The 56,944-nt window shown below is 62.0% G+C and carries 51 protein-coding genes, 2 tRNA genes and 1 pseudogene (1 of these 54 cut by a window edge); 27 read left to right on the forward strand and 27 right to left on the reverse strand.

The window, feature by feature from the left end; all coding sequences use genetic code 11:
- The 3 genes and pseudogenes from sdhA to AC5E6W_RS02655 all read left to right on the forward strand — a co-directional run.
- A pseudogene (sdhA, locus tag AC5E6W_RS02645) lies at positions 1-479 on the forward strand (succinate dehydrogenase flavoprotein subunit); the annotation flags it as partial.
- Between the two features lie 284 nt (positions 480-763).
- The gene (locus AC5E6W_RS02650; protein ID WP_491750705.1) at positions 764-3,484 is read left to right on the forward strand and encodes a PAS domain S-box protein; all 2,721 of its coding nucleotides are present in this window, start codon (positions 764-766) and stop codon (positions 3,482-3,484) included.
- Positions 3,485-3,580: 96 nt separating this feature from the next.
- On the forward strand, positions 3,581-5,080 hold the full coding sequence (locus AC5E6W_RS02655; RefSeq protein ID WP_491750706.1) for a methyl-accepting chemotaxis protein: 1,500 nt from the start codon (positions 3,581-3,583) through the stop codon (positions 5,078-5,080).
- A gap of 14 nt (positions 5,081-5,094) precedes the next feature.
- On the opposite strand, the gene AC5E6W_RS02660 is transcribed toward AC5E6W_RS02655, so the two are convergent.
- From AC5E6W_RS02660 to AC5E6W_RS02670, 3 genes are all read right to left on the reverse strand, one after another.
- Positions 5,095-6,075: a BtaA family protein gene (locus tag AC5E6W_RS02660; protein WP_491750707.1), complete on the reverse strand. Its 981-nt coding sequence runs from the start codon at positions 6,073-6,075 to the stop codon at positions 5,095-5,097.
- Positions 6,072-6,470 carry a DoxX-like family protein gene (locus AC5E6W_RS02665; protein WP_491750708.1) on the reverse strand — a complete coding sequence of 133 codons (399 nt, stop codon included), beginning with the start codon at positions 6,468-6,470 and terminating at the stop codon, positions 6,072-6,074. Before AC5E6W_RS02665 ends, AC5E6W_RS02660 begins: the two co-directional genes overlap by 4 nt.
- Before the next feature lie 167 nt (positions 6,471-6,637).
- A complete protein-coding gene (locus AC5E6W_RS02670; protein ID WP_491750709.1) occupies positions 6,638-7,288 on the reverse strand; it encodes a hypothetical protein in 651 nt (216 codons plus the stop codon).
- A gap of 177 nt (positions 7,289-7,465) precedes the next feature.
- Between AC5E6W_RS02670 and AC5E6W_RS02675 the strand changes: the two genes are divergently transcribed.
- Positions 7,466-7,789 (forward strand): rhodanese-like domain-containing protein, encoded by a 324-nt coding sequence (locus tag AC5E6W_RS02675; protein WP_491750710.1) that lies wholly within the window; start codon positions 7,466-7,468, stop codon positions 7,787-7,789.
- Between the two features lie 170 nt (positions 7,790-7,959).
- On the opposite strand, the gene AC5E6W_RS02680 is transcribed toward AC5E6W_RS02675, so the two are convergent.
- The 3 genes from AC5E6W_RS02680 to AC5E6W_RS02690 all read right to left on the reverse strand — a co-directional run bounded on the left by AC5E6W_RS02680 (position 7,960) and on the right by AC5E6W_RS02690 (position 11,243).
- Entirely contained in the window at positions 7,960-8,424 is a 465-nt protein-coding gene (locus AC5E6W_RS02680) for a hypothetical protein (RefSeq protein WP_491750711.1), read from the reverse strand.
- Positions 8,425-8,819: 395 nt separating this feature from the next.
- Positions 8,820-9,872, reverse strand: coding sequence for a tyrosine-type recombinase/integrase (locus tag AC5E6W_RS02685; RefSeq protein WP_491750847.1), 1,053 nt, complete (start codon positions 9,870-9,872; stop codon positions 8,820-8,822).
- Positions 9,873-10,160: 288 nt separating this feature from the next.
- Complete coding sequence (locus tag AC5E6W_RS02690) at positions 10,161-11,243, reverse strand: tyrosine recombinase (RefSeq protein WP_491750712.1); 1,083 nt, start codon at positions 11,241-11,243, stop codon at positions 10,161-10,163.
- 333 nt (positions 11,244-11,576) lie between these two features.
- Between AC5E6W_RS02690 and ffh the strand changes: the two genes are divergently transcribed.
- Positions 11,577-12,977 (forward strand): signal recognition particle protein, encoded by a 1,401-nt coding sequence (gene ffh / locus AC5E6W_RS02695; protein WP_491750713.1) that lies wholly within the window; start codon positions 11,577-11,579, stop codon positions 12,975-12,977.
- Positions 12,978-12,996: 19 nt separating this feature from the next.
- Entirely contained in the window at positions 12,997-13,590 is a 594-nt protein-coding gene (locus AC5E6W_RS02700; RefSeq protein ID WP_491750714.1) for a hypothetical protein, read from the forward strand.
- On the opposite strand, the gene AC5E6W_RS02705 is transcribed toward AC5E6W_RS02700, so the two are convergent.
- Positions 13,566-14,195: a biosynthetic peptidoglycan transglycosylase gene (locus AC5E6W_RS02705; RefSeq protein WP_491750715.1), complete on the reverse strand. Its 630-nt coding sequence runs from the start codon at positions 14,193-14,195 to the stop codon at positions 13,566-13,568. The two genes, AC5E6W_RS02700 and AC5E6W_RS02705, sit on opposite strands and share 25 nt — an antisense overlap.
- Positions 14,196-14,214: 19 nt before the next feature.
- The gene (locus AC5E6W_RS02710) at positions 14,215-14,514 is read right to left on the reverse strand and encodes a hypothetical protein (protein WP_491750716.1); all 300 of its coding nucleotides are present in this window, start codon (positions 14,512-14,514) and stop codon (positions 14,215-14,217) included.
- A 21-nt stretch (positions 14,515-14,535) separates the two neighbouring features.
- Here AC5E6W_RS02710 and AC5E6W_RS02715 point away from each other — a divergent pair, with 21 nt between their 5' ends.
- The gene (locus tag AC5E6W_RS02715; RefSeq protein ID WP_491750717.1) at positions 14,536-15,132 is read left to right on the forward strand and encodes a hypothetical protein; all 597 of its coding nucleotides are present in this window, start codon (positions 14,536-14,538) and stop codon (positions 15,130-15,132) included.
- 390 nt (positions 15,133-15,522) lie between these two features.
- On the opposite strand, the gene AC5E6W_RS02720 is transcribed toward AC5E6W_RS02715, so the two are convergent.
- The gene (locus tag AC5E6W_RS02720) at positions 15,523-15,930 is read right to left on the reverse strand and encodes a HEPN domain-containing protein (protein WP_491750718.1); all 408 of its coding nucleotides are present in this window, start codon (positions 15,928-15,930) and stop codon (positions 15,523-15,525) included.
- Positions 15,842-16,279, reverse strand: coding sequence for a nucleotidyltransferase domain-containing protein (locus AC5E6W_RS02725; protein ID WP_491750719.1), 438 nt, complete (start codon positions 16,277-16,279; stop codon positions 15,842-15,844). Before AC5E6W_RS02725 ends, AC5E6W_RS02720 begins: the two co-directional genes overlap by 89 nt.
- A gap of 266 nt (positions 16,280-16,545) precedes the next feature.
- Between AC5E6W_RS02725 and AC5E6W_RS02730 the strand changes: the two genes are divergently transcribed.
- Positions 16,546-16,836: a type II toxin-antitoxin system Phd/YefM family antitoxin gene (locus AC5E6W_RS02730; protein WP_491750720.1), complete on the forward strand. Its 291-nt coding sequence runs from the start codon at positions 16,546-16,548 to the stop codon at positions 16,834-16,836.
- Positions 16,820-17,125 carry a type II toxin-antitoxin system RelE/ParE family toxin gene (locus AC5E6W_RS02735; RefSeq protein ID WP_491750721.1) on the forward strand — a complete coding sequence of 102 codons (306 nt, stop codon included), beginning with the start codon at positions 16,820-16,822 and terminating at the stop codon, positions 17,123-17,125. The genes AC5E6W_RS02730 and AC5E6W_RS02735 overlap by 17 nt, the downstream gene beginning before the upstream one ends.
- 186 nt (positions 17,126-17,311) lie before the next feature.
- On the opposite strand, the gene AC5E6W_RS02740 is transcribed toward AC5E6W_RS02735, so the two are convergent.
- Entirely contained in the window at positions 17,312-17,863 is a 552-nt protein-coding gene (locus AC5E6W_RS02740; protein WP_491750722.1) for a hypothetical protein, read from the reverse strand.
- A 375-nt stretch (positions 17,864-18,238) separates the two neighbouring features.
- Here AC5E6W_RS02740 and AC5E6W_RS02745 point away from each other — a divergent pair, with 375 nt between their 5' ends.
- From AC5E6W_RS02745 to AC5E6W_RS02785, 9 genes are all read left to right on the forward strand, one after another.
- Positions 18,239-19,399 (forward strand): acyl-CoA dehydrogenase, encoded by a 1,161-nt coding sequence (locus tag AC5E6W_RS02745; RefSeq protein WP_491750723.1) that lies wholly within the window; start codon positions 18,239-18,241, stop codon positions 19,397-19,399.
- A 59-nt stretch (positions 19,400-19,458) separates the two neighbouring features.
- Positions 19,459-20,415: a heme o synthase gene (gene cyoE / locus AC5E6W_RS02750; protein ID WP_491750724.1), complete on the forward strand. Its 957-nt coding sequence runs from the start codon at positions 19,459-19,461 to the stop codon at positions 20,413-20,415.
- 69 nt (positions 20,416-20,484) lie between these two features.
- A complete protein-coding gene (locus AC5E6W_RS02755) occupies positions 20,485-21,060 on the forward strand; it encodes a DUF420 domain-containing protein (RefSeq protein WP_491750725.1) in 576 nt (191 codons plus the stop codon).
- Complete coding sequence (locus AC5E6W_RS02760; RefSeq protein ID WP_491750726.1) at positions 21,061-21,309, forward strand: hypothetical protein; 249 nt, start codon at positions 21,061-21,063, stop codon at positions 21,307-21,309.
- A gap of 90 nt (positions 21,310-21,399) precedes the next feature.
- Positions 21,400-21,867: a single-stranded DNA-binding protein gene (locus tag AC5E6W_RS02765; protein WP_491750727.1), complete on the forward strand. Its 468-nt coding sequence runs from the start codon at positions 21,400-21,402 to the stop codon at positions 21,865-21,867.
- Between the two features lie 87 nt (positions 21,868-21,954).
- On the forward strand, positions 21,955-22,872 hold the full coding sequence (locus tag AC5E6W_RS02770) for a hypothetical protein (protein ID WP_491750728.1): 918 nt from the start codon (positions 21,955-21,957) through the stop codon (positions 22,870-22,872).
- A 162-nt stretch (positions 22,873-23,034) separates the two neighbouring features.
- Positions 23,035-24,489, forward strand: a complete 1,455-nt coding sequence (locus AC5E6W_RS02775; protein WP_491750729.1) for a PQQ-dependent sugar dehydrogenase — start codon at positions 23,035-23,037, stop codon at positions 24,487-24,489.
- Between the two features lie 60 nt (positions 24,490-24,549).
- Positions 24,550-24,885 (forward strand): iron donor protein CyaY, encoded by a 336-nt coding sequence (gene cyaY / locus AC5E6W_RS02780; protein WP_491750730.1) that lies wholly within the window; start codon positions 24,550-24,552, stop codon positions 24,883-24,885.
- A gap of 9 nt (positions 24,886-24,894) precedes the next feature.
- Positions 24,895-25,728, forward strand: a complete 834-nt coding sequence (locus AC5E6W_RS02785) for a glycosyltransferase family 2 protein (RefSeq protein ID WP_491750731.1) — start codon at positions 24,895-24,897, stop codon at positions 25,726-25,728.
- Between the two features lie 11 nt (positions 25,729-25,739).
- Here AC5E6W_RS02785 and AC5E6W_RS02790 read toward each other — a convergent pair whose 3' ends face one another.
- The 5 genes from AC5E6W_RS02790 to AC5E6W_RS02810 form a co-directional block, all read right to left on the reverse strand.
- Positions 25,740-26,507, reverse strand: coding sequence for an SDR family oxidoreductase (locus AC5E6W_RS02790; protein WP_491750732.1), 768 nt, complete (start codon positions 26,505-26,507; stop codon positions 25,740-25,742).
- Positions 26,504-27,013, reverse strand: coding sequence for an acyl-CoA thioesterase (locus tag AC5E6W_RS02795; RefSeq protein ID WP_491750733.1), 510 nt, complete (start codon positions 27,011-27,013; stop codon positions 26,504-26,506). Before AC5E6W_RS02795 ends, AC5E6W_RS02790 begins: the two co-directional genes overlap by 4 nt.
- Before the next feature lie 85 nt (positions 27,014-27,098).
- On the reverse strand, positions 27,099-27,875 hold the full coding sequence (locus AC5E6W_RS02800; protein ID WP_491750734.1) for an enoyl-CoA hydratase/isomerase family protein: 777 nt from the start codon (positions 27,873-27,875) through the stop codon (positions 27,099-27,101).
- Positions 27,876-27,920: 45 nt separating this feature from the next.
- Positions 27,921-28,790, reverse strand: a complete 870-nt coding sequence (locus tag AC5E6W_RS02805) for a hydroxymethylglutaryl-CoA lyase-like TIM-barrel protein (protein ID WP_491750735.1) — start codon at positions 28,788-28,790, stop codon at positions 27,921-27,923.
- Between the two features lie 473 nt (positions 28,791-29,263).
- A complete protein-coding gene (locus AC5E6W_RS02810) occupies positions 29,264-30,964 on the reverse strand; it encodes an acyl-CoA carboxylase subunit beta (RefSeq protein ID WP_491750736.1) in 1,701 nt (566 codons plus the stop codon).
- Positions 30,965-31,092: 128 nt separating this feature from the next.
- Between AC5E6W_RS02810 and AC5E6W_RS02815 the strand changes: the two genes are divergently transcribed.
- Positions 31,093-31,524: a TOBE domain-containing protein gene (locus tag AC5E6W_RS02815; RefSeq protein ID WP_491750737.1), complete on the forward strand. Its 432-nt coding sequence runs from the start codon at positions 31,093-31,095 to the stop codon at positions 31,522-31,524.
- 23 nt (positions 31,525-31,547) lie between these two features.
- Positions 31,548-32,201, forward strand: coding sequence for a nicotinamidase (locus AC5E6W_RS02820; RefSeq protein WP_491750738.1), 654 nt, complete (start codon positions 31,548-31,550; stop codon positions 32,199-32,201).
- A 73-nt stretch (positions 32,202-32,274) separates the two neighbouring features.
- Here AC5E6W_RS02820 and AC5E6W_RS02825 read toward each other — a convergent pair whose 3' ends face one another.
- The 4 genes from AC5E6W_RS02825 to AC5E6W_RS02840 form a co-directional block, all read right to left on the reverse strand.
- Positions 32,275-33,537, reverse strand: a complete 1,263-nt coding sequence (locus AC5E6W_RS02825) for a pyridoxal phosphate-dependent aminotransferase (protein WP_491750739.1) — start codon at positions 33,535-33,537, stop codon at positions 32,275-32,277.
- 391 nt (positions 33,538-33,928) lie between these two features.
- The gene (locus tag AC5E6W_RS02830) at positions 33,929-35,170 is read right to left on the reverse strand and encodes an FAD-dependent oxidoreductase (RefSeq protein ID WP_491750740.1); all 1,242 of its coding nucleotides are present in this window, start codon (positions 35,168-35,170) and stop codon (positions 33,929-33,931) included.
- A gap of 177 nt (positions 35,171-35,347) precedes the next feature.
- Positions 35,348-36,976 carry a flavin monoamine oxidase family protein gene (locus AC5E6W_RS02835; RefSeq protein ID WP_491750741.1) on the reverse strand — a complete coding sequence of 543 codons (1,629 nt, stop codon included), beginning with the start codon at positions 36,974-36,976 and terminating at the stop codon, positions 35,348-35,350.
- Positions 36,977-37,274: 298 nt separating this feature from the next.
- Positions 37,275-37,835, reverse strand: coding sequence for a DUF4112 domain-containing protein (locus AC5E6W_RS02840; protein ID WP_491750742.1), 561 nt, complete (start codon positions 37,833-37,835; stop codon positions 37,275-37,277).
- Positions 37,836-37,890: 55 nt separating this feature from the next.
- Here AC5E6W_RS02840 and AC5E6W_RS02845 point away from each other — a divergent pair.
- The 7 genes from AC5E6W_RS02845 to glgX all read left to right on the forward strand — a co-directional run bounded on the left by AC5E6W_RS02845 (position 37,891) and on the right by glgX (position 44,456).
- Positions 37,891-37,965: transfer RNA gene (locus tag AC5E6W_RS02845), tRNA-His, on the forward strand.
- A gap of 97 nt (positions 37,966-38,062) precedes the next feature.
- Entirely contained in the window at positions 38,063-38,854 is a 792-nt protein-coding gene (locus tag AC5E6W_RS02850) for a DUF72 domain-containing protein (RefSeq protein ID WP_491750743.1), read from the forward strand.
- On the forward strand, positions 38,851-39,978 hold the full coding sequence (locus tag AC5E6W_RS02855; RefSeq protein WP_491750744.1) for a YheT family hydrolase: 1,128 nt from the start codon (positions 38,851-38,853) through the stop codon (positions 39,976-39,978). Before AC5E6W_RS02850 ends, AC5E6W_RS02855 begins: the two co-directional genes overlap by 4 nt.
- Positions 39,979-40,009: 31 nt before the next feature.
- Entirely contained in the window at positions 40,010-41,380 is a 1,371-nt protein-coding gene (locus AC5E6W_RS02860; protein ID WP_491750745.1) for a methyl-accepting chemotaxis protein, read from the forward strand.
- A 154-nt stretch (positions 41,381-41,534) separates the two neighbouring features.
- Complete coding sequence (locus AC5E6W_RS02865) at positions 41,535-42,143, forward strand: hypothetical protein (RefSeq protein ID WP_491750746.1); 609 nt, start codon at positions 41,535-41,537, stop codon at positions 42,141-42,143.
- Between the two features lie 18 nt (positions 42,144-42,161).
- Positions 42,162-42,238 (forward strand) — tRNA-Arg (locus AC5E6W_RS02870).
- Positions 42,239-42,389: 151 nt separating this feature from the next.
- Positions 42,390-44,456 carry a glycogen debranching protein GlgX gene (glgX, locus tag AC5E6W_RS02875; RefSeq protein ID WP_491750747.1) on the forward strand — a complete coding sequence of 689 codons (2,067 nt, stop codon included), beginning with the start codon at positions 42,390-42,392 and terminating at the stop codon, positions 44,454-44,456.
- Positions 44,457-44,805: 349 nt separating this feature from the next.
- Here glgX and AC5E6W_RS02880 read toward each other — a convergent pair whose 3' ends face one another.
- The 7 genes from AC5E6W_RS02880 to AC5E6W_RS02910 form a co-directional block, all read right to left on the reverse strand.
- On the reverse strand, positions 44,806-47,316 hold the full coding sequence (locus tag AC5E6W_RS02880; protein WP_491750748.1) for a glycogen/starch/alpha-glucan phosphorylase: 2,511 nt from the start codon (positions 47,314-47,316) through the stop codon (positions 44,806-44,808).
- 124 nt (positions 47,317-47,440) lie between these two features.
- Entirely contained in the window at positions 47,441-49,045 is a 1,605-nt protein-coding gene (locus AC5E6W_RS02885; RefSeq protein ID WP_491750749.1) for a DHA2 family efflux MFS transporter permease subunit, read from the reverse strand.
- 12 nt (positions 49,046-49,057) lie between these two features.
- Positions 49,058-50,350 (reverse strand): HlyD family secretion protein, encoded by a 1,293-nt coding sequence (locus AC5E6W_RS02890; RefSeq protein ID WP_491750750.1) that lies wholly within the window; start codon positions 50,348-50,350, stop codon positions 49,058-49,060.
- Positions 50,351-50,375: 25 nt separating this feature from the next.
- Positions 50,376-51,800, reverse strand: a complete 1,425-nt coding sequence (locus AC5E6W_RS02895) for a TolC family protein (RefSeq protein ID WP_491750751.1) — start codon at positions 51,798-51,800, stop codon at positions 50,376-50,378.
- 705 nt (positions 51,801-52,505) lie between these two features.
- Positions 52,506-53,279 (reverse strand): LytR/AlgR family response regulator transcription factor, encoded by a 774-nt coding sequence (locus AC5E6W_RS02900; protein ID WP_491750752.1) that lies wholly within the window; start codon positions 53,277-53,279, stop codon positions 52,506-52,508.
- Complete coding sequence (locus AC5E6W_RS02905; protein ID WP_491750753.1) at positions 53,276-54,397, reverse strand: sensor histidine kinase; 1,122 nt, start codon at positions 54,395-54,397, stop codon at positions 53,276-53,278. Before AC5E6W_RS02905 ends, AC5E6W_RS02900 begins: the two co-directional genes overlap by 4 nt.
- Positions 54,398-54,445: 48 nt before the next feature.
- A protein-coding gene (locus tag AC5E6W_RS02910; RefSeq protein WP_491750754.1) for a TonB-dependent receptor crosses the window boundary here: on the reverse strand, positions 54,446-56,944 show its 3' portion. 234 nt of this gene lie beyond the right edge of the window; the window shows 2,499 of its 2,733 coding nt (coding positions 235-2,733); its start codon lies beyond the right edge, outside the window — the gene reads right to left on this strand; the stop codon is at positions 54,446-54,448.

Consider the following 56,944-nt stretch of genomic DNA (forward strand, 5'->3'; position numbering starts at 1 on the left):
GCGGCCACGCAGCCGAGCTGCGGCGCCAGAACGAGGCCAACAAGCTCCTGCTCAACAACCCCGGCACCGAAAACCCATTCAAAATCTGGCGCGAACTCGGCGAGACCATGACCAAGCACGCGACGATCGTTCGCTACAACGCTGGTCTCGACGAGGCCGACGCCAAGATCGTCGAGCTCCTCGACCGCTACCGGAACGTCAATCTCTCCGATAAGTCGCAGTGGGCCAACACCAGCTTCGCCTTCACCCGCCAGCTCTGGAACATGCTCGAGCTCGCCCGCGTCATCGTGCAGGGTGCGGCCGCCCGCGACGAAAGCCGCGGAGCCCACTACAAGCCCGACTTCCCCGAGCGCGACGACGAGCGCTTCCTCAAGACCACCAAAGCCAGCTACGTCGACGGCGCTCCGAAACTCGAGTTCGAAGAAGTCGACATCCAGCACATCAAGCCCCGGCCGCGTCGCTACGACGCCGCAGCCTAGGCACAACCACACAATCGGAGTCCAGTAACGGCACGGCGGGGGATAACCCCCGCCGTTTCTGTGCCGATACCTCACACAAAAGTGTTCTAACAAAGACCCTGTGCGCCTCCGATACAGCACTGCACAAACGGGAACGGATGGCCGTCATAACTATTCCCGAAACGAAACCGGTGGCCCGCTGCCTACCTGGGCAAATCCATAGGACAGTGTCGCCAGCGCCTCTCTCTCGGTAGGATCAATCGGTAAACCGGAGAGGCGGAAGAAAAGTAGCGGGAGAAAGCTGTATGTCATACAAAAAGGTCCTCGTAGCGCGCTGCCGGGATCTCGCGACAGCGCTGCTCTTCTCTGGCTGCGCCCTGCTCCTCCACCTCGTCTTGCGGCGTCTTCTCGGCCCGCTGCCTCCATTCCTTGTGTTTTATCCCGCAGTCGTCCTTGCTGCCATGATTGCTGGGGGTTGGGCAGGCTTCTTTACCGGGCTGTTCTCTGTTCCCATGGCAAAGATCCTATTTGCCCCAACGCATGGAACCTTCACCATCACACGATCCGCCAGCGTGCTCGCGATCGCAGTGTTGCTGTTTACCTGCATCGCCGTGGTCGCCTTGGTCAGCGCTCGCAAACGAGAAACCGAAGTCGCGGCGCGCGCCCGGGCCGAAGCGGATGCAGCCGTGCTCCAGCTCGCCCAGACTAATGCTCGCCTCAAAGCCGTCTTTGACTCCCTCGAGGAAGGCGTCCTCTTCGTCGACGCCAACGGTGCTGGCCTGACCGCCAACGCCGCCGTCACCCGCATCCTCGGCGTCTCGGCCGCCGCCTTCTCCGATCCCGCAACCGATCCCCGCCTCCACGCGCTCGGCGAAGACGGTCGCCCCATGCTGCTCGAGGAGATGCCCAGCGCCAGGATCCTCGCCACCGGCCAGAGCGTCACCGACGTCCGCGTCAACATGCCCGATATCCACGGCAACCGCCATTGGCTCAAAATCAACGCCAGGCCGCTCTTCGCAGCCGATGGAACCCTCGAAGGAGCCGTCACCTCCTTCAGCGACATCACCGCCCGCAAGCTCGCGGACGACGAGCTCAAGGCCAGCCGCGATCGCCTGGAGCTGCTCTTCGAAAACGCTCCCATGGGCCTCGCCATGTTCGATCGCCAGATGCGCCACCTTAAGGTAAGCAAACGCTTTCTGGAGGACTTCGATCTGGTCGGCCAGGACGTCATCGGCAAGTTCCACTACGACATCTTCCCCAACCTTCCTGCGTCCTTTCGCAGCGTCCACCAGCGTGCGCTGGCCGGCGAAATGGTCACCTCCAACGCTGACTCCATCCTCCGCCCCGACGGTTCCATGGGCTGGTTTCGCTGGCAGATCTTTCCCTGGCACGACACCAATGGCAGTATCGGCGGCGTCCTGCTCTTCACCGAGGACATTACGGCGCAGCGCCGAGCTCAGATGGACCTCGAGCTCGCCGAAGAACGCTTCCGCAAGGCCTTCCTGCTTTCGCCCTTCCCGGTCATCCTCATCAACTGGGAAACCGGCATAATCCTCGACGCCAATGAAGCCCAACTGCAGATGATGGGCCGCTCGCGCCACGATGTCCTCGGGCGCTGCTCCGCCGACTTCGATTTCTGGGTCGACCCCGCACGACGGGATGAACTCCGCCGGACGGTCCTCAACAACGGCGGCGTCAAAGCCTTCCGCATGAAGTTCCGCCGCGGCGATGGAGAGATTCGCGAGGGCGTCATCGATGCCCAGGAAATCGAGATCGGCGGGCAGCCCTGCGTCGTCAACATCACCCGCGACGTCACCGAAGAACTGCGCCTCGAGCAGCAGGCCGCGCAGGTGCAGAAGACCGAGGCGATCGGTCGCCTCGCCGGCGGCCTCGCCCACGACTTCAACAATCTCCTCGGCGTCATCACCGCCGCCACCGAACTCGCCGAGGGCGGATCGCCCGCCGAACTCGGCAAGCAGCTCGACCGCATCCGCGTCGCGGCCTCCAGCGCCACCGGCCTCACCGGACATCTGCTCGCACTCAGCAACCATGACGCCGCGTTCCCGCGCGAACTCGATCTCAACGAGGTCCTGCAGCGAATTACCCAGCAGTTCTGCGACGCCACACCCGCCGCCTGCAACATCACCTTCGTCTCCGAGCGAAAGTCCGCCCTCATCCACGCCGACCCCACGCTCATCCAGCGCGCACTTGGAATGCTCACCACCAAGGCCTGCGGCATCAGCGCCGGCGGCCAGGTCAACGTGCGTCTGCAGGCGGTGCAGTTCTCCATCGAGACCGCCAGCGTCATCCACCCCACCTGCCGCCCCCTTACCTACTACTCCATCTCGGTCAAGGATTCCGGTCCCGGCATGACCTCCGACCAGATCCAGAGCATCTTCGAGCCCTTCGCCGGACCCCGTCCAGGCACGGAAACCGACGGCCTCGGCTATGCCGCGGTCCAGGGCATCGCAGCGCAGTGCGGCGGCTTCGTCGACGCCCACAGCGAGCCCAGACAGGGTTCCACCTTCACCCTGTACCTTCCCGCAGTTCGCGTGGCGTCCCGGTCCGCAACGGAGAACATCGCTCCACGCCCGTCACCCGTCACGGAAGATGCCCCACGACCCGTCGTCCTGGTCGTCGAAGACAACCATCCCCTCCGCGAGCTCACGGTCGAGATGCTGTGCGCAGCCGGTTTCCAGACCCTCGAAGCCGACAGCGCCGAATCCGCCATGGACCTCATCTCCCGCGACCGCCCCAGGATCGACCTCCTGCTCACCGATGTGATCATGCCGGGCCGCAACGGCGTGGAACTCCACGGCGATCTCTCCACCACCTACCCCAGCGCCAAGGTGATCTTCATGTCCGGCTATCCCAGCGACGTGCTACAGAGCCGTGCCAGCGCCGCCACCGAGGAGACCTTCCTCCAGAAGCCCTTCAATCGAAAGAAGCTACTCGCCAAGGTCAACGCCGTCCTGAAAGGGGAACACTTGATCTCTCCGCTCGCCGGAACTCCCCGTAAACCATAAAAAGTCGCGGCTTCCTGCCGATAGCCCTGTGATTAGTCCCATTCTGGCGGCCTTCCTGTCGCCAGAATGGAGACCCGCGCAGGAGCTTTGTCCGAAATGTCCATCAAGAAGAAGCTACTCATGCTCTATGGAGCCGCGCTGTTGTGCGTCTTCGTCATGGGCGCTACAGCCGTCCTCATCTTCCAAAGTTCGGCGGACGAGGTCCACCGCATCGTGCACGCCGATTCGGTCAAGCTCGGCCTCGCCGGAGAGCTCGAGGCACTCGCCGGGCAGATCTCCTCCGCGCAGCAGACCCAGCTCACCAGCGCCATGCTTTCCGATGCCCAGGGTCTTGCTGCCGCTCGCGCGTCACTGGTCAAAAGCTCCGCTCGTTTCGAAGAGATCATCACTCAATTTCGCCCGCTGCTCGTCACCCCGGAAGGCAAGCAACTCGTAGTCACGCTGCAGAAGGCCAACCAGGACCTGAACCAGGAAGGCAACTCACTGGCAGCACTGGTCGACGCAGGCAAGCTGCCGGAGGCCCGCGCCGCGTATTCCTCGCAGGTCATACCCATCGCCACCAATGTCAATGCCCTCGCCGCCAAGCTGCAGCAACGCGAAGAGGGACGTATCGCCGACATCGGAGCGACGCTCGAGAGCACCGTCCACACCGGCCTCATCAGCCAGATCGTCCTTGTCCTCATCAGTATCTGCGTCGGCGTCTGGCTGGTCATTGTCATCCAGCGCCTGGAAGCCGAGCTGCGCGAGAGCGTCCATGAACTCCGCGACGGTTCCTCTCAGATAGCGCAGGCCTCCTCCGAAATCGCAACCTCCTCGCAGAGCTTGTCTCAGGACGCCAGCGAGCAGGCCGCGCTCACCGAAGAAACCTCTGCCTCCACCGAACAGGTCAGCTCCATGGCCCAGCGGAACTCCACCAACGCCACCCAGGCGCTCGCCGTCATGTTGGAGGCCGAGACCAACACCGCCGCCTCCAGCAAAAGCGTCGCCGCCTGTGTCGACGCCATGAAAAATATCGGCGACACCAGCCAGCAGATCGCCCAGACCCTCCAGATCATCGAGCAGATCGCCTTCCAGACCAACATCCTCGCCTTGAACGCCGCCGTCGAGGCTGCCCGCGCCGGAGAAGCCGGCATGGGCTTCGCCGTCGTCGCCGAAGAGGTCCGCAACCTCGCCCAGCGCTGCACCAAAGCCTCCGACGAGATCGCCACCCTCATCACCCGCTCGGTCAAAAACGCCGAGACCGGACGCGCCATCGTCTCCACCCTCTCCGAAAGCGGAAATCAGGTCACCGCAGCCTTCGCCCGCCTCAAAGGGCTCGTGCAGGAGATCACCAACGCCAGCCAGGAGCAGGGTCGCGGCGTCGCGCAGATCGGACAGGCCGTCCAGCGCATCGAGCAGGCGACTCAGCGCACCGCAGCAGCCGCCGAGGAACGCGCCGCCGCCGCCGAAGAGCTCAACGCCCAGTCCGAAACTCTCCACCACGTAGCCGACCGCCTCGGCCGAATGGTCGGAGGAGACGCCGCTTCGCAGCTCGCCGCCGGAACCGCATTCGCACACACAGCTTCGAAGTCTGCGCCCCTTCGCTACGCCAACTAGCTCAGCTACGCCAACTAGCTCACAGGCTGCGAATGCCCCGAGTCCCGGGTTCCATACGAACGCATTTGCTCGGTGGGGCCGGAGTCCGTATCGAGGATCGGCGCAACCCGCACCTCGCCCCACAGGATCGACCGGTCGTCGAGCACTCGGTCCTCACCACTAGGCCATCCCGAGCTCCGCGCGAAACTCCGAATCACCACCACTGCCCCAGGAGCCGCTGCCCGCCGCACCGCCCGTAACAGCCGCTCGCGATATTCCGCCGAGGCCCCATCCAGGATGTTCGACAGCGTAAAGCCGTCGAAGCTCCCCGCTGCATAGCTCTCCAGCACGCTCGCCGCATCGCCGCACTCCCACACCACCCCGCCCGGGAGCCTCGCGTCAACCTCGCCCTTATCCTCTGTTCCCAGCAGTAATGCCCTGGCATACGGGTTTCGTGCATTCGGAAACAACGAGAACGTCCGCTCCATGCGCTGCAGCAGCACTGCACCGAATCCGGGCTCAATCGCATCCAGCAGCGGCCGCGAATACACCACGCTCAGCACCGCCCGCGACATCAGCAACCCAATCCCCGTGCGCAACCGCCACGTATCCAGCCGCTCCCGCCAGAACCGCAGCTGGGCTCCCACATCCTCCATCGCCAGAAATTGCTCCAGCTTCCCTCGCTGCCAGCCGATCAGCGGCATCATCCTGCGCATCGCATTCATCGCGCGGTCGGCATCCCCCAACCGCCGCGGACCTCCCGCCGCCCGCGCCTTCGCATACGCCAGTTGCACCGGATTGATATCGCACGCCACCACATCATGGGACCGCGCCAGCGCAAACGCCGTATCACCCGCTGAAGCTATGCAGAACACTCGCCCCTTGCCCGCAAACGCCGCCTGCTCCACCGCGACATCCTCATACATCCGCCCAAAGAGAATCCGCTTCTCACCTTTCGCAGCGCCCAACCGTCCCGCGGCCCACGCAGTCGACGTCGCATCCGTTCCGGCGCTCAAGGCCGCACTCCCCCACCCGCCACAGCTCCACACACCCACGCCAGCATCAGGAACGCCGTATTCTTCACCACCATCCCCGCCGGATCGTGGATCATATTCCGCGCCCACAGCAGGCCGTTCGCATTCAGCGTCACCAGCAGCACCGTCTGCGTCACGGCACACAGTCCCGGAGCCGCGCCCCACAACACCCACACACCCAACAGCGCCTCCACCACGCCCAGTGCCATCAGAAACGGCCCAGCCCAGCCGCCAAACCGCGGCACCGCGCTCACAACCTCTTTTTGCGACGGCGCCTGGCCCAGCACCTTGCACCACAGCCCCTCATACAGCCACACCGCAGCCACGCCCACGCGCAGCAACAGCAGGGGGGGAAACGGAATCGTCACATGCATCATGGAAGTCCTCTAGCTCCTGGTGAAACTCTTCATAAGCTCGCGTTTTGTCAGGGCGGGACTTTAGTCCCGCCATCAATGCAGTGACGGCAAGCGCGGCTTTAGCCGCTGAGGGAACAGTCGGAACTTAATCAGACCTTCACTCGATCGCGATGTGCCTGCAGCCCGGTTTACTTCCCTGCCACACTCTTCGCCACGCCACGCAGGATATGCCGATGCAGCACGTGCAGCACAAATCCTTCCAGCGGACGAAAAACCCAGCGAGGATTCAGCGCGCTACCGTAGCGCGTCGACAGGATGATCTCGGACCCGCCCGCGACCGGCTTGATCGCATACGATCCCTCGATCGCCGCCACGCAGTCCTCCACCCCGAGGTACGACTCCACCACATCGAACCCTATCCGGCTCGGCGGAGTGAGCTCGAGAATACGCTTCGTCAGATATCCACTCGTGTAAACGCAATCCACCCGTGCTCCCGGCCCCGACTTCTTCCCTTCCACCCGAAGCGGTAGTGGAAGCACCACTCGCAGCAGCCACGGGGCCTGCACTCCCATCTCTTCGTAGAAGACCACGGCATTCCAACACGCCTCTGGCCGCGCCGCAATCACCATCCTTGTCTTCACAACCTCTTCGTAGCCTTCACGGCCCGCAAACCGCCGCAGCACCCGCCAAAAGCGCGCCAGCCACGGTGTCAAACTGTTCTTCGTGCGCTCAGGCTTTACGGATACCGCTACCGGCGTCGCGACATCTTCTTCCCCGGTGGAAGTCGTCGTCTCGAGAACAGCCTCGGAGCCCGTCTTCTCTGCGAAATACTCTGTCATCGCCATACGGCGAAGTATTGGCCTGGACATACTCCACAGCGGTGACCAACATCACTGCCAGCCCACCCTCGTGCGATGTACGCGCGTCCCGCCCGAACTTGTAAGATGATTCAGCGGCTGAGCGCGCCGAAACCCAAGACAGTACACCGACACAGCCGCCCGAGAGCCATTCCCCTTATGAACCTTGAGATCACCGTCGACGACCTGAAGACCCAGCTCTCCACCGCCCAGCCGCCCATGCTCCTCGACGTTCGCGAGCCCTGGGAATACGACACCGCGCACATCGAAGGCTCCACCCTCATGCCCATGGGCGACGTCCCCAAGCGCGCCTTCCACGAGCTCGACGAGGACAAACCCATCTTCGTCCTCTGCCACCACGGCGCCCGCTCGCTCTCCGTCACCGCCTGGCTTCGCAACCAGGGCTTCTCCTACGCCCAGTCCGTAGCCGGAGGCATCGACGCCTGGTCCCAGCTCATCGACCCCAAAGTCCCCCGCTACTAAGCCGCCGCTCAGCCCGTCATTCCAAGTGAGCGTAGCGATCGAGGAACCCCTGTATTCCTTCGCAGGATGACCGCGCCCGCCAGGCATCCCAACGCGAAGCACCGCGGACCTTAACGCGAAGCGCCAACCGCACAGCGGCTACCCGGCGCAGCCGGCTAACGGCGCAGCCGCTACCTCGTATACGTATAAATCCCGCACAAATTCGTCGAGCTCATAATCGCCTCCGCCTTCAGCTCCGGCATCGCCGACCCCGAGAAGAACGCCACATGCAGCTCTTTGCCCACCACCGCAGTCACCATGTACTGCGTCTCTTCGCTGCCGCACAACGTGTTCTTGTGCAGGAACTTCTTTCCCCCATCGATGCTCAGGTGATACAGATTCCCCACCACCGCACCTTCCGGCGCATCGATATCGAACACCGCCCGAGCCTGCGTCGCATCCACACTATGGATCTGCGCAATCGTGTACAGCCCGAAGTTGATGGTCACCTTCAGCGAACCAATGCCAATGTCGCCCGTCGTCGACTTCGCGTTATCGCTCGACGCCCGCCAGTAGCCGCCATCCTGCGCCACCGCACCCATAACGCAGCCAAGCCCCAACACCCCGCAAGCCACCACACCCGCCAGAAACTTCATACCCCAGCATGGCATCGAGAACGGACCACGGGCAAGCAATCAGCGTCGATTCACGAGCAACTCACAACCGCCGCTGCCCGATCCCAACTAGGCTGTATCGACATATTCCGCACCGTCCAAGATGTGTCATTTCGACCGGAGCGGGACAGTTTCACCGTCCCGCGTAGTGGAGAAACCTGCTTCCTTGCCAGCACTGGCAGATAGCAGGTCCCTCGACTTCGCTCGGGATGACACATCTTGCAGGGATTTTCCCGATACATCCCCCGTCGAATTTGTCGATACAGCCTAGCAACTAGCAACTGAGATCTGAAGCTCCCAGCTCGATCAAGCATCTTGCTGTTCTGCTGTTCTGCTGTTCTGCTCCTCTGCTGTTCTGCTATTCAGCTGTTCTGCTGCTACTTAGCCCTAGGATGCGTCTCGTCATACACCCGCTGTACCTGCGTCACCGTCAACTGCGTATACCGCTGCGTCGTCGACAGCCGCTCGTGCCCCAGCATCTCCTGGATCGCGCGCAGGTCCGCCCCCTCCTCCAGCATGTGCGTCCCAAACGCATGCCGCAGCGTGTGCGGATGCACATCCGCCGGCAGCCCTCCACGCAACGCAATCTGCTTCACGATCCGCCCCACGCTCCGGGTAGTAAGTCGGCAGGTCCCACGCATCCGAAGATTCACCAGCAGCGGCCCTTCGTTCGCGAGCTTGCCCTTCCCCGCCCGCTCCAGCCGAGCCGCCCGGTCCGGCAGATACGCCCGAATCGCCTCCGCCGAGGCATCCCCCAGCGGCACCAGCCGCTCTTTGCGCCCCTTGCCAAATACCCGAATCGCCTCATCCTTCCAGCGAATACTCGACAAGTCCAGCCCCACTAACTCCGAGTTACGAATCCCGCAACCATAAAGTAACTCGAAGATCACCCGCTCCCGCTCCCGCCACGCCGCGGTCTCACTTGCATCCTCAGATCCGGGTGCCCCACGTCTCGACTTTGAGACGTGGGTCTTCACACCTGCACCACTACCACCGGCCAGTCCCGACTCTGAGCCGTGAGCCCTCGCCCCTGGGCCCTCGCCCCCGGGCCCTTGACCCTTGGCCCTCGACCCTTGACCCTGTTCCAACGAATCCAGCACCCGATTCACATCCTCCATGCTTGGCACACGCGGCAAATGCTTCGGCAGCCTCGGCGTCGTCACCAACGCCCCAGGATTCGCCTCCACAATCCCCATCTTCGCCAGCCACTTGAACCAGCTCCGAATCGCCGCCAGCGCCCGCGCAATCGAAGCCTTCGTCAACCCCTTGTCGTATAGCACCGCCATGTAACTCCGGATATGCGTGTGCTCAATCGACCGAACCTCCACGTCCTCACCAAGTAACTCGGTAAGATAAGCAACAAATCCCCGCACCTCCCGCGAGTAAGCCCGCAACGTGTGCTCACTCGAACCCCGCTCTCCCCGCAACATCGCAAGAAACCGCTCAGCGAGCGACTGCAGCCCCATATCGTTACTTTGCGCGCGCACGAAAACTCCTACGGAGCAATAACGCCCACCAAATAACCGCAGTGTAGAAAATAAAATTTCCCGCAAACATCACTACAGGAAACCGGCCAGCCTCATGGCCTCGAAGCATCGTAGCGAAGAAGAGTCCTGGCATATTCAACAGCAGCGTACCCACCCAACCGAAGGTCAGCCACAGCGTAGCCGAAATCATCACGCCTCCCCCTGCGGCCATCGCAATAGGCGGCAGACTCCTCACGCCCCCACCTCGACATCGCCCTCTGGACCCTGAGCCCTGGCCCCTGAGCCCTCTTTCATCCGCGCCCGCGGATGAAAGCTCCGATGCACCTGTTTCAGCCGATCAATCGCCAGATGCGTATACACCTGCGTCGTAGCAATATCCGCATGCCCCAGGATCGTCTGCACCGTCCGCAAGTCCGCCCCATGCGACACCATATGCGTAGCGCAGCTATGCCTCAACTTATGCGGGCTGGCTTGCGAGTTCAACCCGCGCACCATCTGCCACACCGCCTGCGTCGTCAACGCCCGCCCCCGCACACTAAGAAATAACTCCCGCACGACACCCGAGCCGTCGCCTCGGTTGTTGCTCTTGCCTTTCTTGTTGTCATCCTCGGAGAGGACCTGCTTCTTCCACGAACCCGCCCCAAACGCCTTCCGCGCGCGCAGCAACTCCGGCCGCCCCCGCTCCACATACCTCTCCAGAGCTTCCACCGCGCTGCGCCCAATCGGCACAATCCGCTCCTTGTCCCCCTTGCCTCGAACCTGCACCGTAGCGCTATGCAGCCGCAAATCCTCCTGCCGCAGACTTACTATCTCCCCCACCCGCAGCCCGCCCGCATACAGCAGCTCAACGATCGCCGCATCCCGCAGCGCCAGCCCATCCGCATCGTCCGCCCTCGCCGCCGCACCCAGCCGCTCCAGCATCTCGTTGACGTCATCCTCCGCCAGCGCCTTGGGCAGCACCTTCCACGCATCCGGGCTCTCGATATTCACCGTCGGGTCCCGCGCGATCCGCTTGTCCTTCAGCAACCACCGGAAGAACCCCCGCAAACAACTCAGCTTCCGCGCCACCGACCGCGACTCCTGCCCATGCTCCCGCAGATGCTGCAGGAACCCCGACACATCCTCCTGCGCCGCCGTCATCAGCGTCTTCCCGACCCCATCCAGAAACTCCGAGAACATCTCCAGGTCGCTCCGGTACGCCTCCACGCTCAGCGGACGCAGCCCCCGCTCCACCCGCAGGTGCCCCGCGTACTCCCGCACCAACGCCACATCGCTTGGCACAGCGCTCAACCCGCGGCTGGGACTGGAACTCATCCCTCGATTGTGTCCCCCCACCGCACCCCGCACCAGCCCCCCGAACCAAGCCAGACACGAACCCACCGCCACACTTGCGCCACTCCACCGCTCTTCCTCGTCCCTCCAGCGCGCCCCGCGCGCAACCTGAGCACCTCGCACCTCTACAGAGACGCCCTCCCAAATCCCGCCACAACCACCGTGGCGCACCGTTGTGTCCTCAGTGTCCTTCGCGTCTTTCTTTCCCGCCCCCAACCCGCCCCAACTCCCGCCGCGCAACTCTGCGCCCTCCGCGCACTCCGCGTTCGCCTTTCCCGGCCCCACCGCAAACTCCCCGCTAAAATAGAACCTGCCATGTTTGAGAACCTAACCGACAAGCTGCAGCGCTCCTTCAAGTCCCTCCGCGGCCAGGGCACCCTCACCGACGAGAACATCAACGACGCCCTGCGCGAGATCCGCGTCGCCCTCCTCGAGTCCGACGTCAACCTCACCGTCGCCCGAGACCTCATCGAGCACGTCCGCGAGAAGGCCCTCGGCTCGTCCGTCGCAACAGCGCTGAACCCCTCCGAACAAATCGTCAAAATCGTCTCCGACGAGCTCATGAACGTCCTCGGCCGCGACACCGCGCGCTTCAAGTTCGCGCCCCAGCCCCCCACCGTCATCCTCATGGCTGGCCTGCAGGGCTCCGGTAAAACCACCACCACCGGCAAGCTCGCCCAGTGGCTCAAAAAGGGCGGCCACCGCCCCCTGCTCGTCTCCGTCGACGTCTACCGCCCCGCCGCCCGCGAGCAGCTCAAGGTCGTAGCCCAGTCCATCGGAGCCGCCATCTACGAAGGCAAATTGTCATCCCGCAGCGAAGCGGAGGGACCTGCATTTGGAACGCCGGCCGTTCTCCGCCTGGCCAAGGAAGCCTTCCGCGAAGCCAAGAACTTCGCCCACGACATCCTCATCGTCGATACCGCCGGCCGCCTCGGCATCGACGAGGCCCTCATGGACGAGATGGCCGCCCTCAAAAAGGAGCTCAACCCCTCCGAGATCCTCTTCGTCGCCGACGCCATGACCGGCCAGGACGCCGTCAACTCCGCCAAAGCCTTCAACGACCGCCTCGCCATCACCGGAGCCATCCTCACCAAGATGGACGGCGACTCCCGCGGCGGCGCCGCCCTCTCCATCCGGCAGATCACCGGCCAGCCCATCAAGTTCCTCGGGACGGGTGAGAAGCCCGACGCCTTCGAGCCCTTCCACCCAGACCGCATCGTCGGCCGCATCCTCGGCATGGGCGACATCGCCACCCTGCTCGAGCGCGCCGAGGAAAAGCTCGACAAGTCCAAGGCCACCGCCTTCGCCCAGAAAGCCCTCTCCGGCGACGGCTTCACCCTCGACGACTTCCGCGAGCAGCTCCGTCAGATCAAGAAGCTCGGCTCCATGCAATCCATCATGAAGATGCTCCCCAGCGTCGGCCCCTTCGCCGGCATGCAGCAGGCCGCCTCCCAGGTGGACGAGAAACAGTTCGGCCGCGTCGAGGCCATCATCAACTCCATGACCCAGAAGGAACGCGTCAACTCCGCCCTCATCAACGGCAGCCGCAGAAAACGCATCGCCAAAGGCGCCGGAGTCGAAGTAGCCGAAGTCAACCGCCTGCTCAAACAACACGACCAGATGTCCAAAATGTTCAAAACCATGGGCCAGGGAGGAGGCAAAATGCAACAACGCCTCATGTCCCAACTAGGCGGCGGACAAAAGTTCGGACGGTAGGGACCTCGAAAGCGGGCACGTGGACATACTCAAAATCCTGATCTGGCCCATTTTTGCTTTGATTCTTGTCACGCTGTTCCACAAGCAAATCGGCAGCGTGATATCGAGGATGACCCATGTCAAATACAAAGGACTTGAAATTGAACTTGCACTTGAGCGCGTAGAAGCGAAACTATTCGACGTGGATCAAACTCGGACGCTTGCGTCGCCAAACCTACCGGCGAAGCCAACGATCGAGCGCCTGAGGTCTATTGCGGCTGTATCACCAAGGGCCGCCGTATTGGAAGCATGGTTACTCATCGAGACCGCCGCAGCGGAATCTGGGTTCATTCAGGGCGCTGACATACCTCGCATCAACACACTTTTATTTGTTGACTGGCTGGAGCACCAAGGACGCCTCCCCCTCGGCTCCGTTGCGCTCGTTAGGGAGTTGCGGGACTTCCGCGACAGAGCAGACGCCAGCCAGAGCGTTACAACGCCTGGCATCGTGTTAACAACTGCGGAGGCCGAACGCTACATAAGCGTCGCCGCGGCCGCGGCGGAAATTATCCTTGATCCTTCAACCGGCGAACCGGCAGGCGACGGCACTCAATCCAAGCCAAGCGCCCGATAAACTGAGGTTAGCCGGACCTCATCGGATCCATAATGCCGGAGCTTAGCGGCGACGCATCTGCGAGAGAGGATTCTATCTATCCTCGATCCCGCTCTGCGATTTGGGCACGCCAACCGCTCGGCGAGGAAGAAGCTTTCCTCAGCGTTTAGCTCAATCGGACTCTTATGGAAGTATCCCGAGGCCGCCTGCAATAGACCGATATAGGACCTTCCCCAGTAAACCCCCGCCACATATCTCTCTAGCTGTTCACTCTTCGAATGAGTACTGTTGGCACGCACAGCGAACGCTATCTGCCTGCGCTTAAAGGCGAGATTCCTTTGCGGCTCCCTTCCGATGGACTGCAGGTGAAGATTGTAAAGCTGCTGCGTAATCGTACTCGCGCCTTCTGACCACCTGCGACGCCTCAAATTCTGACGAAGAGCCCTGAGAACAGCGAATCCATCGATCCCCCGATGAGTCGGAAATCTCTTATCTTCTATGAGCAAGAGAAATTCAACGAAATGGACCGGAACGCCGAGCGACCGCGCCCAGACGGCTGATTCCTTTCGAATTCGCGCGTCTGCGAGATCATCGCTCAACCGCAGGGCTTGCTCGAGAAATGTCATATCTTCTGAGACATCGAGATTAGCGGTCTGGCATATTGTCTGCCAAGAACATATCCAGGATTGCCCCTCGCTGCGCCCAAAGTTCAGCTGCAACGAGGTTGCGTTGCATCGCGCCAACGGTGCCGCTCTCCAAAGACGACAAGAACTGTAAGTGGGCTTCGACGTAGCGCTCGAAGTCCGCCTGACTCGTCACGAACGCAGCGGCTTGACCTGGGTCATCAAGCGCCTCCGTGAGGTTGTCTATAATTTCCATCACTCTCATTCTCGCTGTGAGGAAGCGCTCGTGAGAAGCGGCGTCCATATCTTTCTCTGTATCCATTCCTCGCCTCCGTAGGTGTTCATGTCTTTCGAGAACTTCCTGTCCGACTCCCTAGCCGCATTCACGGGCGGCGCCGCGCTGACTGCGACTCTATTCATTTTGAACGAGCGCGTCTTCCCCACTCCAGATGTGAATGGCGTTTGGTGGGTTCAGACTCACACGGTGTCGTCACGCTACAACCCATATTGCGGCATGTACCTGAAGCATGAAGTGATGGTCTGGCAAGAGGGAAAACGACTTTACGGGAGCAGCGAGAAGATTTATGAAGACTCGATTAACGGCCCGCGGCAGGTCGAAGGATCGAATCGCTCACGGGGGGTCGTGGACGGGTATTTGACCCAATTTTATGTTCCCAGGAAGAACCGAATACGGCTCCACATCGAGGAGGCCGGACCTAACCGAACGTCCGCGACTTATTTCGACCTCGTGTATTCCGGCGAAAGCGGCACGATGCAAGGAAAGTTCGCTGCGGCGGCGGGGAGCACCAACGGGGACACCATTTGGAGCCCAAACCGCAATGATCCGCTGTTTACACCTCGAGTTCAATGGGAACACAGTGCGCGGGAAGGCGACATCGGCTTCCTCGACGCAGAAGCTCGGCAAGTCAAAGCAGAGTGAAACGGGTGGCTCACACCTCCGGGCCACCAACCGGGTGCCCATATCTCCGCAGAGAGGTGGGCCCGCAGGATGCATCCTCCGCCACCAAAACCTTTCTCCCCCCCCAAACCCCGTCATCCTGAGCCCAGCCGGGTGCCCCATGTCTCGATTCTGAGACATGGGTTCGCAGGATGCCCCGCGAGACCACCCATCCCAAACCACCACAAGTCTCCCCAAACACCCTCACCACCACTCCCACGTCTCAAACGCGAGACCTGGGGCACCCAATTACTCGGACTCAGGTATCTTCCGCACCCGTCCATCCGGCCCGAGTCTCTCCCCCAACCCGCCACGCCTCCGCGCCAGCGCCGGACACTCCACCTCCACCACGCCCACCTCACCGCTCACAATCTACGGCCGCGCCCCCGGCAGCCCCTCAAGCACCAAAATGCGTTCCAGCACATACTCCCGAGTCAACCGGAGACTCTCTCGAATCCCGGTCTTCTCCTCTTCGCTCAGGCTCCCACCCACGTCATAGCGAAACTCCACCGCAAACGGCTCTAAGTCGAGCAGGTCGTACGAAGTCTTCGGCAGCGTCTCTCCCGCAGCGACAAGAATCTCAGACAGCCGCTCAAGACTATGCGTGAACGGATACGTCAAACCGTTCGCGGCAATCAGAGCCTTGAACAGCTTTTCGCAGCTCTGTTGCGCATGAAATCCGAAGATCTGATCAGGCAGCGGGAACTGGAGAGTCGACTCGTCCTGCCCCGCCAGCTCGCACAGCGTCTTCACGTGCGGATTCTGAATCCCGTCGGTCATAGAGAGCGATTCCCTCGCGATCAATGTAATAGAAAACGCTGTTAGGCCAGTGCCGGTGAAGCTCGAACTTCGCCTCGGAAACGACGATCAACGTCACTTCCATCCGCAGCCCGCGCAACACCGAGCGAGGCAGCAGCTTCCTCACCGACTCTTCCGGAGCATCCAGAATCACCGCGAGATCGAGATCGCTGTCCGGCCTTGCCGTCCCGCGCGCCCGAGACCCAAACAGAACCACCCGCACCGGATCAGCCGCATCCACAATTCGGCGAACAGCCTCATCCACCTTGTCAGGCGTAACTGTCCAGTCGTGGATGCTCAGTGCAGCTCCCATTCCTTCCCTCGCGCCCATTCTAGCCCGTAACCCCACCCGGGTGCCCCATGTCTCGACTCTGAGACATGGGTTCGCAGGATGCCAGCCTCACCCCAACGCCAAGGCCCCACCACGCGCAAGGGCGTCCCGAGCGCAGCCGAAGCTCTGTCAACCGTCCCACAAACCCCGCGCCGCGGACCGGGGTCCCCGGCGCTCGCACGTCTCCAAATCGAGAAGCAGCCGCCACCCGCCGCATCATACCTCTAAAGGTACGATAGACTTCTCTCGACAGGGAGGCGCCCGCCATGATCGACATCACCCAGGACATCCAGCCCCTCACCACCTTCCGCAACAACTCCGTCAAGATGCTCAAGCAGCTCAAGCGCACCGGCCGTCCCATCATCCTTACGGTCAACGGCAAGGCTGAGGCCACCGTCCTCTCCGCCATCGAATATCAGCGACTCCTGAATGTCGCCGCCGACGCCAGCGAGCGCGAAGGCGTGCGCCAGGGGGACGAAGACATCGCCGCGGGCCGCACCCGTGCCGCCGAGGCCGTCTTCCAGGACCTGCAGGAAAAATATGGTCTATCGCGTTGACCTCTCCCGCCGGGCCGAACTCGATCTGCAGCGCATCTTCGCCTTCACCCATACCGGCGCAGCCTCTGCTGCCGCACGCTGGTTCTTCGGCCTGCAGGACCTCATCCAAAGCCTCGCCACCCGGCCGCAACGTGGCACGAAGACAGACTACGACCAGGCGCTCCGCTTCGTGCTCTACGGCAACAAACCGCACATCTACCGAATCCTCTATCGCATCCACCCAAAGAAGCACAGCGTAACGGTGGTGCATATCCGTCACGGAGCCCGCAAGCCAATCACATCGAGGTAAAGGCGACCGGCCCAACCCGAGGCGTACTACCCTCGACATACTGGACACCCTCGCCGCACAGCTCCATCCGGAGATAGCCTCCGCTTACACCCCCTATAACCGGAGCCTCACTCCTCTTATCCCGCGCTACAGACAAAAAAGGCACAGCCTCAGCCGTGCCTCATAGCCCAATCTCCCAAATAGCTCCTACGCCAGCGCGCTGACCTTCGCATTCAGGTTCGCTTCCGCCGCCGCCACGCTCGACCCGCTCGCGCTCGCGCCCGGCAGGTTCGCCACCGAAGCCGTATACGTTCCGCCCGACTCCGCCACGCTCGCCCCGTAGCTCTTTCCACCCACCGTCACCGAGTAAGCCGCCGCCACCGCGTCCGCCGAAGACACACTCGCCGCGCCCGCTGCCGCCGACCCCGCTCCGCCTCCCGAACCACCCGAAGATCCTCCCGACGATGCCTTGGCAGCCGTCGAAGAACTCCCCGCAGGCGCTGCCGTGCTCGTCGAAGCCGTCGCACTCGAAGTAGACGGCCCCGAAACAGCAGCGCCAGCCGAACTCGCACCGCTCGAACTCGCAGCGGAAGGCGTGTACGTGTCCACAGGAAGCGTCGCCTGTGCACTTCCCTGCGAAGCCGCACCCGTCACTGCAGTCGACGATTTCGGCGACGCCGACGCCGTCTCCGCAGCCTTCAACTGCGCGTCCAGACTCGAAGCACCCGCACCGCCAGAAGTCACACTCGAAATCAGCATTGCATTCTCCAATCCGTAGCCCAACTCGGCTCCATCGTTACATCGGCATCCGCCACAATTTGTTTAGCCGACATCAGCTCGCCACGTTCATTTGGCAGAACTCCTAGCCAAACTCCCTACAATGGAAACAGGGGCCACCAGAGAACGCCATCGCCAGCTCAGCTGCCTGGCCCTGAACCCTTGGCCCTTGGCCCTTGGCCCTCGGCCCTTGACCCTGGCCCAGGACCCTGGCCCTGGATCCTGGACCCTGACCCCTTGGCCCTAGCCCAAGGTCCACCCTCAAAGTCTTTTTTATGAACACTTGCGAAAAAAGGGGGGAGGGGGGTACCCACCGCCTCGACATACCGTCCCTCCCGCATCTACCCTCGAAGCGCCATGCAGCCCCTGACAAATCTCTCTGACGACGAACGCCTCTTCCGCGACACCGTCCGCGACTTCGCCCGCGCCGAAATCGCCCCACTCGTCCGCCAGATGGACGAGCAGCAGGCCTTCGAGCCCGCCCTCCTCACCCAGCTCCACGCCCTCGGACTCATGGGAATCCAGGTCCCCGAGGCCTACAACGGCCCCGCCGGATCCCTCTTCCAGGCCGTCCTCGCCGTCGAGGAGATCTCCGCCGTCGACCCCTCCGTCGGCGTCCTCGTCGACGTCCAGAACACCCTCGTCATCAGCGCCCTCCTGCGCTGGGCCACCGACTCCCAGAAGGCCCTCTACCTTCCCCAGCTCGCCGAGTCCCTCACCGGCGCCTACGCCCTCTCCGAAGCCTCCTCCGGCTCCGACGCCTTCGCCCTCAAGTGCCGTGCCACCCGGGATGGCGCCGGCGACTACGTCCTCAACGGCTCCAAGCTCTGGATCACCAACGCCCGCGAAGCCGGCCTCTACCTGGTCTTCGCCACCGTCGACCCCGCCGCCGGCTACAAAGGCATCACCTGTTTCCTCATCGAAAAAGGCACTGTCGGCTTCACCCTCGGACGGAAAGAAGACAAGCTGGGCATCCGTGCCAGTTCCACCTGCGAGCTCATCTTCTCCGAGTGCCGCGTCCCGGCGGAGAACGTCCTCGGCGGCCCGGACCTGGTCGGCAAGGGCTACAAGATCGCCATCGAGACCCTCAACGAGGGTCGCATCGGCATCGGCGCGCAGCTCGTCGGCTTGGCACAGGGAGCCCTCGGCCACGCCATCCGGTACGCCAAGGACCGCAAGCAGTTCGGCAAGCCCCTCGCGGAGTTCCAGGCCATGCAGTTCCAGCTCGCTCGCATGGCCATGGAGGTCGAAGCAGCCCGCCTGCTCGTCTACAACGCCGCCCGCCTGAAGGATGCCGGTGCCCCCTATCTGAAAGAAGCCGCCATGGCCAAGCTCTTCGCCAGCGAGGTCGCCGAGCGCACCGCCTCACTCGCAGTCGAAGTCTTCGGAGGCTCGGGCTTCGTCAAGGACTACCCCGTCGAGAAGCTCTACCGCGACGCCAAGATCGGCAAAATCTACGAAGGCACCAGCTTCATGCAGCTCGCCACCATCGCCAAGCTGGTTCTGGGCGATAGCTGATAGCGCACCTGCCACCGGCTGGCCGCCACGCGGTATCCTTGTGTGTTGCCTGATTCCAGATGCCAGCCGCCATCACATCTCCGGTAGTCCGCGCCCGCGGTGGATTCCCCACCCTGCTTGTGGACTACGCCCTGCTGACCAAGCCGCGCGTCTCGCTGATGGTCATCATCACGGCGGGCGCGGGCTTCTATCTCGGCTGCCTGCGCTCGGGCATCAGCCCCTTCAGCCTCTCGCTGCTGGAGGCGCTCTTCGGCATCGCGCTGGTCACGGCAGGCTCCAGCGTGCTCAACCAGGCGCTGGAGCGTCGGACCGACCTGCTCATGGTGCGCACCGCGCAGCGGCCCATGGCGCAGCAGCGCGTCGGCCTGGTGCATGGCCTGCTGCTGGGATTCCTGCTCATCTGCGGCGGCTCCCTGTACCTCGCTCGGGAGACCAACATGATCACCGGCACGCTCACGCTGCTCACAGCCGCGAGCTATGTCGGGGTCTACACGCCACTCAAGCGCATCACCACGCTGAACACCTTCATCGGGGCCTTCCCCGGCGCGCTACCGCCGCTCATCGGCTGGACCGCCGCGCGCGGCCTCATCGAGTGGCCCGCCGTGGCCCTCTTCGCCGTGCTCTTCATCTGGCAGTTCCCGCACTTCATGGCCATCGGCTGGATGTACCGCGAGGAGTACGGCGGAGCCGGCATCCGCGTCACCGCGAGCCAGCGGCCTATCGGCTGGGCGGCCAAATCCTCCGCCGCGCAGGCAGTCTTCTACGCTGTGCTGATGATCCCCGCCAGCCTGTGGCTGGTATGGCTCGGCATCGATGGCCGGCTCTACGAGATCGCCGCGCTCGGCCTGGGCCTCTGGTACCTGGTGGCGTCGATCCAGTTCGCGAAGATCGCCCGTGATCCCGAAACTCCGGAAGCCCGAAAGCTGGCGCGCCATCTGCTCAAGGTCAGCGTGATGTACCTCCCGCTGCTGCTCGCCGCGATGATGCTGGACGCCAAAGGCCGCCTGTTCTTCTAGCGGCGCAAGACGAACCCGGGTCGATCTTCGCCGCCATAGCGTGCACCCTGCCGGTACACTGAACGAGCCATGTCCACACAGTCCAGCCCGCTCTCCGCAAGCACTGACGCGCGCACTCCCGCCTCGGTCGTCTGGGGCATCATTGGGGTCAGCGTCGTTGCCAGCCTGTTCATCTTCTGGCTCGTCTACGTGCATCCTCCCGTCGACGCCGCCGCGACCAGCTTCCGCTTCCTTCCCGGCCTTAACGCAGTCCTGAACCTGCTCTGCGCCATCGCGCTGGTGGTCGGCCTCAGCCGGATCCGGCGGCGCAACGTCATCGGCCATCGCAACGCCATGTTCGCCGCGTTCATCTTCTCCAGCGCCTTCCTGGTCAGCTACCTCGCCACCTACTTCCTGCACGGCGAGACGCGGCTGCCCATCGCACACACCGGTTGGCTCTGGGACACCTATGCGATCGTGCTCTTCGCGACGCACATTCCGCTGGCCATCGTGTGCCTGCCCATGATCCTGATCACCTTCTTCCTCTCGCTCACGGGACGCTTCCCCGCGCATCGCCGGATCGCCCGCTGGACCTACCCGATCTGGCTGTATGTGTCCGTGAGCGGAGTCTTCGTATATCTCCTGCAAGCGATCGTGCACAAGTAGATGGCACGCGAGACCGGCATTCAACCCGACACGCGCAAGATCCTGATGACCGGCGGAGGCATCTCCCTGATCGCCGCGATCGCTGCTCTGGTGCTCTACACGGTGCTGGGTGGCGTCTCCAAGCAGGGCCCCCACAACAATGCCGGCTGGATGGCGCTGATGACCATCATGGGCTGCGGCCCCACCGGGCTGCTGACGCTGCTGTTGGGCATCGCAAAGCTGATCGGCGATCTGCGCGGACGGGAATAGAGCTTCCGGACACCTCGGAGGACCTGAAAGGCCGCGTTTTCCCGCGCCATTCCTCTGCTATCCTCATCCTGCGAAACGGAGAGTTTTCCTATGGCTAAAGGCGTTAACAAAGTCTTCCTTCTCGGCAATGTAGGCAAGGATCCCGAGATCCGCACCACCGCCGGCGGCATGACCGTCGCGAGCTTCTCGCTGGCCACCGCGGACCGGCAAAAGGACTCCACCGGCAACTGGGCCGACAAGACCGAGTGGCACAACCTGGTCTGCTTCCAGCGCACCGCGGAGATCGTCCGCGACTACGTGAAGAAAGGCACCCAGATCTTCATCGAAGGTAAGATTCAGACCCGCAGCTGGGACGACAAGACCAGCGGCGAGAAGAAGTACCGCACCGAGATCCTGGTGAACGAACTGTCTCTGCTCGGCGGCCGCGGCGAGTCCGGTGGTGGCGGCTCCTCCGAGCGAAGCTCCGGCGGTTACTCCAGCTCGCGCGCCGCGGCACCTGCAGCCGCGGCGGCGGACTACGGCGACGTAGGCATCACCGACGACGATATTCCGTTCTAGCCTGAGGGCATTGCGGCGTCCCTCGCACGGGTGCCGCGATGCCCGACGCCTCACTTTGAATGACATCCTCCGTGCTCCGATAATCCGATGATCCGCCGCAGATCCCTAGCCATTCTCGCCCTGGCCCTCGTGTCTGTGGGCCATGCCCTGGCGCAGCGGCACAGTGATGGCATGTCGCCGCCGACGGCGCCGCCACGCGTTCAGCCTCTCGTTCCCGTCAGCACTGGTCTGGGCCCCATCCAGTTTCAGCAGGTCGACTACGGCGTTCCGGCGCCGCAGGCCCTGTCACGCCAGCTGCAGTCGGACGACGACCGCACCCGCGCCGCGGCGCTCTCCGCCATCGGCGCGCCCCCGCAGTATCTGCAGCGCGGACACATCCCCACAGCCCGCGCCCTGCAACTGGAGTTCGCTCCGATGAGCCAGGGCGACGAGCAGGACGCGATCCTCACCGCAGAGCTCGACCAGCACATCGTGAGCGCCATCCTCGTGCCCTCCGACGGTCTCTGGCGGCGCGTCGGCACGGTCATCTTCTCCACCGCAACCGCCGACGCCAGCATGCAACCTTCAACCTTCCTGCGCGTGGCCCGCTCCGTCCTGCAGAAGGGACGCTACCGCGCGATCTTCACCGCTGCCACCACGACGCCCACGGGCGACAGCTCCGAGAACCAGGCCTACCTGCGCATCATCAACAACCACGCGGTCATCACGATGAGCTTTGTCTCCGAGTCGCGCGTCTGCGACGCGGGACACGGCAAGGGTCACGGTGGCTGCGAACTCACGCTGCGCTGGGTGCAGCCCGACACCACCGAGCCTGGCCTGCACACGCTGCTGGTCAGCGGCAGCGGACGGCTCGCTCCGGCAGAGGCCCTCAACCCCATGTCGCACGCCCGCGAGTTCGAGATGGCGCACCTGCGCAACTTCCTCTGCCAGACCTTCGCCTTCGACGACACGACGCAGCACTACGAACCCACCGCGCAGCCTGCGCCCTGCAGCATCCCCCACTAAGGCTGATCGCGAACAAGTCCATTGGGCGTCTCTGCTCCGCGAGTGAGCGTCTAACCGGTGGGCATGGTTTCTTTGAAGTTTCGTTCGACGTCGGGCACGGGCCAGTTTCTCCGTTCCTCTGCAACTGTTCTCCGCAACCTTGCTGCCGGCCTTATGGCGGGCATGCTTCTTTTGGCGGCATCCACCGGTGTGGCGAAGGCACAGCTGACGCCACACACTGTCACCTATGCCCCCGGCAAGAGCATCACGCTCTCCCTTCCGGCGGGCCTTACGCTCGACGTCGCGGCGACCGGCCTCAAGCGGGTGCGCTTCCTCACGATGTCCCCCGACGGCCGCGTCTTCGCGACGGGCATGTTCAACCTCGCCGACAACACCAACGGTTCGGTCTACATCCTGGAGGGCTGGGACGCCGCCACGCAGCGCTTTACGCGCGTGACGCACTATCTCGATCACCTGCGCAACCCCAACAACCTGGCCTTCTACGCCGAGCCGGCGCGCGATGGCAAACCCGGAGCGATGTGGCTCTACGTGCCGCAGACCGACAAGCTGGTCCGCTATCGCTACAACCCCGGCGACGAAGCCCCGACCTCCGACCCCGAAGTCCTGACCCACTGGCCCGATTACGGCCTGAGCTACAAGTACGGCGGCTGGCACCTCACCCGCACCGTCGCCGTGGCCACGCTGCACGGCCATCCGCGCGTGTACGTGGCCACCGGCTCAAGTTGCAACTACTGCCAGGAGCGAGAAGTCGCACGTGCGGCCATCCTCAGCATGAATCCCGACGGCAGCGACCAGCGCGTCGTCGCGCAGGGTATGCGCAACGCGGTCGATCTACGATTCCTCCCCGAAGTGGACGGTGGCGCACTCTTTGCCACGGACATGGGTGACGACCACCTCGGCGACCAGCTACCGGAGGACACCTTCTTCGAGCTGGACTCCAACCAGCATCCCGGCCCCATCACCGAAGCCACGGCCAGCCCCGCACCGGGAAACCACGCCCCGAACTACGGCTGGCCCACTTGCTACTTCGCGCAGGGCAAGGCCGTACACGACACCACGCCACTTCCCGTCACCGCCACCGAGAACGATCCGAAGGTGACCTCCGCGCAAAGTGCTGCGGTAAAGTCCGCGCGCAAGGCCGGCGGGGACTCGGTGTACGGCAAGCAGGAGGGCGTCGCCGCGGCCGGAACAAACCTCGCCGCCGGTGGAGGTCACGAAGCGGACGCAGACCCGAACGCCGCCCTCGGCACAGCTCCGGCATCGCTCTCCGACTGCTCGCACGTTCCGCCGCCCTACACGACGTTCGCGGCGCACAGCTCGCCGCTGGGCATGGCGTACTTCGACTCGCACTCGCCCATTCTGGGCGGCAGCTTCGTCGTCGCGCAGCATGGCGCCAGCCATCCACACATCGGCACAGGCTACCGGCTGGTGCGCTTCACGGCGCAGGACCGCACGCCGCGCCCGCTCATGACCGGCTTCCTTACCGGCGGCATCAAGACGGCGAAGGTCAACGGCCGCCCGTGCGGCCTGCTGGTCCTCGGTCCCGACACTTTTCTTCTCACCGACGACTACCTCGGCGTCATCTACATCGTCCATCCTGGGAAGAATGGGCGATAAATGCCGGATCGTCGCCCGGAGGGTTGCGGCGCGCTCCGATGCCGGTACACTACGAACAAAATGATCGACGAAGCTACATTCCGCCGCGAGTCCGACAGCGCCCTTGAAGCGCTCAAGCAAGCCCTCTTCCGCGCCGAAGAAGACGGCGGCTTCGAGGCCGAAGAGAAGAATGGCGTGCTCAACGTTCTCTTCGAAGACGGTGGCACGAAGTTTGTCTTCACGCCGAACACGCCCGTCCGCCAGATCTGGATCTCTGCGCTCACCTCCAGCTTCAAATTGGAGTGGAGCGAGACCTCCAGCAGCTTCGTACTCTCCAAGACCGGCGAGGACCTGAGGACGCTGACGCAACGCCTGCTGCGCGAGCAACTGCAGGATGACTCCATCACGTTGAGCTGAGCCCCTCCTATGCCGCTGCTCTCGGTTGCGATCATCACGCTGAACGAAGAGACCAACCTCGGCCGCACGCTCGCCAGCGTCGCGTGGGCGGAAGAGATCGTCGTCGTCGACTCCGGCTCAACCGACCGAACGGCGGAGATCGCAGCCAGCCATGGCGCGCGCGTGATCCAGCGCCCCTGGCCGGGGTTCGCCGAGCAGAAGAACTTCGCCATCGCGCAGTGCACCGGGACGTGGATCCTCACGCTGGATGCGGACGAGGAACTCTCGCCCGAGCTGCAGCAACAGATGCGCACGCTGCTGCCCAGCAGCCCGCCCTTCGACGCCTTCTACCTGCGGCGGCGCAATCTCTTCCTGGGCCGGTGGATGAAGCGGGGCGGCTTCTACCCCGATCCCAAGCTGCGCCTCTTCCGCCGCAACGCTGCGAACTTCACGCTGACGCCCAAGTTCGAGAACCGCCCGGTGCACGAGATTATCTCGTTCGATGGCGCGGCCGGCACGATGGACTTCGACATCATCCATCATGCGTATCCCACGCTCTCCACCTACATCGAGCACATGGACCGGTACAGCTCGCTGGGCGCGGACCTGCTCATCGAGCGCGGCCACGTCTGCTCGTCGCGCAGGGCCTTCGTCTTTCGCATCCTCATCGCGCCGGTTTGGACGTTCTTCTGGAATTACCTGTGCCGAGGAGGCTTCCTGGACGGACGCGAAGGCCTGATGCTGCACCTGTACCACTCCGTCTACTCAAGCTGGAAGTATGCCAAGGCGTGGGAGCTGGCCCGCACGCGCCTTCAGCCCAGCCTCCAGTCCCAGGAACTGGCCGCCAAAGAGTCAACGCTGTAGCGCCGACACCGCTACCAGGCGATCGGCTTACCGTCATGAAAGAAGCCGCCTGTCGGTCCATCCTCAGGCAGCGTCGCCAGTTCTACCTCGGTCTTCGCTCCAGCGATTGCATTCATGGGTGCGGCGTCGCCACCTAGGTCGGTCTTCACCCAACCTGGATGCGCCGAGTTCACCTTGATCTTCGTATTGCGCAACTCATGCGCCAGCGAGATCGTGAACATGTTCAGCGCGGCCTTCGAGCTGTTGTACGCGAACAGCTTCGTCCCATACGTCGGCGAGCCCGGCGTGGCCTGAAGGCTCACCGAGCCGAGGATGCTCGACACATTCACGATGCGTCCCGCCTCGGACTTGCGCAGCAACGGCAACATCGCCTGCGTCAGTGCGACCACAGCGAAGACATTCGTCTCATAGGTCGCGCGCAGGCTCTTCATGTCCGTCGCGCTGGTCGAGTTCACCGTCCAGCTTTTCTCGTGCATCACACCGGCGTTGTTCACCAACGCGTCCAGCACGCCGCACTCGGTCTCGATCTTCTTCGCGGCAGCGTCGATATCGCCCTGCCGCGTTACATCGAGCTTCAGCACGCGCGCGTCAGCGCCTTCGGCCCGCATGCGCCTGGCAGCAATCTCGCCCTTCATCGCGTCGCGCGAACCAACGTAAACGATGTATCCCAACCGCCCCAGCTGTCTGGCCGTCTCAAATCCAATGCCCTTGTTCGCGCCGCTCACCAGGGCCACCTTGCGGCCCTGCGCTCCCACGGCTGCGCTGTGTTCCGTGCTCACGCCGTTCCTCCTCCATTACTCTTGGCCGTCCCGATCGCATGCGCCAGCCGCTGGAACCGCTCAGCATACTGCGGAGGAAGCTCTACCCGTTTGAAGTCCGGCCCCAGCGCCATGTGCACGGTCTCGCCCTCGCACAACACAAGCTCATCGGCCAAACGCACGATGCTGTAGCGGAAACGAACGATAGGGCCGCGAATGCCCGTCATCGTGGCGCGCACCGCCAATTCATCGTCATATTTCGCCGGAGCTTTATAGCGCGCGGTGACTTCGAGCACAGCCAGCATCACATTGGACTCGCGCTCCATCGTGCTGTAGTCCAATCCCATCGCGCGAAGATACTCCACGCGCCCGACCTCGAACCACACCAGGTAGTTCGCGTGGTACACCACGCCCATCTTGTCGGTCTCGGCGTAGCGCACACGCACACGCGACTCGACATACCCTCGCTCGCGAATCGCTTCGTCCAGCGCCTCGTTGGCTTCAGTTGTGCTGGCCTCAATTGTCATGCCGTAAGTCTAGCGTCTGCGCTGTGCAAGACGCGTCACAAGACGAGCCGAAGTCCGGACGACCGGACACCATCTGGATGCGTGCCTACTCGCCGTGCCACGACGGTCTGCGCTTCTCAAGGAACGCTGCCACGCCCTCACGGAAGTCGTCCGTAAGCCGCGCTGCCGCATTGGCCTCGCTTGCCAGCGCGAGCGCGCGGTCCAGCCACTCCGCCTGCTGGGCGCGAAGCAGTTGCTTGGTCGCCCGCAGGCTCTCGGGCGAATTGCGCATCAACTCGGCCGCAAGTTCGCGCGCACGATCCTGCAGCACATCGGCAGGGACAATCTCGCTGACCAGCCCGATCCGATGCGCTTCGGTCGCATCGATCAGCCGCGCCGAAAGCAGCAGCCCGCGCGCGATCTTGTCCCCGACCTGCAGCGCAAGGTACGCACTGACCAGCGCCGGCACGAACCCGATACGCGCCTCGGTGTAGCCAAACTTTGCATCGGGAGCCGCCAGAGTGAAGTCACAAATCGTCGCCAGCCCCGCTCCACCGGCAACTGCTGCCCCCTGCACGACGGCGATCGTGGGCACCGGGCAGTCGTAGAGCGCGCGGAACATCCGTGCGGTGCGTGCGGCCTCAGCGCGATACTCCTCTTCGCTGCGATCACTCATCTCGCGCAGCACGCTGAGGTCGAGCCCCGCGCAGAAGCTCTCCCCCGCACCCGCGAGGATCACCACCCGCGCACCAGCAGCCTCAGCTTCTTGCAGCGCAGTGGTGATTACGTCCTGTAGCTCCGGTGTCAGCGCATTCCGGCGCTGAGGGCGGTTGAGCGTGATGCTACGAACACCCAACTCATCCTGGATCAGCACGACACTCATCGACCGCGCCCTTCTTCACTATTCATTACTCACTATTCACTGTCTCTACTGCACCATGCCATACTTTCGCGCGATCTCGCGGCTGCTGGCGATCAATCGGTCCAAAGGCTCGAGCTCCGGAAGTTCGGCGCCAAGTTCCTTCAGCGTCGCGAGCAATACCTCCGTGGGCAGGTTCCCCACCAGCGCATCCTGCGCGAAGGGACAGCCGCCCAGCCCGGCGAGGGTGCTGTCGAAGCGGCGACAGCCAGCCTCGTACGCCGCACGCACCTTGGCCGCAGCGTCCTCGGGCCGCGTGTGCAGATGCACACCAATCTCCAGCCCATCGTGCACACCCATCACGCACGAGACGACGTTGCGGATGGTGTCCGCACTGGCCACGCCAGCCGTATCCGCCAGCGAGACCGCGAGCACGCCTGCGTCCACCAGGATGTCCACCGCGCTTACGACCTCGTCGATGTCCCACGTGTCGCCATACGGGTTGCCGAAGGCCATCGAGAGGTAGCCGACGGTGTCCATGCCGGCCTTGTACGCAATCTCGCCAACCTGCTCCAGCTGCTCGACCGCATCCTCCGGCGTCTGGTTCTGATTACGCTCCAGGAACGTGGGTGAGATGGAGTACGGGAAGCCCAGCGTCTTCACGCGGCCGCTGTCAGCAGCTCGCTCCGCGCCCCGCGCGTTCACCGCGATGCCGATGATCTCGATCTCTTCCGGTGCATCAAGGTACTCGAGCACGAACTCGGAGTCCGCCATCTGCGGCACAGCGCGGCGCGAGACGAAGCTCGCCGCGTCGATATACTGAAACCCTGCCTGCACCAGTTGCCGCAGGTACTCCGCCTTCGCCTCGGGACTGATGATCTTCGGCAAACCCTGCCAGGCGTCCCGCGGACATTCGATGATCTTTACCAATTCACTCAACTTGCGCTCCCAATCTTCGGCGCTGCCTTACCCAACGCACCCTATCTCTGATGTCGTGGAGAAGCAAACGGACTCTTCAGTGCCTTCCCTGCCTGTGATCCTTCACGAGTTGACCCACCATCTCCACACGAGCGCAAGGCCGGCCGCAACGAACCAGGACACGGCCCAAACGCGTAAGATTTGTTCCCAAGCGAGCGGTTCCTTGCTAACCAGCTCGATTCGTCTGGCCAGCCGGCCTCGGTTAGACACTACGTCCTTGACGCGAATCAGACGATATGTCCCAAGCGGAATCAAAGGAAGGCAAAACAGAAATACCCACCTCGTACGAGTCTCAATCCTTGCCGCACGATCATCCGGCGAAGCATAGAAACTCCCTTGGAACGCCACGCCACACCCGTAGAGCATCCCATTCTGCCCGAAACTCTCACTCAGCTTGAACGCTCGTTGCTCTGCCGCTTCTTGCTCCAGCTCGCTCACGTCTGCAACACCCCCGGATTAAACCTCGGCACTTCCGTATTCAACGCGCACGCTTCCAGCGCCTGCATCAGTATCTCTCGCGTCTTCGCAGGATCAATAATCGCATCGACCCACAGCCGAGCTGCTCCATAGCGAGGATCAGCCTGCGCGTCGTAGGTGGCCTTGATCTCATCGAAGATGCTCTTCCTCTCTTCCTCAGAGAGGTGCTTGCCTCCGCGCTCCATCTGCTTCACGCGAACTTCCACGAGCGTATTCGCCGCCGACGCTCCACTCATCACCGCATACCGCGCCGTAGGCCACGCGAAGAGGAAGCGCGGATCATACGCCTTGCCACACATCGCATAGTGCCCCGCGCCGAATGAGCCGCCCAGAATCACCGAAATCTTCGGCACGACACTCGTGGAGACTGCAGCGACCATCTTCGCGCCCGCGCGGATGATACCGCTCCACTCCGCATCCTTGCCCACCATGAAGCCATTCACGTCGTGCAGAAAAATGAGCGGAATGAGCTGCTGGTTCGCATCCATGACGAAGCGCGCCGCCTTCTGCGCGGACTCGGTATAAATGACCCCGCCGAACTCCGTGCGCTTCTCGCCTTGTTGCGGCCCCACCGCGACAGTCATCGACTGGTGCTGCTTCTGATTCGCCACAATGGCCACGGCTCGACCACCGATGCGCGCATAGCCACACACCAGCGTGCGTCCGAAGTCAGCCTTGTACTCATCGAACTCGCTCCGGTCGACTAGCCGAGCAATGACCTCATGGATGTCATACGTACTCGTTGCTCCAGGCGTCGGATCGATCAGGCCATAGAGATCTTCGGCAGGATAGAGCGGAGCGTCGACGCCGGCATCGTATCCAACGCAGCTATAGACCTCTGGAACAGATCGGGTTCCCATGCGGCTCACCAAGTTGCGGATGCGTTCGATGCACGCCTCATCATTCGGCTCCTTGAAGTCCACGGTGCCGCTGATCTCTGCATGCATCGTCGCGCCGCCCAACTCCTCGGCGGGAGTCTTCTGCCCGATGGCCGCCTGTACCAGCGCAGGCCCTGCAAGGAAGAGGCCCGAGCCTTCGGTCATCAGTACGGTGTCGGTCATCACGGGAAGATACGCTCCGCCAGCCACGCACATGCCCATGATGGCCGTCATCTGTGGCACGCCCAGGGAGCTCATGACAGCGTTATTGCGAAAGACCCGGCCAAAGTCGTCCTGGTCGGGAAAGACGTCCTCCTGCAGCGGGAGAAACACGCCGGAGCTATCCACGAGATACAGCGTGGGGATGCGATTATCCAGCGCGATCTGCTGTGCGCGAAGCACCTTCTTCGCGGTCATCGGGAAGAACGCTCCGGCCTTCACCGTCGCATCGTTGGCGACGATCATGCAGAGCCGCCCAGCCACGCGGCCGATGCCGGTAATCACGCCCGCTCCGGGAGCTCCGCCAAACTCCGCATACATTCCGTGCGCGACCCAGAGGCCCAGCTCCAGCCACTCGGACTCCTTATCGAGCAGCAGGGCCAGCCGCTCGCGCGCCGTCAGCCTTCCCTTCGCGTGCTGCGCTTCAATGGCCTTCGCGCCGCCTCCTTCGCGGATCGTTGCCTCCTCACTCGACATCTCGGTGAGCAATCGGCGCACGCCCTCTACGTTGGATACGTGCCGAGACTGCGTGCTGTCGAGCCGAGAGGAGAACGAGGCCATGAAACTCCCTGTGCGCCGGCGAGCCACCCGGCAGACCCTGCGATGATGCACCTTCATCGCGGCAGCGAGCAACCGACGATCTCCATACGTCACTAGACTCCCATCGCTGGCCGTATACTGGAGCACCCATGGCAACCCGGCAACCGCATGACCAAGCCGACCTGCTGCTCAAGCCCCGCGAGGCCGCGACGGCGCTCGGCGTCAGCTACCCCACGCTCAAGCAGTGGATCCTCTCCGGTAAGCTGCACACGGTGAAGACCCCCGGCGGCCACCATCGCATTCCGGAGAGCGCGCTGAAGCCGCTGATGCAGACTCGCAGCGAGGAGCCAGCGAAAGCCTCGCGCGAGCGCTTCCGCTCCATCAGCGGACGCAACCAGCTGGTCGGACGTATCGTCGAGGTGAAGATTAGCGGCCTGCTCGCCAAGGTCGTGCTGGAGATCGGCGAGCAGCGCGTGACAGCGATCATCACCGCCGACGCCGCTCGCGAGATGCAGCTGCGCAGGGGCCAGACCGCCGCCGCGCTGGTCAAGGCCACCGAGGTCATGATCGAGCGCGTGTGATCGCGCAGCAGTAGACTGGCGATATGACACCGCGCCTCGCACCGTGCTCCACCGACTGCCTTCTCGTCATCGACATGCAGCGAGACTTCCTGCCGCGTGAGGCCGGGTTCGAAGGCGCGCTCGGTGTGCCGGGCGGTGACCAGATCATCGCGCCCATCGAGGCGCTGGCCCAACTCTTCGACCACGTTGTGTTGACCGCAGACTGGCATCCGCGCGGCCATATCTCGTTTGCAAGCACGCATAGCAAGCAGCCGTTCATCGAGACCGTCGAAGCGTCCTACGGTCCACAGGCCCTGTGGCCCGACCATTGCGTGCAGGGCACACGCGGCGCGGAGATCGCGGTCAACATCCCACATGCGGAGCTGATCCTGCGCAAAGGTTTCCGCAAGGACATGGACAGCTACTCGGCCTTCCTCGAGAACGACCACATGACACCCACGGGTCTCGCGGGCTACCTCCGCGAGCGTCAGTTGCATCGGCTCTTCTTCGTGGGCCTGGCGTACGACTTTTGCGTCGGCTCCTCGGCGGTCGATGGAGCGAAGATGGGCTTCGAGTGCATCGTGATCGAAGAGCTGACACGCGCTGTGGGTGTTCCGGGATCGATCGACGCGATGCGCTCCGCGCTGGCTGCGCAATCCATTGCAACCAGGAGCGTCGCACAGCTCGAGCCGAAGTAGCCGGCAGCAAGAGAGAACAGACAACAAGAGGCCCCGGAGAAATCCGGGGCCTCTTCCATCCATGATGGGGACTTTATGCGCGCCAGAGCTCCGACGGCAGATCGAGCTCAGCGTGCAGTGACGCGTTGACCGCGGCAGGCGGCATATCCATGCACTTCACGAAGGCGGTCTGGAACTTCTCCATCTCCGGTTTTGTGCCGACCGTGACGCGTACGTAGTTGGGCATCACGGGCCAGGAGCGGCCGATGACGACGCCTTCCTTGAGCATTGCGGTCGTGAACTCGCGGCCCGGGCGACCTACGTCGACCATGAACATGTTGGCCTGCGATCCCGGAAGGATCTTGTAGCTCTTCTTGTCGAGGAACTCGAGCGTGGCCTCTCGGATGTCGGTGTTGATCTTCTTGCGCTCCGGGACCAGCTTCGGGTCGAGCAGGCTGGCATGAGCGGCAGCCGCGGCGAAGAGCGACACCGAGGCAACGTTGCGCAGCGAGATCTCTGGCGAGATGGTCTGGAACTTGGCCAGCAGGTCAGGACGCGCAAATGCGAAGCCTGCGCGTACACCCGCCATGCCATAGATCTTCGAGAATGTGCGCAGGACGATGAGATCCTGATCGGCGGCGACCTGATCGATGACCGACTCATCGTTCGAGAAGTGGAAGTAGGCCTCGTCGACGATGACTACCGAACCCTTGGGCTTGTTCTTCAGCAACCAGAGGATGTCTTCCTTCGGCGTCATGGTGCCGGTAGGGTTGTTGGGGTTCACGATGTAGAACGCGCCGGCGTTGGGATCGGCTGCGAGCATCGCCTTCACATCATGCGCATAGGTCTTGGTCAGCGGCACCATCTTCAGTGGGGCCTTACAAGTCTGTGCAGCGCGGGGGCCCTGCTCATAGCTGGGGTCGGCGCAGACGAGCCCGCGCGAGCTGCTGATGCTCGACATGAGGGCCATGTCCAGCGGTCCGCCGGAGCCCGGGAAGAGCTCGACGTAGCCGGGCTTGAGACCGAACTGGTCGCTGATCGTCTTCACCGTCGCAGCGGCGACGCCGAAGCGGTCATACCGTCCGCCCGAGACGCCCACCTGGCCCACAGCAGCCAGGGCGGAAGCAGCCGGACCGAGTGGGTTTTCGTTGGAGCTGATGATCACGGCGTCAGGCGGCAGATGGCTGAAGTCCGGCATGCCGCTGCGGCGGCGCGGCGTGGTGTCGGCTGCAACCTGCTGCTGTGCAAATGCGGTGGGCGCGAGACCGGGAACCACTGCGGCCGCGGCGGCACCCGCTCCCATCCAGCGCATGAAGTTACGCCGGGAGACTTCCAAGCTGTGCTGAGTCACTTCCATTTGCCATTCTCCTGGGGTGGAACCGGGTGAAGGTGCGACGTTGCGGACTCCAGGAGCTCAGCGCCCGGATACACGGGTGCAAGCGTCCTGACTGGGGTGAGAACGTTCTGCCGGTGAAACGACGGTTGCGTTTCGGTGAGCCTGGGAAAGGTTGGAAGGGTTATTCCGACTTTCACACTACCCCATTCCCAAACATTTGCAAAGCTGAAACACGGTGGAAACCCGCCTGTCATGCGGGATTTTGCCACCGCGGGAAACCTAATGCGCGCGGGAAGCGCCTCGCGCCGCACACATGCCACGTCCTGATGCGCCCATTCCCGACGCCTTTGCCGTATCGCCGTATTGCAGGAAGTCCTTTTGGCAGAGTCACCACCAGCCTCGGAGACGGACCTTAGGACTTGTGCGTCATGCTCTTCTGCATGCGGCCGTAGAGCTCTGCCAGCACCGCGATTCCCTCTTCGGCGTAGGCGCGATCCGGCGTTTCGCTCGCGTCGTTCCAGCCCTCTTCCTCACCGCCCTTGCTGTACTGCATCACGATGCCATCGCGCCGCGCGAGCATGTTCAGGCCGTTGTAGTTAATCCCGTAGTGCGCTCCGTCCTGCGGGATAAGCCACGCAATCTGCCCACGCACCGGCACGATGCTCTCATCACCAAGCAGTGCGCGCGAGCCATAGCCTGTGCAGCAGACGATGACTTTCTCCGGCAGAGCGGCGAAGTCCTGCGGCGAGTGGAACTCGCGGTCCACGAAGGTTCCGCCGGCGATGAGGAAGTCCGTCGTCAACTGGCGCGAGTAATCCGCCACGTTGAAGGTCATCGATGTAGTGCGGGCTACATTCGTGGTCGGGAATGGCGTGGAACCCGGCGGCATCATCTCCTGCTTCGGCGTCAGGTCGCTGATCCGGTCATCGAGGTGCAGGAAATCATGCTGAGGCTCGGAGGGACTGGGCTGCGCGGTTCTGGGCCTGCGCTCCTCATCCCACAAGCTGTAGCGATCGGTCCACTCGATGGGCGTGCCCGCCATGCCGAGATAGCTCTGGTAGTACGCGAAGGACGTGCGCGCCATCGCCTCCCACTTCACCGCAAATTCCGGCGCGGCTGCGGAAGCCAGCGCGATGCGCGACGACGGCGTCCAGCTTCCCGTGGCGCGCGAGCTGCGGGTATACGGCGCGCGCTCCTTCGCATAGATCGTCACCTTCGCTCCGGCACGCTGCAGCATCGTCGCGGAAGTAAGTCCGAGCGCGCCGGCACCAATCACCGCGATCTCGCGCGAACCCTGCGCAGCTTCCATCGCCATCTTCGTGACGACGTCGGCGCATCCCCAGGAGAGCGACCATCCACTGCCGCCGTGGCCGTAGTTATAAATCACGGTCTTGTCGCCGATCGTCTCGGCCTCCATGCGTGGGCCCTGCGCGCGGAACGGGCGCGAACATACCGTGATGCGGAAGATGCGGTCGGCATGGGGGCGGATCGGCACCAGTGGCTGATAGGCGTCATAGAACGGCAGCGCAGGAGCAGTCGCCGGTCCGTCCGTTCTCACCTGCCTGCAACCGCTCATGCCCAGCGCACTGAGCGAAGCCATCGCGGCCGAGCCGCGCAGGAAGGTACGGCGGCTGACCTCCAGGCTATTCGTCATCCGGGGACTCAAGTCAGCACCGCCTTTCGCAGAAGCACTCATACTTCTCTTATAGCGAATGACTGGGCAAGGAGCCCGTGGGAACCCTTGCAGCGAACCGTGGCGTTGTATCCGCACAAAAGCTCACCCTCGCCTGAGCGAGGGTGAGTTGGTTCTGTGGACTGCGCTCATGTGCTCCTAAGCGTAGACCGCCCCGCTCTGTGGCGACGCAAGCTGCGCCGCCTTCACACGCTCGTTGACCAATTGCACACCGCGCAGGCCGCTGAGTGCTGCGCCCTCCTGCCATGCCACGATGTGGCTCACATGGTCGCCGATGAAGATGATCGGGCCATCGGGCTGGCACAGCGTCTCGTAGCCCTGATTCACCGAACCGCCCGCAGCGGGAGGCTGCGTGGTGACCGGATGCTCCGGCTGGCCGTAGCCACGAATCCAGGAGCCCTCGTTCCACGGCACGCGGCCCCACGTGACGTACATCGGCTTCTCCAGCTCCTTGCCGTGGCCGGGGTGCAGACGCTCGATCGACTTGCGGCTCTCCTCAAACTTCTCCGGCATGGTGAGCTTGCTGAACGGCGAGTTCGTTTCGTCGGTGTAGCCGCTCACCAGCACACCGCGCTTGGAGAACATTCCTGCCGAGGGCAGCCAGATGGGACTGCAGCCCACGTTGCAGAACTCCAGACCGCCGAAGATGTTCTGATCCTGCTCCCAGAAGCGGCGCGACTCCCACGCAATCTTGTAGGCCGAAGCATACGTCGTCGCATCGATCACAGCCTTGTAGTCTGCGCTCAGGTCGTTGGGGATCTTCTTGAGCTGCGTGAGCGGGAGTCCGTTCAGGCAATAGTCCGCGCTGATCTGCTTGCTCGCACCCTTCTCCATGTAGGTGATCGTGACGCCCTTGCCGGTCTTGCGGATCTCGGTCACCGGGCACTCATACTTCACGATCGAGCCGAGGTCCTTCGCAAACGCATACGGGATGCGGTCCATGCCGCCGACAGGCTGGAACATTGTCGCCTGCATGTCGAACTGCTGGTCGAACATCATGCCCTGCCAGAACCGTTCATCCAGCAGCGTGTGCAGGTCGATGGCAGGGTTGATGGCGCCCGTCTTGTCGCCCGCGCCCGGCAGCGTCGAATAACCCGCGCGCTCGCTGCCACCGTACTTGCCGCTGAGGTCCAGCGGGCCGTACACACGCAGGAAGGCGAGCATCTTGTCCTTGTCTTCCGCGGACAGATCCTGGTCGAGCGCCCCGGTCTTGACGCACTTCGACAGCAGCTGGCTCACATGACCGCGCGTGTCGTTCACCACGCGACGCATCTGCTCCGGCTTGCCACCATTGGCGTTGTCGTTCTGCAGATACGCCGAGTTCGTGTAGTTGACCTCAACCTGCAGCTCCACCCCGAGCTTCTGGCAGTAATCGAGGATGTTGGTGTGCACCGAAGGGAGGCGGGCAGGACCGAAGTTCTGGTAGTTGCCGGCCTCCCACGTACAGGTCTGCGTTGTGCCGTCGGTGAAGGTGACCTTATCGCCGCCACGCACCGTCCAGTTGCGGCCGCCCGGGCGATTACGCGCCTCCAGCACCGTCACGCTGTAGCCGAGGTTGCGCAGCTCATACGCGGCAACCAGACCCGAGATGCCGCCACCCAGGATCACCACCTTCGTGCCGTGGCCGGAACCCGGCACCGCCATCAGGCCGGGAACCTCCGTCGCCCGCGCTTCCATCAGGCCGAGGCCCTGCATCGCCACAAACGCCGCGCTATACCCGCCTGCGTTACCCACCCTGGTCAAAAACTGCCGCCGCGTCAAACCCATGTGCAACCTGCCTCCAGATCCATCGCTGCCGATGGAAGATTGATTCGCCGCCGCGGAGGTCCATCGACAGGATGGCGCGGACCCGGCTGGCGAAGACAAAAGTGCTTCCGCTACCAGTGACCCAATGCCCTGTGTTTCGGGGAGATTGTTTGTACTTTACACGACGATGACAGAAGGAAGGCGCTCGAATCCCATGACGCAACTCATAGTCGCGCGGAGAATCGCCAGATCCAGCGCGGCCGCGCGCGATCTTCACAATGCCCGATCATTCCAAGGACGAGTGACGCTCGTTGTGCGATTAGTTCCAGCCCGGAGCGTGCATCGAGTGCAGCACCGATCCGCCCAGCCACAGCAACAGGAAGAACGGTAGCAGCGCCAGCGCCATCAGGCCCACGCCCAGCAGTCCCATGAAGATCCAGTCGCGCCAGGTGTCGCGTGGACCGGCGGCCAGGCTGCGCTCCAGCAGATGGTAGTTGCGACGGTTCGCCCGCCATCCGATATCGAAAAAATTGCCCAGCACCGGCACCAGGCCCACAACCACTTCAATCCCCAGATTCGCCACCATGCGCAGGATGGTGATCAGAGGGACGCCGCGGAAGAATGCCGCCAGTACGATGATGGTGCTCGCGAGGCCGCCGATGACGTCTCCGATACCAGGCACGAAGCCGATGATGCCATCCAACCCCACCCGGATGTTGGTGCCGGGGATGCGAAACCAGGTATCCAGCACGCGAGACAGCAGATCGAGGTTCTCGTCGCGAAACACCCCTCCTGCCCCGCCGAGGCGCGGCTGCGCGGCGGAGGATCTGGGCATCGCCCCCGGCGGTAGGATCTCCGGCTGTATCGCTTTGGTCTTCATCCCCATTGCCCCCTTCGCATACTCCCCCGTTGGATGCTACAATCACGTTGGTACGGCGGCTATAGTTCAGTGGCAGAACGCCGCTCTGTGGCAGCGGATGTCGTGGGTTCGAACCCCACTAGCCGCCCCAATCCTTCCCTTCCGATTGATTGGAACCCCGTGGGAGCTCACAGCTCTCCGGTACATCCTGTGACGCCGTATCAGGCGGCGTGCGTACCGAGGCCTGCTTGCAGCGAGCATCGCGAACCCCCGCAAGGTCACAGGATCATCCCCCCATTTCAAAACTCTTCGCCGGCACCTCCGGCTGGGCGTATCCCTCGTGGAAACCCGGCTTCTACCCGAAGGACGTGCGCGCGAAGGATTTCCTGGCGTACTACGCCTCCCAGCTGAACTCCGTGGAGGTGAACTATACCTTCCGGCTGCTTCCCAAGGCCGAGCAGCTCAAAGGCTGGATGGCTGCCGTGCCGAAGACCTTCCGCTTCACCTTCAAGGCCCCGCAGGGCATCACGCACTTCAAGCGGCTGCGCGACTGCGAGGACGCCGTGCTGGCCTTCCTGGATGCCATCGAACCGGTCCGCAAAGCAAAGCAGCTCGGCGTGCTGCTCTTCCAGCTCCCTCCGAACTTCAAGGCCGACAACGACCGCCTCGCGGCCTTTCTCAAGCTGCGAGCGTTCAAGCGCAATGGCCTGCGGCTCAGCTTCGAGTTCCGCCACGAGAGCTGGCTGACGGACGCAACCTTCGACCTGATGCGCTCGCAAAACACCGCCCTCTGCGTCGCCGACAGCGATGAACTCCAGGTCCCGGACATCACCACCGCAACCTTCCGCAGCTACCGCATGCGCAAGAGCGGGGGCTACACCGACTCCGAGATTGAGGAGGCCGCCGGTCGGCTCTCGAAGATCGTCCCGGCAGGTGATACCTTCGTCTATCTTCGACACGAGGAGCAACCGGCCGGCCCGCTGAGCGCCGTCCATCTGCTCCAAAGCTTCAGTTCCCTCGAAGAAAGGGAGACCCATTGAGCGCGCACGTATCCGGACTCCCTTCCGGGCTTCCTGAACTCCCTGGCCTCCCCGAACTTCCCATCGCCGGCGACGACGCCGCGGCAGGCTTTCGTCCGCGCCGCTGGTTGGCCAATGGGCACCTGCAGACGATCGCCGGCAACTTCCTCCCCCGCCAGCACAGCGCCCTTCCCCCCGCCACGGAGGAGCTTGTCGAGGTCTCCCCAGCGCACAGGACACAGATCGCCAGCCAGGTGCTTTGCGAGTGCCACTGGCAGCCCGAGAGCGTTCGTCGCGATCGCCCTACCGCCATCATTCTGCACGGCCTCGAAGGCTCATCGCGCTCGCAGTATGTGCTGGGCAATGCGGACAAGCTGTGGCGCGCGGGCTGCAACATCGTGCGCATGAACATGCGCAACTGCGGTGGCAGCGACTACGAGATGGCCCAGCGCACGCCCACGCTCTATCACTCCGGGCTTTCCAGCGACGTCGACCAGGTGATGCGCTATTACCTCGGCCGCGAACAGCTTACCTCTATCGCCCTCATCGGCTACTCCATGGGCGGCAACCTCGTGCTCAAGCTCGCGGGCGACCTGGGGCCCGACGCTCCGAAGCAGCTCCACGCTGTCGTCGGCGTCTCCCCGGCAGTGGACCTCAAGGAGTCCGCCGACGCGCTGCACTCGCTCTCCAACCGCCTGTACGAGCAGAAATTCCTGCGTGCGCTGCTCAAGCGCTTTCGCCGCAAGACCATGCTCTTTCCGCGCGCCTTCGATCCTCGCGTAGCACTCAATGTGCACTCCATCCGCGACTTCGACGAGTACATCACTGCCCTCTACTCGGGCTTCCGCAACGCCGACGACTACTACTATCGCGCCGCCTCCGCCCGCGTGCTCGACCGCATCGCCGTCCCTACGCTGATCCTGCACGCCATGGATGATCCCTTTATTCGCTTCACGCCAGAGACGCGCGCGAAGATCGAGGCCAATCCCTTCATCTCGCTGGTCGAGACCCAGCACGGCGGACATTGCGCCTTCCTCGCCGAGCCGGACGCCACCAACGACTACGACGGCTACTGGGCCGAGCATCAGGCGCTCCAGTTCGTAATCGACCACGCTGGCCCGGAAGTTCTACCGTCCCACCCGTGAACTTCCCCCGGTCACTGCCGATAGCCACACCATGATGCTCGCCCCCGGGATGAAGTCTGCGTGGCGGTTCGCCACCGGCCGGTCAGCGGCCTGCGCGAGAGAAATCTGCGAGATCAGCCGACAGCTCGTAGCCAATTCCCGCCAGGGGGCGGTCACGTCGACGGCCCAACGCAGCCGGATTCTCGAGACGGTTGCCATTCAGAACCGCATCCAGGAAGACGCGCGGAGCATCGGCGAGATCAGCCGCCGCACGGCGGAGCATGCCCAAGAGGTAGCCGAGCATACCGAACTCGGCCGCTCCGTGGTGGACGGCGTCTCCGCCGGGCTGCAACAGACCTCGGATGTCGTCGCTGCCAGCGACCGGCGGATGCTGGAGTTCGTCACCAGCGTCGGCAAGATGGAGAAGATGGTCGATGCCATCTCCTTGATCGCCCAGCAAACCCATCTCCTGGCGCTCAACGCGGCGATCGAGGCGGCCAACGCCGGGCGCGCGGGAGATGGCTTCAACATCATCGCCAACGAGGTGCGGCAGCTGGCAGCGCGCACGCATCATGCAACCGAGCAGATCTCCGGCCAGATCGAAACCCTGCGCGGCAACGCCCAGACCGTACGTGGCTCGATGTCCGAGAGCCACACTTGCCTGCAGGGCTGCCTTACCCAGAGCCAGGACCTGCGCTCGACCTTTGGCGGCATTCGCCAGGAGATGCAGGATCTTAAGCAGCTGGCGGGTCAGGTAGCAACCTCCTCCGAGCATCAGCTCAGCAGCGTCGAGCTCGCCCGCCAGCGAATGACCGAGGTCGAGCAGCTCTCCTTGCAATGCACCCAGGAGTCCGACGCTGCCGCCGAGTCCAGCATGCGCCTGCTGGACGTCGCCGGAGACCTCAGCACCGTCCTCTCGCGGCGCAATCCGGTGGCGGCGAGGGTTCTCTCCGGGGAGCGCGCACAGGCCGAGGCAACACGATCTTCGCAACAGCAATCGCAGTCGAAGGTAAACTCCGCTCTCGAACACCTTCGGCAGCTCTGTGGCCAGGCGCAGATAGAGGGGACGACACCGGAGCTTGGCCTGCCGGGGCTGCACCTCGGTGGCACTTCTGCCACGGAATGCAACCCGACAGTGGACACGGTTAGCTCGCACTTCCACTGCACAGCAACGATCTTTGTGCGTGATGGCAAGCGGATGGTGCGCGCTGCCACGAGCGTGAAGAACGCCGATGGGTCGCGCGCCGTTGGCACGGAGCTCAACCCGCGTGGAGGAGCGTTGCGAGCCCTGCTGCTGGGGCAGCGTTTCGAAGGCGCCGTCTACGTCCTCGGGAAGCCCTTCATCGCCTCCTACGCCCCACTTGTTGTCCATCGCGAGGTCGTGGGCGCCATCTATGCGGGAGTCGCTGCCGAGTCAAAATAGCGTTGTGGTATCGCCGGGAACCAACACCCCGCGGCGCTCGCGATGCCCTGCCTCGTACGCAACCCACGAAGATGCGGCAAAGGACGCCCTCTCTCCCGTATGCTGGAACGTGATGCTTGCAGAGTGGAACGCAGAGTGCTCCGCGGACGCACCGATGCTGGTTGTACCCTGGAGCGACCCTGGCACGGGAGCGCGCTTCGTCGACCTGCGCGCCGACCCGTATGAGCTCGCCGAGATTGCCGAGGCCGAACACGCTCCCGCGCTCGGACGCGCGCTCCGCTCGCTCAACGCCCAGCGCTCCCCTTTCCTCACCGCCAAGTGCGACGCCTGGACCATGACGGGGGAGACGCATCCTGCGGAGCTCGCCGTTCTGAGCCTTGAAGCCGGTCACGGCGCAGAGGATGCAGCCTTCGGATTCGCCTCCTACATCGATCTCCTCTTCCGCGAACGCTCCATCTTCGCCTCCGCCCACCAGCACCAGGAAAAGCTCGACCGGATCGTGCGCCGCGCAGCGCGACTGGAGCACGAGGACACCAAGATGGAGTGCATCATGCGCCCCTCGCTGCTCGACTTCTCTCCAGCGCTCGAGGGCTTCGCCATCTCGGTCTACGTCATGACGTTGGGCTCCGACGCCGAGACCGCGTACCACCGCTGGGAGGCCGCGCTGGACGACGTAGTGAAGCTTCTGAGGACCCGCGAGCTCGAACCAGCCCGCGGCTCCGCTACAATCGATGCGGTGATGGGCCACGCGGAACAGGAATAATGGCATCCGCCACAGCGCGGGCGAGTAGCTCAACTGGATAGAGCACCGACCTTCTAAGTCGGGGGTTGCAGGTTCGAGACCTGCCTCGCCTACCATTTCCAAGTCCCCAAGAGTTCGAAGAAGAAGTCATCAAATTTCGATCAATGATTTACCGCGTCTTCCGAGTCCAATGACGTGCGGGGATGAAGATTGACGCAGCCGCAGTAATGGCTTGAGCAAAGCGTCCGTGAGGATCGAGGAACAAAGATGAACGTAGGGAGTCCATCTCCATTAGGCGCGAGTCTGACGGCGACCGGAGTGAACTTCAGCGTCTTCTCCTACTATGCAACCCATGCGCAATTGCTGCTCTTCGGGTCCGAGGATGCTGTGTCCCCGGACCGCATCATTGATCTCGATCCCGAAACAAACCGTACGTCGCACTATTGGCACGTCCATGTGCCAGGGCTAGAGGCGGGTCAGTTATATGGCTACAGGATGAGTGGGCCGTACGCTCCTGATCAGGGCCATCGCTTCGATCCTGAGAAGGTGCTGCTTGATCCGTATGCCAAAGCAATTTCGACGAAAACCTATCGGCGTAGTGCTGCCGCGAAACCCGGGGACAACGCCTCCTCCTCAGCCAAAAGCGTTGTCGCAGATCTCAGCACCTATGACTGGGAGGGTGATTGCCCTCTCGGACATCCCTTCTCGAGCACGGTCCTTTATGAAGTGCATGTTGGTGGATTCACGCAGAACCCCAACTCCGGCATCGCCGCAGAGCAGCGGGGGACATACGCCGGGTTGATCGAGAAGATTCCGTATCTGAAGGATCTGGGAGTCACTGCAGTTGAGCTGATGCCTGTCTTTCAATTCGACGCTCAGGATGCACCTGCGGGTCTCGAGAACTACTGGGGGTACAGTCCGATCGGGTTCTTTGCGCCCCACGGCGGTTACTCCTCTCGCAGCGAGCCCTTGGCCTGTCTGGACGAGTTCCGTGACATGGTGAAGGCCCTGCACAAAGCCGGCATCGAGGTGATCCTCGACGTAGTGTTCAACCACACGGCCGAAGGCGGCGATGGAGGACCCACGTTCTCCTTAAAGGGACTGGATAACCGCCTCTACTATCTCTTATCGGACGATCGATCGCAATATGCAGACTATTCGGGCACAGGAAATACGCTCGACAGTAACTATGCCGTCCTTCGCCGAATGATCGGCGACAGCCTTCGGTATTGGGTCTCCGAAATGCACGTGGACGGTTTTCGCTTCGATCTTGCTGCGGTGCTGACACGGGACAAACATGGAAAGTCAGTCGACGATGCTCCGATCCTCTGGGAGATTGACTCCGATCCTGTGCTTGCAGGCAGGAAGCTCATCGCAGAGGCATGGGATGCGGGTGGGCTTTACCTGGTTGGATCTTTCGTCGGCGACCGGTGGAAGGAATGGAACGGGCGTTTCCGTGACGACGTCCGACGTTTTCTCAAGTCCGATCGAGACACCGTGCTCAACCTGCGACAAAGACTCGTCGGGAGCCCAGACATCTATACGAAGCCAAGCAATCCGCCCGAGCAAAGCATCAATTTCGTCACCTGTCACGATGGCTTCACCCTCAACGACCTGTTCTCTTTCAATGGAAAGCACAACGACGCGAACGGCGAGAACAACCGCGACGGGGCTTCAGAAAACTACTCGTGGAACTGTGGAGTGGAAGGCCCCACCGACGACGTGGAAGTCGAGCACTTACGTGCACGCCAGGTTCGCAACGCACTGGCGCTCACCCTGCTCTCCGTTGGCACGCCAATGCTCCTAATGGGAGACGAAGTCAGGAGGACGCAGCGTGGGAACAACAACGCGTATTGCCAGAACAATGCACTCAGCTGGTTCGACTGGAGCCTCTGCCAAAAACATGCCGATCTCTACAGATTTGTTCAACTTCTGATCCGACTGCGGTTGAGCTTTGCGGCAAGCGTCAGGGGGGACTTCCTGTCGCTCACTGACTTCATTGAGCGGGCAAAGATCCAGTGGCACGGGGTTCATCTCTGGGCGCCCGATCTTTCAATGGACTCACACAGCCTCGCCGCTACGGCCCATCTCGAAAGCGGGGGCGCATTTCACTTGATGCTCAACGCCTATTGGGAGGCTCTGCCCTTCTCATTGCCACCTGTTCCCGACGGCTGTGGGCCATGGCGCCGGCTCATCGACACATTCCAGCACGCGCCATCGGACTTCGTAGAGGAAGGAGACGAGATGTTGGATCAATCCACATACGTCATTCGATCCCGGTCGATCGTTCTCATGACGACAGGTCGGTGCGGAATAATCAATCCTCATTCCTAGTGCTCCTCGCAGAAACTCCGGCGATGGCTTAGTGCGCAACCTTCCCTAAGGACCCTTGGCTCTTTATAGCGGCTCCTGCAACGGTTCACCTCCCGGTTGACGCCGATGCGAGCAGCGGTGCGAATGTGCGGAGCCCGTCCCGAGCCACAGCCGACCGTCGGGGTAAGGAGCAAGGACACAGAGCGACTCCTTCGTCGGACGACACCCACCGGCTACTCATGGCAAGCCGCCGGAGGCGCACACATCCCATGTCACATCGAGATGTGACGCAGGAGTGGCCCCGCCGCTCGGAGCCATCCGTTTCAGCGGCCACGATAGACTTTGGAGCAAAGCTTGTCTCTGGTCGAGGTTATCGTTTCCCCAGCGGCAGCTTCCAAATGTCTTCACAATATTCGCGGATCGTTCGATCGGAGGAGAACTTGCCCGAACGTGCCGTGTTCAGGAGCGACATGGTTCCCCAGCGAGAGGCATCGGCGTAGGCATTGCCTGCTTCCTGCTGCGCCGCGGCGTACGCGTCGAAGTCAGCGAGCACAAGGTAACGGTCGGAGTTCAGGAGGTCGTTCACCAACGGTGCAAATAGCTCACGATCCCCATTCGAGAACCTGCCGTCCCGCAGCCCGTCCAGCACTTCGCGCAGCAACGGACTCTTGTCGTAGTAGCTGCGTGGGTTGTAGCCTGCATGTCGAAGATCGCTGATTTCCGATGCGGTCAGGCCAAACAGGAAGAAGTTCTCCTCGCCGACTTCCTTGCGGATCTCAATATTGGCGCCGTCCAATGTCCCGATGGCCACCGCTCCGTTCATCATGAACTTCATACATCCGGTGCCGCTCGCCTCTAAGCCCGCGGTGGAGATTTGCTCGGAAAGATCAGCCGCCGGATAGATGCGCTGGCCGAGCGAAACCGAGTAGTTCGGTAGGAAGATAACCTTCAGGGTATCTCTCACCTGGGGATCGCCATGAATCAGTTCCCCAATCTGACAGATGAGCTTAATAATGAGCTTCGCCATCGTATAACTCGGCGCGGCTTTGCCCCCGAAAAGGAATGTGCGCGGCGTGAGATCCTTCACCGTTCCGCTCTTGATCTGGCAGTAGAGCGAAAGGATATGCAGCGCGTTCAGGTGTTGGCGCTTGTACTCATGGAGCCGCTTTACTTGCGCGTCGAACATCGATGTCGGATCCACATCGATCGACATCGTATCCTTGATATATGCCGCAAGCCGGCCCTTTGACGCCTCCTGGGTCTTGCGCCAGCGATCAAGAAAGTTCTTGTCCTGGGCAAACTGCTCCAGCAACCGCAGGCCGTACAGGTCCTTGTGCCAATCGGTACCGATGGCCTCGTTGATCAATCCCGTGAGCTCGGGATTCGAAAGCATCAACCAGCGGCGCGGCGTCACGCCGTTGGTCTTATTGCTGAAGCGCTCTGGAAAAACCTCGAAGTAATCGCGCAGAGTCGTTTCTTCCAGTAGCTGCGTGTGCAGTTCAGCGACCCCGTTGACTGCCTTGCTACCCACTACGGCCAGATGCGCCATCTGCACGGTGCGCTCCCCATCTTCCCCGATGATGCTCATCCGGCGCATTCGCGCGTCGTCATTGGGATAGCGGGACCGCATGTCGTCCAGAAACCTGCGATTGATCTCATAGATGATTTCCAGGTGTCGCGGCAGCAGGTTTCCGAACAAGTCCAGCGGCCATCGCTCCAGCGCTTCGGGAAGAAGCGTGTGGTTGGTGTAGCCAAACGTCGCTTGCGTAACGCGCCAAGCGTCGTCCCAGCCCATCTCATGCTCATCCATCAGTAACCGCATAAGCTCGGCAATGCCAATCGACGGATGGGTGTCGTTCAGCTGCACCGTCCACTTCTTGTCGAACTCTGTGAGCGGCTTTCCAAGAGACTGGTGTAACCGAACCATGTCCTGCAACGAACACGACGTAAAGAAATATTGCTGCGTCAGCCTCAGCCGCTTACCCTCGACCTTTTCATCCGGCGGATACAGCACCTTGCTGATGGTCTCGGACTCCATCTTGGCGCGTACAGCGCCCGCATAATCGCCACTGTTAAACACGCTCAAATCAAACGAATCGACAGCTTCAGACTTCCAGAGTCTCAGTCGATTCACCGTGCGTGTCTTATAGCCGGGGATCGGCGTATCGAACGGGATGCCCTTCACCTTGTAGTCGGGAATCCACCTGTGGCGGATGGCGCCCTTGTCGTCGGTGTATGTCTCGGTATGCCCAAACAAGCCGACTTCCATCGACATCGAGGCAGGGATCTCCCATGGGTTGCCAAATTGCAACCATTTGTCTGACGTCTCTACCTGCCAGCCATCCACGATCTCCTGGCGGAAGATCCCAAACTCGTAACGCAGCCCGTAGCCGATCACTGGTACATCCAGCGTGGAGAGCGAATCGAGAAAACACGCGGCCAGTCGCCCGAGGCCGCCGTTACCCAGGCCAGGCTCGGGTTCCTCAGCGGCGATGCTCTCCAGCTTCAGACCGACACTCTCCATCGCCTGCTCGGTCTGTGGCGTTAAATCAAGATTCAATAAATCGTTCGGCAGATGAGGCCCCAGCAGATACTCCGCGCTCAGATACCCCAGAAGCTTGACATCGTTCTGTCTGTAAGTCTCAATTGTCTCCAGCCACTGATCCATCAAACGATCGCGCACCGTCTCCGAAAGCGCATGATATTGATCGATGACACTGCTTCTTTCCAGCGGCCGTCCAATGCTTCGTGTCATGTGCCCACGGAAGGATGCTGCGATCTCTTCGGCGGTCCTGCCAGCGCGGTCGTCGCCGGGCACCTTATCTATCTGCGATTGATCGCCGTTCGGGGTAGACGAGAGTCGGTGCTCTTGTTCAGGCATATATTTAACGTCTTCTCCATAGAGCATTGAATATCGCGCGCTGCGTCCCCTAATGGGATGCACCCCCCGCTGATTCGGACTGCGAATTTTGCACAAGGGCGTCGAGAGGGCGACCCTGCCGGCATCAGTGGCCGGCTACCGCACCCGAAATTTTTGTCTTTTTCATGAAAAACAAGGCCGCCCCGCTGGCGAGCAATACGCAACCCAGGATCTGGAAGCAATCGCCGTAGGCGAGCAGAAATGCCTGATGCTGGACCACACCACCGACGGCACGAACCGCCCTTCCCTCGGCAGACGTGGGATCGCTGCCCTGAGACAAAAAGTAGGTCGCCGATTGCTGCAGGCGTTCCTGCACTGCCGCCGAGTAGATCGTCACCGATTCCCCGATGCGTTCTGAATGGAACCGCTCCCTCACGGAAAGCAGCGTGGACAGTCCGGCGATCCCAATCGACCCGCCAATATTACGCATCATGTTGAATAGGGCCGATGCAGAACCGCTTTCGCGACCCTCCGCCATGCCGGCCGTAGTGATGGCCGAAAGAGGCGTCATGATAAGAGGCTGGCCGACCGCCCGGATAATAAGCGGAATATAAAACTGCGGTCCTGCAAAATTGGAATCGAGATGGATATCCAAAAAGGAGCTGCCGCCGAAAAGAAGGATGCCTGTACCAATGATGACTCGCGCATCGACAACCTTCATCAGCGTTGGGATCAGGGGAATGACAACGAGCTGCGGAAGCCCCAGCCAGATGATGACCGTCCCAATTTGCGTTGCATCATAGCCATGGATCTGCCCCAGGTATAGCGGCAAAATAAACACGACGCCGTAGAGGCCGATTCCAAGCGTCAAGTTGACGATGCTGCCAAGTCCGAAGTTCCTGCGCGCAAACAGACGCAGGTCGACGAGGGGCTCCTTCTGTCGCAATTCAATCAGGATAAAGGCGGGAATGAAGATGGCCGCAATCCATGCCAGCTTCACGATGCCCGGATCGCCAAACCAATCCTTGCGATTTCCATCTTCGAGTACGATCTCAAATGCCGCCAGGCCTATGGCCATAGTGATGATTCCCCACCAATCACCCTTTTTCAGGAGCGCCAAGTTCATGGGCTGCTGTTCCATGGTGAACCACACCGCAGCGATCAGCAGTGTCCCGGGGACGACGTTGATGTAAAAGATGAACGGCCAACCGTAATTGTCAGTCAACCATCCCCCAAGGAGCGGCCCCACAGCGGGAGCGAATGTCGCAGTGATGGTGAACATCGCCATGCCAATCGCCCTCTTCGACGGCGGAAGATACTTGAGGATGACGACGAACGAGAGTGGGATCAGGACACCGCCCGTGAAGCCCTGCATGACACGAAAGAGGATCATCAAACTCAGCGAATGCGTTTGACCGCAGCACACGGAGAAGACGACAAAGAGGATCGAGTTCACCAGGAGATATCTCTTGAGTGAAAACACCTCGGCGAGCCACGAAGTCAAAGAGATTACGACGATCTCGGCCACCAGATACGCGGTCGGCACCCAGGAGATCTCGTCTGAGCTAGCTGCCAATGTTCCTGCGATGTCACGAAGCGACGAGTTCGTAACGATGATATCGAGCACCGCCATGAAGCAGCCAAGAAGAACTCCCGTAACGCATATCCAGGTCTTCAGCGACACGTGATCCTTCGCCTCGACCGCGTCACTTCCTGCGCCCGGCGCTGGGTTGACCGTTGCGGTTGCCATGGACGTTCTCTCCTATCTCGTGGCCACAGTGACGACTGACGACATGCCAGGCGAAAGCAGGTTCTCGTACCCACGCACGCTGTCCTGATCGAGAACGATTTTGACCGGAATTCGCTGCACGATCTTGGTGAAATTTCCAGTGGCGTTGTCTGGAGGCAGAAGCGCGAATTCATTCCCAGAACCCGGGGCGAGACTGTCCACGTGTCCATGAAATTTGTGCTTCGGGAACGTGTCGATTTCAACCTCGACGCTCTGCCCGGCGCGCATCTTCTCCAGTTGCGTCTCCTTGAAGTTGGCGACAACCCATGGCTGATCCTCAACAATCGCCATCAGCGGCTGCCCGATCTGTACGCGCTGCCCTGCCTCAACCGACTTCCTGCCAATGCGTCCACTCACTGGAGCTGTGATGATGGTGTAGGAAAGTTGAAGCTTCGCGTCGTCCATCGCCGCCGTGGCCTGCGCGACTGCGGCCTTTGCCGTCGCAAATTGCCTTTCGCGCACACGTGTTTCGAGCCTTACAGCCTCCGCGGACTGCAACCCGCCCTGGGAGTTCGTCAGCAGGGCCTCCGCGTGCACGACGCCTTGCTGAGCTGCTATCAGCTGGGCCTGGGCCTGTCGCACCTGTTCCTGTGCCGCGGCTTGTCCCGCAAGGGCCACCTTATAGCTGGCGCGCTGATGATCAACGGTCTGCTTTGAGATCTGTTCCTTTGCGTAGAGGTCCTCGTACCGCTGCAGGTCGGTATCGTCGCGTTGCAATGTTGCATCCGCTTCCCGAAGCTGAGCCTGCGCACGCGGAACCCCCGCTTCGGCTGCGGTTACGGCGGCCTTCGATGCCTGGATCGAAGCCTTCGCCTCTCCAACGCTACCCACCGCCTCGGTCGTCTGCGCCGTCGCAGACTGCGACGTAGAGAGGATCGCTGCCTCCGCCGTCTCCGCCCCGCGGCTGGCCGCATCGAGCGCAGCCTTGGCCTGATCCAATCTCACCTTATAGTCGTTGGGATCGAGAAGGACGAGTGCCTGCCCCGCAATGACATGCTCGTTGTCGTCGATCAACACGCGCTGCACGGTATCCGAAACGCGCGCGCTAATTGGATGAAGGTGTCCCGCTAGATAGGCATCATCTGTCTCTTCGTGGTCGAATGACCACACCACATATCGAATGCCGAAGACCAGCAAAAGGATTAGCACCACCGCACCGCCGCAGATCAGCAGAGTCTTCTTGCGCCCCGTGATGCCTTCTGCTTCTACAGCGCCATGGGCCGTCGCCGATTCTTCGGTCGATGGGTCTACCACCGATTCACTCATGGTCGTCTCCTCTCTCGAATAGGTGTTAGGGATGGGCGTAGGTCTGCTCGGCGCCACCGGTGGCCCGGGCGAGTTCCGCTCGTGCGATGTTGTAGCGGAATAGCGCCCCGATCTCCGCATCGTTAGCGCGGGCAAGCGAGTCCTGCGCGGCCGTGACCTCGATGTTGTCGGTCACGCCGGACTGAAAGCGCCCCTGCGAAAGCGACACTTCCTCATGGGCCAGCTGCACTTCCTCGCGACCAAGCTCCACCTGGTGGAGCGCGGCCTGTAACTCTATCTGCGCGTCGTGTACCTGCTCGGTGATCACATTTCGTTCCTGTGCGAGTTGTTTCTGCGCCCGCTGCTCCGTCAGTTGCGTGCTCCTCCGCTCAGCACTGAGCCGCCCACCGGTGAAGATGGGGACGCTCATGGTGACTTGATACTGGTATCCGGGAGCGGAGGTGTTGAATGTCTGCCCCTGTTCATCCCAAAAGCCATCAAAGGTGAGTTTCGGTGCAGACTCCGCCACGGCGGCCTTATGGTCCGATTGGGCTACCTTGATCCCCTCATTCAAGGATTTCAGTTCGGGGCGCTGCAGCAATGCGGTCGCCAGCGGGTCTGAAACATCGAATGACGGAGTCCGGAAGAAGTCCTGCTGGTCGGCAAATGCAATCTTCTCGCTGTCAGGCATGTTCATGATGCGCCGCAATGCGTATAGCGAGGTGTCGGCATCGCGCTGCGCGTCAATCAATCGTTGCTGCTCCTCTCTGAGCCTCACCTGGGAACGCGATACATCGATCCTGCTTGCTACGCCATCCTTTAGCAGGTCATCCGCTTGGTGGGCCAGGCGCGTAGCCAATTCCACGCGCGACTCAGCCGCCGTGATGGCCGCGATTGCGCGCAGGTGTGCCATGTATTCGCTGACAAGCAACAGGACAGTTTCTTCCCGAACTGTCGACTCATCGGCCCGGCCAGCAAGCAAGCGATGCCCACTGGCCTGGTAACGACGAACCAACGTGAGGTCAAACACCGGAACCGCGAACGTAGGCCCGACATGAACCGCCTGATAAGGTCCGATGTTATGGGGGACAGTGGGGATCGGGATCTCGATGCCGAGCAGGGCCCTCAGGTTGTGCCGATTGACACTTTCATCTGCCTCGAACCCCACAGTCGGTAGCAGCGCCGACCGTGAGATCTCAAGGTCCTCCTGACGCCTTGCAGTTTCAATATTCGCGATCTGGAGATCGAGGTTCTGCTTCAGTGCGAAGTCAACCGCTCCTGCTAGTGTCAGGGCGTCACTCCGGTACGGTTCGTTCGATGCCATCGCCGCCTCGATGGGAGTATCGCCGGCCTGGAGGCTCTGCGCTTCCGCGACTTGCGACCTCAAGTCGAGAATCGTCCTTGGGTATGGAACGAGGAGGGTCACGATAACGAACCATCGGCACACCCGATATTTGATTTCCGAGTTCATCGTCGATCGCTCCCTCGGGGCAGTCAACGCGACACACCCATGCGGATCCAGATTCTTTTCAGGATCAGAGCAGAGGGGCTAACCGAAATCCATTGAGCTTTGGTATTGATAGGCACCTAGGTGTTGGTGACCGCTATGCGTCGGCTCCCCGCGACCAGAGGATCGCCGTCGAGAACGAACCGCACCGACAGCGACACGGACCCGCATAAAGGTGCCATGCACGTCGTAGGGCGCACCCACCAGGAAGGGGAAGGCCGCAGCAATCGGATCTGCACACTCGCGGCGATAACCCGAAATCGCGCAACCGTCATCAACAGGTCACAGCCAATACCTAAGTATGATCGACACCGGCATAGCCTTTCGAGCATCCTGCTTACAAAGGCCGTTGCGAAAAGACGCAGGAGCGGAAAAACATCATCCGAGTGATGAGCTCCAAACCACACATGATCGTTGGAGTTACTCGCCACGGAGGCTATCGAGATACACTCACATGACTTTCGCTGAAAGTGCGTTACTTCGGGTGCCTTGTGACATGGACATAGCGGTTCCGATAAGATCGCCGACTAAGACACATGTTATGACTGGATGTATTTTCCCAACTCGGTTCTTAGCCCATACTGAGAGCATCACGCTAGATATGGTGGGAGTGTTAAAAAGCGTCGAGAATCGCGCGCTCGGAACGGCATGCCGAGCGCTCGCAAGCTTCTAAGGGGTACCCGCTTCGAGCAACTTTTGTCGCCCCGATCGACTTATCTTCAGAGTCTGGCCGTTCAACAAAACCACGGCGCCATCCGACTGCCCGTCGCGGTAGATCTCGCGGATGTGGTTCAGGTTCACAATTGTCGAACGGTGAATCCGCACGAACTGTTGAGAATCGAGTCTCTGACTGAGATCGGTGATCGTCTCGCGCAGCAGGAACCGGCGCTTCTCCGCGTGCAGGCAACAGTAGTATTCGGCCGCCTCGATCCATTCGATCTTCTCAACGGGAAGGAAAATCTCCTTATCGCCATCCTTGACGAGCAGACGGGAAGCAAACCTCTTGGAAGAGCCAGGGCCGGTCGACAGACCCGCCAACATGGCATCGAACTGTGCCTGAGTCAGCAGCGCAGACTTCGCCGCAATCTTCTCCCGGACACGGCCGATGGCCCGGGCCAGCCGCGCTGGCTCAACAGGTTTGGTCAGGTAATCGATCGCCTGTACTTCAAAGGCTTTCACAGCATGCTCGTGGTAGGCGGTCACGAAGATCGTTGGCGGTAGACTACGCAGGCCTACATGCTCGGCGACCTCAAATCCGCCCATGCCAGGCATCTCGATATCGAGAAACAGCAGGTCAACGTCTGTCGATTGCAGATAGGCCACGGTCTCGCGCCCGTTCCGGCACTCCTGGGCAACGACGATCTCCGGCATCTCTGCGAGAAGAACCTTCAGCAGTGCGCGCGCAGGCGGCTCGTCATCAGCAATCACCGCTCGCAGAATCATTGCGCTCTCCGCAAACCACGCTCATACGGAATCTGGATCGTGACCTGATAGCCACCCGCCAGCGGTGTCGCAATACTGAGTTCATGTGCATCAGGATAGAAATACGCGAGGCGCTCGCGAGTGTTCTGCATACCGATTCCGTGCCCCTGTGTCTTCGACGCAATCGCGCCATGACCATTGTCGCGAACCTGCAGCCAGAGCGTGTCGCCGATTCGCTTGACCTCGGTCTCGATCAACCCACCCGCCTCCATGGGTGCGATCCCATGCTTGATCGCGTTCTCCACGATCGGCTGAAGCAGAAAGCAGGGCACAAGGCACTCGAGTGCCTCCGGCGAAACCTCAATCCTCACCTGCAGCCGATCGGCGAACCGCACCTGCTGGATCGCGAGATAGCTCTCGACGATGTTTAGCTCTTCGAGGAAGGTCACCTTCTCCGGCATCCTGCGTTGCAGCGTATTGCGCAGGATGGTGTTCAGGTGCGCAAGCGTCTTCGATGCCTCGGCGTTGCGGTGTTGGGCGACGAGGCTGGTGATGGCATTGAGCGTGTTGAAGAGGAAGTGAGGCTCCATCTGCATCTGCAGCGCCTTGAGCTGGGCCTGCGAAAGCTGCCGCTCCAGTTCAAGGGTGCGTACAGCATCAAGCTGCCGCTGGGATTGCAGGTGCAGCGTCGCGGAGATGGCGAAGAGGAAAGAGTACGTCAGCAGCTCGATGCCGAAGCGCGGGACGGTGACGTAGTTCAGAGCAATATAAGCCTCCTCCCATCCGGGCCACACATACCCCGCACGAACCGTCAGTTGAATAGCCTGCAGATGAAGGTAGCCCACAACGCTGCCTGCAAGGACCTGTGCGAGCACGGTGCGGATGGAGAAGCGCAGACTCTCCGGATGATTCCGCGCCAGGAGCCACATCGCTAGCGCCACGAGCCCCCACCAGAGCCACATCACGATCCCGAAGAGGATCGACGGGACGACAGAGACCTCTGCATGATGCGAGGTGAAGTACGTGTGGCACCTGCTCGCCGTGAGGCCGGCGAGAATGACGGTGCCGGCCGTTACCGCGAGCACACCACGGCCATGCAGGGTGGAGATGATGACGGCCGGATTGTCAGGCTTGGCCATGAGTCTCTTCCTCGCCGATGAGGCTATCTTACGCACGGCTGGCGCCCATTAGAAAGAGAGACGCGCGCCAAATTCAATGCGTCGGGCTTCTTCCGCCGCCAGCGCCTGACCAAAGTTCGGAGAGGACACGATCGTCCCCACGGAGGTAACACGCGTCTTGTTGAGAACATTGGCCGCCCGAGCATTCAGTGTAAGAAGCCGGGGGCTCTCCTTGTTCCCCGGGTTGAGTTGAAACGACCGGCTGAGATTCATGCCAAAGTGAACGACCCAGGACATCCGCCCCAGATTGTAGGGCACGTCGCCATTGACCGTGTTGGTGGTCAGAAGGCCATAGCGAGTGCTGTAGACCCCCGCGCCGGGAGTCGTCGTGAAGGACGGCCGGTCGTTGAAGGTGCCATCTCCATTCGCGTCAGTGCCCGTCGTGATGTTGAATGGAGTGCCAGGCTGCGTGTTGAAGTAAGTCGAAAACGCGATTTTACTCGGAAGATTCAACGTGCCATTCAGATCCAGGCCATCGCGCCGCATCCAGTCCGGGCGCGCCGACTCTCCCTGCGAGCTATACGTAGACTGCGGCGTCCCGGAATTCCCACGAAAATCGACATACCAGTAAGTCACCTTCACGTTCAGCCATTTAAGACTCTGCTGACTAATCGATGTGGCGAACCACCATCCCCTTGTATGACCGTAATCCTGATACTGGAAGATGTTAAGCCCAGGCGTAATCGGGCGTGGCGCAAGCAGAGCCGCCGTCGGATCCGGCGCGGTGCCGATGCTGCTGGCGACCTGCGGGGCATTGATGTTGATCACGCGGATGTCGTTCCAGTCGCCGCCCAGGTTGTAGTCGGCCTGCGCATGCCAGTGATGTGGAAAGTCATGCTCCACCACAGCGCTCCCCTGATAGTACGGATCCTGCCGAAAATGCGGGAACAGGCTGAACTGCGTTCCAAGCTGGATAGAACCAGCAACAGGTGTGAGCGGGTTACTAAAGCTGGGCGAGTAAACGGTGGTCTCATGCTGCCGCACGCCGTCGAGCCGTGTAACGTCAGTAATGATATTCGTACTCGTAGGCCCAGTGAACAAGCCTCCGCGCAGGTGAAATATCCAACTCTGCTTCGCGCCGAGCGTCCAGGATATCCCGAGCCGCGGTTGAACGCTGGCGAAACTCGCTGGTGTGGTCTGCAGTTGATAGCGAAGACCGGCGTCCATAGAGAAATGTGGAGTGAACTTAATCGTGTCCTGGGCATACAAACCGAGATGCCACTGGGTGAACGCAACAAGTGGCTCACCCGAGGTCATCTGGTAACTCGTCGGGTTGCCGCCCGCAAGCGATAACTGAGCGCGGCGATATTGCTCCGCCGCTGTGATGGTCGTGGTCTGTCCCGTCGGATTGCCGTTGGCATCAAGGCTCGGCGCGCTCCCTCCACCAAAGACGAACGCCCCATTGAAATTGGTCGGCGTGAAGTTGTGCTCGAAGAGTGCAAGGGACTGCGCGCCGATCTTGAGTGAGTGCTTGCCTCGCGTGAGAAGAAAATCTTCGTCGATCTCCAAAGCACGCTCGCGATCGTTGAGAGCCTGCGCCATGGAACCTCCGCTCGTGAAGAAGCCCGCCACCTGCAGCGAAGGCGCGGTAGAGTTCGGCGTCTGTTGCGTACGCTTCCACGTGTAGCCGATGCGCGTCTCATGTAGCGAGTTCGCATCGATGGTCTGCGTGTTGTTGAAGCGCAGATCGTACTCGCTGGCCAGACTCGTAAAACCGCCATCCGCGAGGACAAGCCCCCCGACACCTTGATTGCCCAGGCGATTTACATTCGCAGCAAAGGCTAACGAAGCGGTGTCCTTCGCTGTAACCTGCCAGTCCCCGCGAGCCGATCCGATCCATAAGCGTTGCGGAGCCTGCACAGCCTCATGCAGCGGCGTCTGGTTAAAGTTGGCGTCCAGCGTGATCGCATTCACCACGTTGAACTCCTTGATAGCTCGCCTCTCAAGAGCAAGCGCGAAGCCCGCCCTGTTGGCAACAATAGGCCCGGAGAATTCAAACCCATAACGCTGCTTATCGGCAGGAGTGGACGCGGTCGAAAGGGGATCGCGAGCGTTCAAAGCTGCATTGCTCAAAGTCGCAAAGACCGCCCCATGAAACGTGTCCGCACCGGCCTTGGTCGTGATTTCGATACGTGCCCCACGCCACAGCGGTGACTGATACTCGCTAGAGAACATATCCGGGTTGATGCGGATCGAGGCGATGGAGCTCTTCGGTGGCAGGGCGCTTCCATTCTGAAAGCCATTGATGGTGAGGATCGTGTTCGTCGGATCTCCGCCCGCACTGGCCGCCATCTGTTGCAACTGGCTCAGAAGATCGTCAGGGTCATCAGGAAGCTGATCGATCTGCCGCGCATTGAGCGTGACAGTGCCTGCGTCATCGGTGTCGTCCAACGCCAGTGACGACGCGCTGACCTGGACCACGGTCTCCACGTTCGCAATGGAAAGTTGAAACGTAAGATGAGCAGTCTCCCCCATGGGAGCATTCGCAACCAGCGAGGCAGAATCAAA

The sequence above is a fragment of the Bryocella sp. genome (assembly GCF_058498515.1).

Coding starts and splice junctions, on each gene's coding strand:
- AC5E6W_RS02810 (WP_491750736.1), bottom strand. CDS start 30,964: ATGGCCTCGTTCTCCTCTCGGCTCGACAGCACGCAGTCTCGGCACGTA.
- cyoE (WP_491750724.1), top strand. CDS start 19,459: ATGCCAGCCGCCATCACATCTCCGGTAGTCCGCGCCCGCGGTGGATTC.
- AC5E6W_RS02665 (WP_491750708.1), bottom strand. CDS start 6,470: ATGATGCATGTGACGATTCCGTTTCCCCCCCTGCTGTTGCTGCGCGTG.
- AC5E6W_RS02755 (WP_491750725.1), top strand. CDS start 20,485: ATGTCCACACAGTCCAGCCCGCTCTCCGCAAGCACTGACGCGCGCACT.
- AC5E6W_RS02800 (WP_491750734.1), bottom strand. CDS start 27,875: ATGAGTGTCGTGCTGATCCAGGATGAGTTGGGTGTTCGTAGCATCACG.
- AC5E6W_RS02885 (WP_491750749.1), bottom strand. CDS start 49,045: ATGGCAACCGCAACGGTCAACCCAGCGCCGGGCGCAGGAAGTGACGCG.
- ffh (WP_491750713.1), top strand. CDS start 11,577: ATGTTTGAGAACCTAACCGACAAGCTGCAGCGCTCCTTCAAGTCCCTC.
- AC5E6W_RS02720 (WP_491750718.1), bottom strand. CDS start 15,930: ATGACCGACGGGATTCAGAATCCGCACGTGAAGACGCTGTGCGAGCTG.
- AC5E6W_RS02815 (WP_491750737.1), top strand. CDS start 31,093: ATGGCAACCCGGCAACCGCATGACCAAGCCGACCTGCTGCTCAAGCCC.
- AC5E6W_RS02880 (WP_491750748.1), bottom strand. CDS start 47,316: ATGCCTGAACAAGAGCACCGACTCTCGTCTACCCCGAACGGCGATCAA.
- AC5E6W_RS02650 (WP_491750705.1), top strand. CDS start 764: ATGTCATACAAAAAGGTCCTCGTAGCGCGCTGCCGGGATCTCGCGACA.
- AC5E6W_RS02865 (WP_491750746.1), top strand. CDS start 41,535: ATGCTGGTTGTACCCTGGAGCGACCCTGGCACGGGAGCGCGCTTCGTC.
- AC5E6W_RS02705 (WP_491750715.1), bottom strand. CDS start 14,195: ATGACATTTCTCGAGCAAGCCCTGCGGTTGAGCGATGATCTCGCAGAC.
- AC5E6W_RS02685 (WP_491750847.1), bottom strand. CDS start 9,872: ATGTTGCGGGGAGAGCGGGGTTCGAGTGAGCACACGTTGCGGGCTTAC.
- AC5E6W_RS02675 (WP_491750710.1), top strand. CDS start 7,466: ATGAACCTTGAGATCACCGTCGACGACCTGAAGACCCAGCTCTCCACC.
- AC5E6W_RS02740 (WP_491750722.1), bottom strand. CDS start 17,863: ATGCTGATTTCGAGTGTGACTTCTGGCGGTGCGGGTGCTTCGAGTCTG.
- AC5E6W_RS02860 (WP_491750745.1), top strand. CDS start 40,010: ATGATGCTCGCCCCCGGGATGAAGTCTGCGTGGCGGTTCGCCACCGGC.
- AC5E6W_RS02655 (WP_491750706.1), top strand. CDS start 3,581: ATGTCCATCAAGAAGAAGCTACTCATGCTCTATGGAGCCGCGCTGTTG.
- AC5E6W_RS02775 (WP_491750729.1), top strand. CDS start 23,035: ATGCTTCTTTTGGCGGCATCCACCGGTGTGGCGAAGGCACAGCTGACG.
- glgX (WP_491750747.1), top strand. CDS start 42,390: ATGAACGTAGGGAGTCCATCTCCATTAGGCGCGAGTCTGACGGCGACC.
- AC5E6W_RS02785 (WP_491750731.1), top strand. CDS start 24,895: ATGCCGCTGCTCTCGGTTGCGATCATCACGCTGAACGAAGAGACCAAC.
- AC5E6W_RS02725 (WP_491750719.1), bottom strand. CDS start 16,279: ATGGGCGCGAGGGAAGGAATGGGAGCTGCACTGAGCATCCACGACTGG.
- AC5E6W_RS02770 (WP_491750728.1), top strand. CDS start 21,955: ATGATCCGCCGCAGATCCCTAGCCATTCTCGCCCTGGCCCTCGTGTCT.
- cyaY (WP_491750730.1), top strand. CDS start 24,550: ATGATCGACGAAGCTACATTCCGCCGCGAGTCCGACAGCGCCCTTGAA.
- AC5E6W_RS02765 (WP_491750727.1), top strand. CDS start 21,400: ATGGCTAAAGGCGTTAACAAAGTCTTCCTTCTCGGCAATGTAGGCAAG.
- AC5E6W_RS02735 (WP_491750721.1), top strand. CDS start 16,820: ATGGTCTATCGCGTTGACCTCTCCCGCCGGGCCGAACTCGATCTGCAG.
- AC5E6W_RS02895 (WP_491750751.1), bottom strand. CDS start 51,800: ATGAACTCGGAAATCAAATATCGGGTGTGCCGATGGTTCGTTATCGTG.
- AC5E6W_RS02900 (WP_491750752.1), bottom strand. CDS start 53,279: ATGATTCTGCGAGCGGTGATTGCTGATGACGAGCCGCCTGCGCGCGCA.
- AC5E6W_RS02905 (WP_491750753.1), bottom strand. CDS start 54,397: ATGGCCAAGCCTGACAATCCGGCCGTCATCATCTCCACCCTGCATGGC.
- AC5E6W_RS02890 (WP_491750750.1), bottom strand. CDS start 50,350: ATGAGTGAATCGGTGGTAGACCCATCGACCGAAGAATCGGCGACGGCC.
- AC5E6W_RS02840 (WP_491750742.1), bottom strand. CDS start 37,835: ATGAAGACCAAAGCGATACAGCCGGAGATCCTACCGCCGGGGGCGATG.
- AC5E6W_RS02745 (WP_491750723.1), top strand. CDS start 18,239: ATGCAGCCCCTGACAAATCTCTCTGACGACGAACGCCTCTTCCGCGAC.
- AC5E6W_RS02680 (WP_491750711.1), bottom strand. CDS start 8,424: ATGAAGTTTCTGGCGGGTGTGGTGGCTTGCGGGGTGTTGGGGCTTGGC.
- AC5E6W_RS02825 (WP_491750739.1), bottom strand. CDS start 33,537: ATGGAAGTGACTCAGCACAGCTTGGAAGTCTCCCGGCGTAACTTCATG.
- AC5E6W_RS02710 (WP_491750716.1), bottom strand. CDS start 14,514: ATGGATACAGAGAAAGATATGGACGCCGCTTCTCACGAGCGCTTCCTC.
- AC5E6W_RS02830 (WP_491750740.1), bottom strand. CDS start 35,170: ATGACGAATAGCCTGGAGGTCAGCCGCCGTACCTTCCTGCGCGGCTCG.
- AC5E6W_RS02820 (WP_491750738.1), top strand. CDS start 31,548: ATGACACCGCGCCTCGCACCGTGCTCCACCGACTGCCTTCTCGTCATC.
- AC5E6W_RS02795 (WP_491750733.1), bottom strand. CDS start 27,013: ATGACAATTGAGGCCAGCACAACTGAAGCCAACGAGGCGCTGGACGAA.
- AC5E6W_RS02690 (WP_491750712.1), bottom strand. CDS start 11,243: ATGAGTTCCAGTCCCAGCCGCGGGTTGAGCGCTGTGCCAAGCGATGTG.
- AC5E6W_RS02715 (WP_491750717.1), top strand. CDS start 14,536: ATGTCTTTCGAGAACTTCCTGTCCGACTCCCTAGCCGCATTCACGGGC.
- AC5E6W_RS02670 (WP_491750709.1), bottom strand. CDS start 7,288: ATGACAGAGTATTTCGCAGAGAAGACGGGCTCCGAGGCTGTTCTCGAG.
- AC5E6W_RS02835 (WP_491750741.1), bottom strand. CDS start 36,976: ATGGGTTTGACGCGGCGGCAGTTTTTGACCAGGGTGGGTAACGCAGGC.
- AC5E6W_RS02760 (WP_491750726.1), top strand. CDS start 21,061: ATGGCACGCGAGACCGGCATTCAACCCGACACGCGCAAGATCCTGATG.
- AC5E6W_RS02730 (WP_491750720.1), top strand. CDS start 16,546: ATGATCGACATCACCCAGGACATCCAGCCCCTCACCACCTTCCGCAAC.